The sequence below is a fragment of the Hydrogenophaga sp. genome (genome assembly GCF_050250835.1).
Classification (GTDB): Bacteria; Pseudomonadota; Gammaproteobacteria; order Burkholderiales; family Burkholderiaceae_C; genus Hydrogenophaga.
Window position 1 is genome coordinate 170,208 of record NZ_JBFWNX010000004.1, and the last position, 53,529, is coordinate 223,736.

Sequence of the window (53,529 nt, forward strand, 5' to 3'; positions counted from 1 at the left end):
CTCGATCTCGAAGCGCGGACCTGCTGCAGGTCGCGGTGTGCGTTCGCGTCGCACCGCGTTCGTTTCGGGCTCGGTTTCGCCCGCGTCGTCGGACGCAGCTTCGGCGGGTGTGACCGCCGGTGTTTGCGCCACGGCCACGATCGGCAGCAGAAAGACCCCGCAAAGCAGGAGGAACCAGACCCGGCAAACCCGGCCTGGAAAGGACAATTTCATTCGGCGGTTATTTCGAGAGCAAACGCATCGTGTCCTCCAGCCCCTTCAAGGTCAGCGGGTACATGCGCTGGCCCACGAGTTGCTGAATCACGCTGATGCTCTGTCGATACTGCCACACGCCCTGGGGTTCCGGATTGATCCACGCAAACTTGGGAAAAGCGTGGGTGAGGCGCTGCAGCCACTCGGCGCCAGCCTCTTCATTGTTGTATTCCACGCTGCCGCCAGGTTGCAAAATTTCGTACGGGCTCATCGTGGCATCGCCGACAAAGATGAGCTTGTAGTCCTTGTTGTATTTGCGGATGATGTCCCAGGTCGGGAACTTCTCCGCATAGCGGCGGCGGTTGTTCTTCCACATGAAGTCGTAGACGCAATTGTGGAAGTAGTAGAACTCCAGGTGCTTGAATTCGCTCTTGACGGCCGAGAACAGCTCCTCCACGCGCTGGATGTGTTCGTCCATGGTGCCACCCACGTCCATGAGCAGCAGCACCTTCACGTTGTTGTGCCGCTCCGGGATCATCTTGATGTCCAGGTAACCGGCGTTGGCGGCAGTGGCGCGGATGGTGTCGGGCAGGTCGAGCTCGAAGTCATTGCCCTCGCGCGCGAACTTGCGCAGCCGGCGCAAGGCCACCTTGATGTTGCGCGTGCCGAGTTCCTGCGTGTCGTCGTAGTCGCGGTAGGAGCGTTGCTCCCACACCTTCACGCCACTCTTGCCACCCCCTTTGCCGCCAATTCGAACGCCCTGTGGATTCACGCCCCCGTTGCCGAAGGGCGAGGTGCCGCCGGTGCCGATCCACTTGCTGCCGCCCTCATGGCGTTCCTTCTGCTCTTCCAGACGCTTTCGCAGCGTTTCCATGAGCTCATCCCAGTCCATCCTGGGCGCGTTGGCCTTCTGTTCTTCGGAAAGGATGCGTTCCATTTCCTGGCGCAACCAGTCGGCCGGAATCGGCTTGGTGAAGTCCGCGATCATCTCCACGCCCTTGAAATAGGCGGCGAAGGCGCGGTCGAACTTGTCGTAGTGCTTCTCGTCCTTCACCAGCGCGGTGCGCGCCAGGAAGTAGAAATCGTCCATGGAACACGCCTCCGGATTGCGCGGCCCGACCACGTCGGCCTGCAGCGCCTCCAGCAGCATCAGGTATTCCTTGACCGAGACCGGCAGCTTGGCCGAACGGAGGGTGTAGAAGAAGTCGATCAGCATGGTGCGATCTCCTGGAAGCGGTCGGTCAGCCCCGGGGCTTGTTGAGCAGCCAGCGCAGGTGGGCCTTCACCGTGGGCCACTCGCTGGCGATGATGCTGAAAACCACGGTGTCGCGCAGCGTGCCGTTGGGGCTGATCTGGTGGTTGCGCAGAACGCCGTCCTGCTTGGCGCCCAGGCGGGCGATGGCCTCACGGCTGTCGAAATTGAACCAGTGGGTGCGGAACTCCACGGCGATGCAGTCCAGAGCTTCGAAGGCGTGCTTGAGCAGGATCAGCTTGGCCTCGGTGTTCAGGCCGCTGCGCTGCACGCTGCGGCTGTACCAGGTGTGGCCGATCTCCAGGCGGCGGTTCTTCGAGTCCACATTGAAATAGCGCGTGGAGCCGACGATCTTTCCATCTGCCTTGCGGCGCACCACGAAGGGCATGGCGCCCAGCTCCTCGCGCATGCGCATGGCGGCGTCCATGTAGCCGATCACCGCGTCCGGCGTGGCCACGCTGGTGTACCAGAGATTCCAGAGCTCGCCATCCCTGGCCGCTTCCAGCAACTCGTCGGCGTGCCGGCGCTCCATGGGCTCCAGAACCACCCAGTTGCGCCCGGTCAGGATGACGGGTTCGATGAAACGGCTCATCGGTTTCTCTGGTTCATGAACACGAGTTTTTCGAACAGGGTGGTGTCCTGCTCGTTTTTGAGCAGCGCGCCCACCAGCGGCGGCACGCTGACCTTGCTGTCGGCGCTTTGCAACGCTTCGAGCGGAATGTCTTCTGCCATCAGCAGCTTGAGCCAGTCGAGCAGCTCGGAAGTGCTGGGTTTCTTCTTGAGACCGGGCAGGTTGCGCACGTCGTAGAAGGTCTTCATGGCCGCGGCCAGCAGTTCCTTCTTGAGCTTGGGGAAATGCACGTCCACGATGCGCTGCATGGTTTCGGCGTCGGGGAACTTGATGTAGTGGAAGAAGCAGCGGCGCAGGAAAGCGTCGGGCAGTTCCTTCTCGTTGTTGGAGGTGATGAACACCAGCGGGCGATGTTTTGCGCGGATCAGCTCATGCGTCTCGTAGCAGTAGAACTCCATGCGGTCGAGTTCGCGAAGCAGGTCGTTGGGGAACTCGATGTCGGCCTTGTCGATCTCGTCGATCAGCAGGGCCACCGGCTGGTCCGCCGTGAAAGCCTGCCAGAGCACGCCCTTGACGATGTAGTTGTGAATGTCCTTGACGCGCTCATCGCCCAGTTGCGAATCGCGCAACCGGCTCACGGCGTCGTATTCGTACAGGCCCTGTTGCGCCTTGGTGGTGCTCTTGATGTGCCATTGCAGCAGTGGCAGCCCCAGCGATTGCGCCACTTCCTCGGCCAGCATGGTCTTGCCGGTGCCCGGTTCACCCTTGACCAGCAGCGGGCGTTGCAGGGTGATGGCAGCGTTCACCGCCAGCATCAGGTCCTGGGTGGCGACGTAGTTCTCGGAGCCTTTGAATTTCATGAGGAGCTTCGTGCAAGGGTTGGGGGTAGGGTGGCGTTCGACCAGTCTATATAATCGGCGGTTGATTTTTCCTCGGCCGTCCCTTTCATTGTGCTTGCAAAATGATCCAAACGTTGTCCACGATCGCCCGTACCCTTGTCGCCGCTGCGACGTTTTCTGCGGTCGCCATCTCCGCCCAGGCCCAGGGCGTGACGGGTGACGTGCAGGCCGGGCAGAAAAAGGCCGAGATGTGCATTGGTTGCCATGGCATCCAGGGCTACCAGAACAGCTTCCCCGAAATCCACAAGGTGCCCAAGATTTCCGGCCAGTCCGGCGCCTACATCGTCTCCGCGCTCAACGCCTACAAAAAGGGCGATCGCAAGCACCCCACCATGCGGGGCATTGCCGCCTCCCTCAGCGAGCAGGACATGGCCGACCTGTCCGCTTTCTACGCCTCGCACGCCGACACGATCGCCCCCGAGGCGCCCAGGTCGGCCAGCACCGCAGCCGCTGCCCTGGTGGAAAAAGGCGCCTGTGCGTCCTGCCACGGTGCCAACTTCAGCAAGCCCATCGACCCCAGCTACCCCAAGATCGGCGGCCAGCACGCCGACTACCTGTTCTTCGCGCTCAAGGCCTACACGGTCGAAGGCAACAACGTGATCGGCCGCTCCAACGGCATCATGGCCGGCATCGCCAAGCAATTCACGCCCGCCGAGATGCGTGAAATTGCCAAGTACCTGTCCACGGTGGAAGGCGAGCTCAAGGTCGTGCCGCAATCGCGTTTCCGCTGAACCGCCGCACCGCCAGCAAAAAAGCCGCTCCCATGTGTGAGCGGCTTTTTTGTTTCAGTCGCGGGTGGCTCTCTGGCGCACCGCCTCGATGTAGGCCTGTCCGTCGGGTGGCCGCCCGGCGCGCTGGCTCTCCCAGAGCATGGTGCCCAGGCATTCCATCACCTCGTGGTGTGCGCTGTGCAGGTCGCCACGCCGTGCGGTGAGCAGCTCCACCGCCTGACGGATGCCTGGAGGCTGGTCGATGCTGCACTGCTCGCTGATGGACAGGTGCATGGACAGGTGCAGGAAGGGGTTGTCGCCTGACGGATGGGCGTCGCCCAGGCGCGCCAGCGCGGCGTCCACGTCGGCCAGTTCCGCGTGGTGTTCCGGGTGCTCGTCGATCCATTGGGCGGCCAGCGTCTCGATGGCCTCCATGGTCTCGCCAGAGCGGGACTTGGCGAACACCGAACAGTAGAAACGCCGGACGTCGGCCTGGGATGGGTTGAACATGTCTGTGACGGGCTCAGAGCAACTGGGTCATGAGCCGGTTGCTCATGGACTTGATCATCGGCCGAACCTCGCCCAGGTAGGCCTGCCAGCCGGGTTCGGCGGCCAGCTGGGCCCGGCGTGACAGCCGTTCTTCGAATGACTCGTAGCGCCAGATGCTGACGATGGCATTGAGCTCGCCGATTTCGGTGGCGTAGTAGCCCACGAGCCCACCCAGAATGCGGGTCTGCAGTTCCTTGCCGCCGCTGCGATGGTAGGCCGCCATGAAATCGGCGGGCGACGAGGTGGCGTGCAGCACGTAGCAGCGTTCTTCGATCAGCATGGTTTCTCCTCGGCAAGGGTTGTGGCGCAGGTCACTTCAGGCAACACATGGGAGGTGAAAACACCCATTGTGAGTATCTCGTCCGCCCTTCGAAGAATGCGAAGGCGAGAGGAAACGGCGCCAGTTGGATGGGCAGCGCGTCTGACGCGCTGCGAATACCCATGATGCCCGATCACTGGGCCAAGCTCACTTTGTGCTGCGGACTGCCTTGTTGCCCTCTATGTCGTCGGATGTCACGGAGCCGCCGTGCTGGCCAACGCGCTGCAAGGCTTCGTCCAGATCCTTCCGCACCTCGGCTAGGCGGTTCACATCGGCCGGCTCCCCCAAAGCCTGTAAGGCCAGACTCAGTACCTGTATGGCCGACACGTTGTCGCCCAGCTCCAGTAGGTATTGGCCCATGCGGTGCGCCACCTGGGCAGGCAGAGCGCCAGAACCTGTTCCACCCGCTTGGGCTGTGGCCAGCGCCATGGCCTTCTCAAAGGCCTGACTGGCCAGCGGCTTATGGTTCAGCTGGTGCAACACCCGCGCCATCGCCAAATGCGCTTCATAGCGCTCTGAGCTGACGTTTATGGCCTGCTGGTAGGCGTCAGCCGCTTGTTTTAGCTCACCCATCTTTCGGCACAGGTGGCCTGACTCCAGCCAAGCGCTGAAGTTGGTTGGCTCGAGCCGCAAGCACGCAGCAAATGCCTCACGCGCAGGTATCCACTGTCCCAGATTCATCAGACATCTTGCGCGACCCAGATGGGCAAGCGCCAGAGCCGGTGCGAGGAATGCCGCCTCAGAGTATGCGGTCAATGCGGCCGTCCAATCACCACTGCGCCAAGCTCGGTTGGCCGCATTGAACTCGGCCACCCCCAATTGCGACAGATGGGCGGCATGTTCTTGCTCTGACACGGCCAGCCAGTGGTCCACTTCGGCCATCGTCAACGGCTTGGCGACATAACGCTGCACGACCTCGGGTGCGTCGCTCACCCCGCCCTGCAAAATCTGTTGAGCGGTTGCAACAAGATCATGTTGATTGGAATAAGAATAGGCCAAAGCAATCGGCAGCAAATCCACGGGGAGCTGCTGCGCATCGCGCTCGCGGAAGAGCGCGTCGAGCATCAGCCAATGCCAGGATTCGTTCCGGATGCGCCGCGTCTTGAGCCTGGACGCATGCGCACCCATCTTCACTTTGCGCCGCAACTGCGCTTCGTCTCGTACCGGGAAATGCGCCAAGGCAAAAGGCAGCGTGACCACCGGCACCTTTTGAGAGTCCGATTCACGGAACAAGGCATGGTTGCCCATTTGCCAACAATGATCGAGCAGCATAGCTGCTGGAGCAATCACTTTGAGCATCGCAGGCAACTCTTCGCTGCGGTAGCGCGTCATGTGCCGGAAAAATGCCTGCTCACCCTCAGGGGGTGCCAGCGCCGAAGGCAAGTAGGTGCGCCAGCGCATGGCCCCGGCATGGCCGGGCGGCAGCGCCAGCAAAGCGGAATGCAAGCCCGGCCGGCTGGTGGCTAGCAACTCGTCGGCATCAAGCGGCACCACAAAATCCACACCCCCCTGCGCGGCCAACGTGCGGCCAACGTCACGCATCGCCTCGGCCTGATGGTATGCCCCCTCTCCCCAGCCATGCAGGCTAATGGGCAAGCCCTCTGCCTGCAACTGCGCGAGCACATCGGCCGTGTTGTCCTGCGAACCATGGTCAATCACATGCAAATGATCGAGCACACGCAGGTTGTAACGCGCCCACAACTCAATCACATCGGCTTCGTTGCGTACCATCGCCAGACCAACACAAAACATCAAACCTCCTTCGCACCAGTTTTCGCATAGGACGCAGCCAAGCTACTGGAGTTTGCATTAACTCGAGAATGTCGCGCCACCAAACGTTTCGGCATCATTCGCCTCCCTTTATCCTGCAGCTGGATTCGATGCGCTACAATGCGCAAGAAGGAGATGGTTATGTCGAAATTATATGCGATGGCGTCGAAGACGCACACGGGAAATCCGGTTACCAAGCCCCTATTCTACTACCAAAAATATGACGATTTCCTGAATCACCATCATTTATCCCCCAAAACGATTCTTGAAATAGGGACGTTTGAAGGCGAAAGCACGAAGATTCTTTCAGAAGCATTCCCGGATTCTCAGATTCTATCGTTGGATTTAAATATCCGGCCGATCGACTTCACCGCGTATAAAAACGTTACTTATAAAAAAGCAAATCAGATCGAGCAAAGTCAGCTGCTTCCAATTATCACGCAGACCTTCCCTGAGGGCGTAGATTTGGTGATTGAAGACGCTTCCCACTATGGCTTTTTTTCAAAGCTGACGTTTGATATTGTTTTTCCCTTGGTTAAATCTGATGGGGCGTATTTTATCGAGGACTGGGGGACGGGCTATTGGGACTCTTGGCCAGATGGCAGCCGATTTCAGAACTTCCCGCAACTACCGCATAACAACAGTCTTCCAAAAAGAATTCCGTCGCACGATTTTGGAATGGTTGGTTTCGTAAAATCATTGGTTGATCTTACTCACGAAAGTGCAATTAAGAACAATCAGGGTGATGAGTCAAGATTTTCATCTCGTGTAAAAGTTCTTGAGTTTGGAGAAGGCGTGTGCATGCTGCTAAAAACATAACTTTTAAAGGCTTCTGAATCCGTTACATCGCCTAAGCAGCAAGGGTGAATCCTTGCAGGAATCAAGCACTTGCCCCCATCTGACTTGCACACAGCGGATGAAGGAAAAGTTGTTGTCGGATCGGGTCGATTTTGTGTTCAGGAATCTTCCCTACGATTTGAGCAGCCGTGGTGGTTTGGCATTGGTCGGGCGCCTGATCAAACGCATCAACCTGGCGGCGTTGATCGACCAGAAGTACCCGGTGCAGGCAGAGCGAAGGGGGCATCGACAGTCCATTGCGCGGCCAGCGTCTCGATCGCCGCCATGAGCTCACTGGAGCGGAATGTTGCAAGAACCGACAGTAGAAGCATCGGGCGTTGGACTGGGACGGGTTGAACATGGCTGCTGTCGCTCAGAGCAAGTGATTCAGGTGCCCGTTGCTCGTTGACTGGATTGTCCCGTCTCACCATCCCCCAATGAGTGCCGCGACCAAGTTCATTCATGTCTAGAGCCGGACGCTGTCATTACGTTTGTTTGTTGGTTCTGCGCTGTTCCTGGCAGCAGGGCGATGCTTGAACTCACCGCCGTCCTATCCGAAACCCGCCAACTAGCCGAGCCGGCCTTCGACGAAGCGCCCCGCACGCGGCGGCATCTGCGCATAAAACGGATCGACCTCACGCAAGACGTGGGCCCCAAAGGCAAGGTCAACTACAGCCACGACGCAAGCCACCGGCGGGGGCTGGCGTCTTGGACTGATCCGGACGTCAAGTACCAAAAGCGCAAATTTGCGGTCAATCGATAGGGAAAGTCGAGCGCGAAGTTGAGGGGCATCGACTTGCGCATGAGGCAAGGCCAGATGGCCATCGCTGCTTTGGAGGAGTGGAAAACTTCTTCATGAGGAATCTGGCTTGTTGGCTCAGGCTCACTTCGTGCTGCGGCCTGCCTTGGTGCCCTATTGTTTTCCTGTGTCGCGAACCCGATGGGCCGCTTCGCCGGCTCCGGTGGCACGGTCAGTTCGCGGATGGCATCTAACATTTGACGGAGCTGGTTGCGCGCGTTGCGGCTACCCGTGTCGTGCGAGATTTCGAGGCGCCTGGTTCTTTCCTCGAGTTCGGCCACGCGTTGGGCCAGATCCGCATGCAAGCTGGCAGCCAGCCTCAGGGGGACGAAGGCGCGCACCATGTAGATGCCCATTTCGACGGCCTGGTCGAAGCGAGCACGTTGGCAGCATGAATCGCGCCGTGTTCTGCGAAACCATGCGGCAGCGATTTGGAGAACTTGAGCTTGGAGAGGTGGTCACCGTTTGTGACCACCTCGCGGCAAACGTATCTCGCTCATGCGCTCCCCGTGTCGAGTTACATGGTCGACGCATCGTGGGTAGTCCTTTCTTCTACAGCCATCGCTTGGTTACAGTCACAGACCGACCCGAGGAGACCCACATGACTCATCCAGCCTTCATTTGCGACGCCATCCGCACCCCCTTCGGCCGCTACGGCGGTGCCCTTGCCAGTGTGCGCACCGACGACCTGGGCGCCATTCCGCTCAAGGCGTTGATGCAGCGCAACCCCAATGTCGACTGGGCCGCCGTGGTCGACGTGATCTACGGCTGTGCCAACCAGGCCGGCGAGGACAACCGCAACGTGGCGCACATGGCCAGCCTGCTCGCGGGCCTGCCGATGGAGGTGCCGGGTGCCACCATCAACCGCCTGTGCGGCTCGGGGCTGGACGCGGTGGGCACGGCGGCGCGCGCCATCAAGGCAGGTGAGGCCGGCTTGATGATTGCCGGCGGCGTGGAAAGCATGAGCCGCGCGCCTTTCGTGATGCCCAAAGCCGAGTCGGCGTTCAGCCGCAGCAACGCGGTATACGACACCACGATTGGCTGGCGCTTCGTGAACAGGCTGATGAAGGCGCAGTATGGCGTGGACTCCATGCCCGAGACGGCGGAGAACGTGGCGACCGACTACAAGATTGAGCGAGAGGCGCAGGACCGCATGGCCTTGTCCAGCCAGTTGAAGGCGGTGGCGGCGCAGCAGGCCGGGCATCTGGCGCGGGAAATCGTGGGCGTGACGATTCCGCAGAAGAAAGGCGATGCCATCGTCGTGAACCAGGACGAGCACCCGCGCACGACGAGCCTGGAAGCGCTCGCCAAGCTCAAGGGCGTGGTTCGGCCCGACGGCACAGTGACGGCGGGCAACGCCAGCGGCGTGAACGACGGCGCCTGTGCACTGCTGCTGGCCGACGAGGCCTCGGCTGCGAAGAATGGACTCACGCCCAAGGCACGCATCGTTGGCATGGCCACGGCTGGCGTGGCGCCACGCGTCATGGGCATCGGGCCGGCGCCGGCCACGCAGAAGGTGCTGGCACTCACGGGCTTGAAGCTGGAGCAGATGGACGTGATCGAGCTCAACGAGGCCTTTGCCGCGCAGGGGCTGGCGGTGCTTCGCATGCTGGGCCTGAAGGACGACGACGAGCGCGTGAACGCCTGGGGCGGCGCCATCGCGCTGGGTCACCCGCTGGGCGCCAGCGGCGCTCGCCTGGCCACCACGGCCATCAACCGCCTTCACCACACGGGTGGCCGCTTTGCGCTGTGCACCATGTGCATCGGAGTGGGGCAGGGCATTGCGCTGGTACTGGAACGCGTGTGATGAAGGGCGCAAGCCGAAGCCTTGGGGCGCACGACCTCAGAGTTTCCATTCCGGCAATTGCCAGTTGCGCCACAGCGCCAGGCCACGCAAGCCCGCCGTGAACACCACGCAGGCCATCAGGGCCAGCCACCCCGGCGCCGCGACATGCCAGAGGCCCACGTACAGCCAGCCACCGGCAAAGGCGCACAGCGCGTATGGCCGGTGGTCCTTGAAGGCGGTGGGGATCTCGTTGCACACCACGTCGCGCAGCACGCCGCCGAACACGCCGGTGATGAGGCCCATGAGCACTGCCACCAGGGCAGGCATGTCCAGCAGCAGCGCCTGGTGCACGCCGGTGGCGGTGAACAGGCCCAGCCCCAGTGCATCGGGCCACTGGATGGCGCGTTCGGTCAGCTTCATGTGCCGGCTCCGCAGGAACAGCATGGCCAGCACGCACAGGCCCAGCACTCCCCAGAGCAGCTCTACATGACGCACCCAGAAAAACGGCCGCTGGTCCAGCAGAAGGTCGCGCAGCGTGCCGCCGCCGAAGGCCGCGAGGAAGCCCACCACGGCCACGCCCACGGCATCGAGCCGCATGCGAGCGCCCATGAGGATGCCCGAGAGGGCAAAGGCGGCGGTTGCCGCCAGCTCCACCAGCAGGCGCAGGGTCTCGCCCCAGAACTGAATGTTTTGCATTCCCGCATTGTCGTCGCGCCATGCCCTTGATCACCGATCCCTATTTCTACGCCGTTGCCATACCGGCGGTGCTGTTGCTGGGCCTGAGCAAGAGCGGCTTTGGCGCTGGCTTTGGCTCGCTGGCCGTTCCCATGATGGCGCTGGCGGTCACGGTGCCCCAGGCGGCTGCCATCCTCATGCCCGTGCTCCTGCTCATGGACCTGCTGGGCATGGCGGCCTTCCGCAAGAACGTCGATCGCCGCCTGCTGATGTTTCTGATTCCGTGGGGGCTGCTGGGCATCGTGGTGGGTGCGCTGTTGTTCAAGGTGTTGGACGCGCGCCTGGTGGCTGGCATTGTGGGCGTGTTCACGCTGCTGTTTCTCGCTCAACGCCTGCTTTTCCCGCCACGGGCAGACAGTGCGCCACCGCCCAGGTGGGTGGGTGCTCTGCTCACGGCGGCCTCGGGTTTCACCAGCTTCATTGCGCACGCGGGTGGCCCGCCGATCAACGCCTATGTGATCCCGATGCGACTCTCTCCCGTGCTGTTCACGGGCACCATGGCGTTTTTCTTTTTCTTCGTAAATCTGTCGAAATGGATTCCCTACGCCTGGCTGGGCCTGCTCGACCTGCGCAACATGACGACCTCGCTCGTCTTGCTGCCCTTGGCGCCCATCGGGGTCTGGGTGGGCGTGCGCGTGGCGCACCGCATCCAGCCGTTGCTGTTCTATCGCCTGGTCTACACGGGCATGTTCCTCACCGGCTGCAAATTGGTCTGGGACGCCTTGGCGATACCATAGGCATCGCATTTCGCCTTCCCCACCGCACCGCGCGGGCGGGGTGTCTACACACACAAAGGAGCTTTACATGCCCATCGTGGTGGTTGCCAATCCCAAAGGAGGCGTGGGCAAGTCCACGCTGTCGACCAACGTCGCTGGCTACTTTGCCCGCCAGGGACATTCGGTCATGCTGGGCGATGCCGACCGGCAACAGTCCTCGGCCCTCTGGCTCAAGTTGCGCCCACCCACTGCGCGCGTGATCCAGACCTGGGAGATCTCGGAAGATCTGGTGGGACGGCCCCCGAAGGATGTGACCCATGTGGTGCTTGACACGCCCGCCGGGCTCCAGGGCTCGCGCCTCAAGGAAGTGCTGAAGGTGGCCGACAAGGTGCTGGTACCGCTGCAGCCCAGCATCTTCGACATGTACGCCACCCGCAGCTTTCTCGACGAACTGGCGCAGTCCAGCCGGGCCAGCAAAGTGCAGGTGGGCCTGGTGGGCATGCGCGTGGACATGCGCACCATCTCGGCCGACAAGCTTCGCGAGTTTGTGGTCTCGCTGGGTCTGCCGGTGCTGGGCGCCCTGCGCGACACGCAGAACTACGTGCACCTGGCTGCACGTGGCCTCACGTTGTTCGATGTGACGCCGGGTCGCATGCCCAAGGACCTGGAGCAGTGGCAGGGCATCTGCCAGTGGCTGGACAACTGAAATGGCCCACCCCTGCGGCGCTTTGCGCCACCCCCTCAAGAGGGCAACACCTGCGGCCCGGCAAAGCTGGTTCTGCGGTGTTCACGATCGGCGTTGTTTCCTGTCCAGGGGCCTGAATGAAGACATTTGAATCGCTGGCTGAACTGGCCGCCTGCGTGGGGCAGGAAGTCGCGGTAAGCGACTGGATCGAGATCACTCAGGAACGGGTGAACCTGTTTGCCGCGTCCACCGGCGACCATCAGTGGATCCATGTGGACGTGGAGCGCGCGAAGGCCGGACCGTTTGGCGCACCGATTGCGCACGGGTTTCTCACGCTGTCGCTGCTGCCGGCCTTCTTCGACAGCGCGCTCGACATCCGGGGTGCCCGCATGGGGGTGAACTACGGGCTGAACCGGGTGCGGTTTCCCTCGCCGGTGCCCGTTGGCAGCCGCCTGCGCGGCCGCATGACGCTGCAGTTGGCCGAACCGATCGAGCGCGAGGGCCTGCAATTGACCTGGTCGGTGGTGGTGGAGCGTGAGGGAGGCGACAAGCCTGCTTGCGTGGCCGAGTCGATGGCGCGCCTGTACCCCTGAGCCGCTCCTTCCGGAGCATGCCGTCCCCTATCCAGTGACACCGAGGAGCCGATTCCGCTGTGCCTCAGGTGTGGCACCCCGAGGAGGTCGAGCGCAGCGCGGCAGGCGTGCTACTTGATCAGGACCAGTTGCTTGGGCTCGAGCCAGCCCTCAAAGCACTGAATCAGCGCGTTGATGCGCTCGGCTGCGATGGACTGGTTGTGCTGCTGCGAGATCAGCTGGAAGGCGTCGTTGCGCAGCATCCAGAGTTCCTGCGCACTGCGCGCCTGGTCGATCTTTGAGCGCAGGCGTTGCGCGGTCTGGCTCGTGCAGTCCGCGATGCATCGCATCAACTGATTGCGGATCATGGCCAGGTCTTTCAGACTGGCCGACCGGGGTGAGCGCTGATGCGGCGCCATGGTCACCCCGAAGATCCGGGCGAGAGAAGAAATCAAGTTGGTCTCCGTGCAGCCTGCGGGTTGGCGGGTAGCTGACCAGGCCATGCCTTGAGATGGTCGGCAGGGCCTGTAACAAGCTGCAAGCGCGATGTTGCGCGTTTCGCGGGCTTTGTGAAGGAGACTGTCCCGCACCCGCGTGACCTGCATCACGGAACCGGTCGGGAAAATTGCATCTGGCGCCAGGCTTCGTACACCGTGACCGCCACGGCGTTGGACAAATTGAGGCTGCGCTGGCCTTCGATCATGGGCAGTCGCAGGCGCTGCCCGGTGGCAAAGGTTTCGCGCAGCGCCTCGGGCAAGCCCCGCGTCTCGGAGCCGAACACCAGCCAGTCGCCGGGGGCGAAGGCTGTGTCGAACACGCTCTGGCTGCCGCGCGTGGTCAGAGCGAACATGCGCTGAGGATCGGGTGATTCGGTTTGCAGGAAGGCCGGCCAGCCTGCGTGGCGGCGCACGTCGGCGTACTCGTGGTAGTCCAGCCCGGCGCGGCGCATGTGCCGGTCGTCCATGGAGAAGCCCAGGGGTTCGACCAGGTGCAGGGTGCAGCCCGTGTTCGCACTCAGGCGGATCACATTGCCGGTGTTGGGCGGAATCTCGGGTTCGACGAGGACGATGTGGAACATGGTTCGCAGGGCTTGTGGGCAGCGACTGTACCCCCTGGGCATCATCCGGGTGGCGGGGTTCGGGCAAACACCAGCGCGCTGACGCGGGCGGCGCCAGCTTGCAGCAGCGCCTGCGCCGCTGCCTGCAGCGTGGCACCCGTGGTGGTCACGTCGTCCACCAGCAGCACGTGGGCCGCGTGCAGACGGGCCGCACGCTCCGGGTGTGCCGCGAAAACGCCGCGCAGGTTGTTCAGGCGTTGCTCGCGCGACAGGCTGTGCTGGTCGGGTGCTTCCACCAGGCGAACCAGTGCCTCCGGGTCGGCCCCGGCGGGCACGGTCAGCCCCAGCGGCCGGGCCTGCCGCCGCACCGCCTTGGCCAGTTCCCACGCCTGATTGTGGCCACGTTCGCCCAGGCGGGTGGTCGTGAGTGGTACGGGCACCATGCAATCGCACTGCGCGAGCAATTGGCGGGCATGGGGCACGCCCAGCATCTGTTTTGCAAAGGGCCCGGCCCAGCCGGGTTCGCCCCGAAATTTGAAGCGCGCGATGAGCCGGTCCCAGGGATAGGCGTAGTCCACCGCCGCCGCGCAGGCTTGCAAGGCTGGGGGGGCGGAGCACGTCAGGCAGGCGCCGCAGCGGGCAACGCCATCGGGCACGGGTGCGGCGCAGGCGTCGCAACGCGCCACTGCCCCGGCGAACCGCCGCGCGCAGGCCTGGCACACCGGATGCGATGGCCAGCCCCCACACACCTGGCAGATGCCAGGCAGGGTGTCCATCCAGATGGGCCAGCGGGAAAACATGGGGCGCCAATATACTGGGCCGCATTTCCGCGTACTCCCCACCCCACGGGTCTTTGATTGAACTCGCCTTCTGTTCCCGAATCCGTGGTGCCCGGCATGGACCCGGTCGCTGCGCTGCGCTGGCGGCGGCGCGTGCGCACTGAAAGCCCCTGGCTGCACGAAGAGGTGGCCGCGCGCATGGCCGAACGCCTGCACTGGTTCCGCGAGCAGCCCACCAGCTGGCTGCACTGGGAACCGGTGGCGGGGGGGCTGCGGGCTCACCGGCACTTGCGCAGTCTTTTGCCCGAGGCCCGTTGCCATGTGGCTGCCGAGCGGCTGGAAGAGGCATTGCGAGCCACGCGCGAAGACAGCGGCCTCACCTGGAACCCGCTCCACTGGGGTCGCCACAAAGGACCGCAGGAAGCCGACGCGCAAACCCGCGTGCGCATGCTCTGGGCCAATATGGTTCTGCACATGGAACCGAGGCCGCAGACGCTGATCCAGCGCTGGAACGCCCATATCGAGACCAATGGCTTCCTGATGTTCTCCTGCCTCGGCCCGGACAGCCTGCGCGAACTGCGACCGCTGTTTGCGCGGCACGGCTGGCCCGCGCCCGCCCATGCATTCACCGACATGCACGACTGGGGCGACATGCTGGTCCACAGTGGTTTTGCCGAGCCGGTGATGGACATGGAACGCATCACGCTGTCCTACAGCGGGGCCGAGCCTTTGCTCAAGGAACTGGGTGAACTCGGTCGCAACCTCGGCACCACCCGTTTTCCGGCCTGCCGCTCGCGCGCCTGGCGCGAGCGCCTGTGCCTGGCCATCGAGGCCGAGCTGCCCCGCGCACCCGACGGGCGGCTGCTGCTGACCTTCGAAGTCATTTACGGCCACGCTTTCAAACCGGTGCCTCGCGTGGCCATGGGGCCTTCGACGACCGTGGCGGTGGAGGAAATGCGTGCCATGCTGCGCAATCCGCGCCGTTGATTCCAACCCCTGGCGCCCGGATGTGGCGCCCGCGCCCAGAGCGCTGGAGGAGCGCCGCTACAATCCAGGGTTGTCGTTTCGTCAAGGGCATCTTCCCTGCATTGGCGCGTCGGCCCTGAGGCTGGCGGCAGCCTGTATCGGTGGTGGTTGGTGAGCCATACCTGCAGCGTCTATCGCTTCGCGACTCAGTCTCAGCAAGGCATGGAGTGGTCGCTCAAGCGCAACTGTTCGGTCACGCCCGCTCAGCTGGGCTGGCTCTATGCCTCGCTGTGTGTGGTGTCGCTGGGTGTCGCGGTGGGTTTCTGGTCGCAGGGTGCAACGCTGGTGTTGCCCTTCGCGCTGCTGGAACTGTTGGCAGTGGGGTCGGCGTTCCTGGTGTACGCCCGCCATGCCGCCGACCGCGAGCGCATCCACTTGCTGGATGGTCGGCTGGTGGTGGAGCAGGAGACGGCGGGCAGGATCCAGCGGTGCGAGTTTGCCCGCGAGTGGGTGCGGGTGGAGCCGCAAGGGGATGACGGTCAACTGATCGAAGTCCGTGGGGGAGGCCAGTCGGTGAGGGTCGGGCGGTATCTGCGCCCCGATCTTCGGCCGCTGCTGGCCCGGGAAATCCGCCTGGCCTTGCGCGGTGGATGACGAGTGCGTTGGGTGGGTTTCGATGGGCGAGCCCGGGAAAATTTGTTCTAATCGGCATTGATATAAATCAATACTTATATTTGAGGCGCTTAAAGTGAGTACGACGAAGAAAACGGTGCAATCCCTGCGAAATCGGTGGTCTACGCTTCGCGCAGCAGGCGCCACCTTGGCGCTGGGGGCCGGAGCCTGGACCTCGGTGGCGGCCCAGGTCAAGGACCTGCCGGGCGGTCCGGCCGTCAATCAGTTGAACTTCCACCCGCCCGTGACCCGCATCGCGGTGGAACAGCACTGGCTGCACTGGTTCATGATGGGCCTGTGCGCCGTCATCTTCGTCATCGTCTTCGGCGTGATGTTCTATTCCATCCTGAAGCACCGCAAGTCGGTTGGCCACAAGTCTCAGGTGCTGGCCGAACCAATCTGGGTCGAACTGGGCTGGACCATCGTCCCCCTGCTCATCGTCATCGGCATGGCGCTGCCCGCGACCAAGGTGCTGGTGGCTCAGAAGGACACCACCAACAGCGACCTCACGATCAAGGCCACGGGCATGCAGTGGAAGTGGGGCTACGACTACATCAAGGGCGAAGGCGAAGGCATCGGCTTTGTCTCCACGCTGGACAACAACCAGCGCGTCATGTCCAACAGCGGCAAGCCCGAGGCCACCGACGACTACCTGCTCAAGGTCGACAACCCGCTGGTGGTGCCTGTGGACCGCAAGGTGCGGATCATCACCACCGCCAACGACGTGATCCACGCCTGGATGGTTCCAGCCTTCGGCGTCAAACAGGATGCCATCCCCGGCTTCGTGCGCGACACCTGGTTCCGTGCCGAGAAGACCGGCGACTTCTATGGCCAGTGTGCCGAGTTGTGCGGCAAGGAACATGCCTACATGCCCATCCACGTGAAGGTGGTCACAGCCGAGCAGTACACCGCCTGGGTCACCGAGCGCCAGAAGGCCATGGCGGCCGCTGCAGACGATCCGAGCAAGGTCTGGACGCTGACGGACCTCGTCAAGCGCGGCGAGTCCGTCTACGCCGCCAACTGCGCCGCCTGCCACCAGGCCAACGGCAAGGGTGCCGGCCCCATCAAGCCGCTGGACGGTTCGGCCATCGTGACCGACGCCGATCACGCCAAGATGACCGCCGTGCTGCTCAACGGTGCCGCTGGCGGCGCCATGCCGGCCTGGAAGCAGCTCTCGGACACCGAGCTGGCAGCGGTCATGACCTTCGCCAAGAACAGCTGGTCGAACAAGACCGAACAGATCATTCAGCCCGCCGAAGTGCAGGCCGCCCGCAAGTGATCCGTCTGGCTGAATAACTAGAGTCTCAAAGGAATCGATGATGAGTGCAGTTCTTGACCACCACGACGCGCACGGCCACGACCACGATCACCACGCCCCATCGGGCTGGCGCCGCTGGGTCTACGCCACCAACCACAAGGACATCGGCACGCTGTACCTGCTGTTCGCCTTCACCATGCTCATGGTGGGCGGCGTGCTGGCGCTCCTGATCCGCGCCGAACTGTTCCAGCCGGGTCTTCAGCTGGTCAACCCCGGGCTGTTCAACCAGCTCACCACCATGCATGGCCTCATCATGGTGTTTGGCGCCATCATGCCGGCCTTCGTGGGTTTCGCGAACTGGATGATCCCGCTGCAGATCGGCGCGGGCGACATGGCTTTTGCCCGCATGAACAACTTCAGCTTCTGGCTGATGATCCCGGCGGCCATCATGCTGGTGGCATCGTTCTTCATGCCCGGCGGCGCCCCCGCTGCCGGCTGGACGCTCTATGCCCCGCTGACCCTTCAGATGGGCCCCAGCATGGACGCCGGCATCTTCGCGATGCACATTCTGGGTGCGTCTTCCATCATGGGCTCGATCAACATCATCGTGACCATTCTGAACATGCGCGCGCCCGGCATGACGCTGATGAAGATGCCCATGTTCTGCTGGACCTGGCTCATCACGGCCTACCTGCTGATCGCCGTGATGCCTGTGCTGGCCGGCGCCATCACCATGACGCTGACCGACCGCCATTTCGGCACCAGCTTCTTCAACCCCGCCGGCGGCGGTGACCCGGTGATGTACCAGCACATCTTCTGGTTCTTCGGTCACCCCGAGGTGTACATCATGATCCTGCCGGCCTTCGGCATCGTGAGCCAGGTCGTGCCTGCCTTCTCTCGCAAAAAGCTGTTTGGCTACGCATCCATGGTGTACGCCACCGGTTCCATCGCCATCCTGTCGTTTGTCGTCTGGGCGCACCACATGTTCACCACCGGCATGCCGGTGACTGGCCAGTTGTTCTTCATGTATTCGACGATGCTGATCGCCGTGCCCACGGGCGTGAAGATCTTCAACTGGATCGCGACCATGTGGAAGGGCTCCATGACCTTCGAGACGCCCATGCTGTGGGCTGTGGGCTTCATCTTCGTGTTCACCATCGGTGGCTTCACCGGGCTGATCCTGTCGGTGGCTCCTATCGACATCCAGATGCAGGACACCTACTACGTGGTGGCGCACTTCCACTATGTTCTGGTGGCAGGTTCGCTGTTTGCCATGTTCGCCGGCATCTACTACTGGCTGCCCAAGTGGACCGGTGTGATGTACAGCGAAACCAAAGGCAAGATTCACTTCTGGTGGTCGATGATCTCGTTCAACATCACCTTCTTCCCGATGCACTTCCTGGGTCTGGCTGGCATGCCGCGTCGTTATGCCGACTACCCGATGCAGTTTGCCGATTTCAACGCCATTGCTTCGGTTGGTGCATTCGGCTTCGGTCTGGCCCAGGTCTATTTCTTCATTGCCGTTGTGCTGCCCGCCATGCGCGGCCGCGGTGAAAAAGCTTCCCAGAAGCCCTGGGAAGGCGCTGAAGGCCTGGAATGGGAAGTGCCGTCGCCGGCTCCGTTCCACACCTTCGAAAACCCGCCCAAACTGGACGCGACCGCCACCAAGGTGATCGGCTGATTCGAATGGTGACGAACATGACCACACCCGAACAGAAGAAGAACAACCGCCGCCTGGGCCTGATCCTGGCTTCGGTGGCCGTGGTGTTCTTTTTCGGTTTCGTGGGCAAGCGGTTCCTGCTGGGTTTCTGACCCGGTGAACTGAGAGCATTCCGTGGGACTTCAGCGCGAAAACCTCAAGATGGTGGCCAAGCTCGGCGTGATCGCGCTGGGGATGTTCGCCTTCGGCTACGCGCTGGTGCCGATCTACCGCCACATCTGCGAAGCCCTGGGCATCAACGTGCTGGCGGTCTCGGAACTTCGGGTGCCCGGCGCGGCCCCGTCCAGCATGCCCGCCAACTCCCAGGTGGATCGCACCCGCACCATCACCGTGGAGTTCGATGTGAACACCCGGGGCCCCTGGCACTTCAAGCCGGCGGTGCGGTCGCTGCAGGTACACCCCGGTGAACTCACCACGGTGATGTACGAGTTCCAGAACATCCAGAACCGCACCATGGCAGCGCAGGCGATTCCGAGCTATGCGCCCAAGCAGGCGGCGGCACACTTCAACAAGCTGGAATGCTTCTGCTTCACGCAGTACACGCTGCAGCCCGGTGAGAAGAAGGAATGGCCGGTGGCCTTCGTGATTGACCCAAGACTGTCCAGGGACGTCAGCACCATCACGCTGTCCTACACCTTCTTCGAGGTGGGCGGCAAGGTGCCTGATGCGCCCAAGGACGAGATGCCTCAGGCCTTGAGCCCGGTGGTCGTCAAGCATGTGGGAGCCGTATGAACACCCCCGTTCATCAACGCAAGGGTTCGTTCCTCGGCACTGTCAGGGCGGTGCTGTGGGGTTTTCTGGGAGTGCGCCGCAACGCCGACTACCAGGACGACATTGCCAAGCTCAACCCGCTGCACCTGATCGCGGTGGGTGTGGGCATGGCCTTTCTCTTCGTGCTCGGCCTCATCGCGCTGGTGAACTGGGTGGCGGGGTAATGGCCCGGCAGAGCGCAGTTTTTTGATTCTTAGACATTGATACAAGCGAAAGCAAAACAGGAGTGAGCATGTCAGCAGCATCCCACGGCACGACGCCCTACTACTACGTTCCCGGTCCTTCGCGCCACCCGGTGATGGCAGCCATTGGCCTTTTCTTTGTCATCCTTGGCGCGGGTCAGTGGGTCAATGGCGCAGGCTGGGGCGCCTATTCACTCGCCTTTGGCCTGCTGTTCTGGCTGTTCGTCCTGTATCAGTGGTTCAGTGAATCGGTGCATGAGAGCGAGACCGGCATGTACGGTCGCAAGATTGACCTGTCGTTCCGCTGGAGCATGAGCTGGTTCATCTTCTCGGAAGTGATGTTCTTCGGCGCCTTCTTCACGGCGTTGTGGTGGACGCGCACGCATTCGGTGCCGGCGCTGGGCAGCTTCGAGAACTCGCTGCTGTGGCCTAACTTCTCGGCTGTGTGGCCCAGTGTGCAGGCCGGTGCCACGGCGTCGCCCGGCGGCATTGTCGAGCCCTTCCAGACCATGGGCCCGTTCTGGCTGCCCACCATCAACACCGCGCTGCTGCTCACCTCGGGCGTGACGCTGACCATTGCGCACCACGCCCTGCAAGCGGGCAACCGCAGCAAGACCATCGCCTTCATGTGGCTGACCGTGTTGCTGGGGATCGTCTTCCTTTGCGTGCAGGGCTACGAATACGCGCACGCCTATGCCGACCTGAACCTCAAGCTCTCATCGGGCGTGTTCGGCTCCACGTTCTTCATGCTCACCGGTTTCCACGGCTTCCACGTGTTCGTGGGCATGCTGATGCTGCTGTTCATCACCCTGCGCCTGCAGAAAGGCCATTTCACCGCGAAGCGCCACTTCGGTTTCGAAGGGGCTGCCTGGTACTGGCACTTCGTGGACGTGGTCTGGCTGGGCCTGTACATCCTGGTTTACTGGATGTGATGCCTGCACAGGGGCGGGAACGCTGCCTCTGAAAGACACCCAGCAAAAAAGCGCCATTCAGGCGCTTTTTTGCTGGGTGGGTCGGACGGGATCAACCGCGCAGCGGCAGTCCCGTGGGCTGGATCCAGCCCATCAGGTAGCTGATGAGAACCAGCACGAAGAGCAGGATCGAGAATCCCACCCGGAAGGCGAGCGCACGGGCCATGTGGTTTTTGCGCGGCGCACCGCCATCGGTTTCATCGCCCTGGCCGCCACGCATCATGTAGACCAGTGCCGCAGCCAGGCTCCCAATGATGGCAACGAACGCCACAATGACCAGATATTTCATCTGCTGGATTATCGGTGCCTCGCGCACCAGCTGCTGACGCCATGCCGAGTTCCCGCCTGCGTTTCTGGATCGTCACCGCTGCCACGGTGCTGACCATGGCCGTCACTGCCTTGCTCGGCCTGTGGCAGCTCGATCGTGCGGCGCAAAAGATCGCGTTGCAGGTGCAGATCCAGGACCGTGGCGCGCTCTCGGCCTGGAGCAATGCCGATCTGTTGCAGGCGGTGGATGCCAGGGAAGGCCTGCACCGACCGGTCAACCTCCTGGGTACCTGGGTGCCCAATGCCAGCGTTTTTCTCGATAACCGCCAGATGAACGCCCGCGTGGGGTTTTTCGTGGTCACGCCGCTGCGGCTGGAAGGCAGCGAGCGCGCGGTGCTGGTGCAGCGGGGCTGGGTGCCACGCGATTTCACCGACCGCAGCCGTGTGCCCACCCTTCCGACACCCGTTGGCCCGGTGCGGGTCCTTGGCCGATTGGCCCCGCCACCGGGCAAGCTGTATGAGCTGGGTGAGGCGGGCCGTGGCCCGATCCGGCAAAATATCGACCTCGCGTCATGGGCCGCCGAAACCGGCCTGCCGCTGCTGGACGTTTCGGTCCTTCAGTCTGGCGACGCCTCCGATGGGCTGTTGCGCGAGTGGCCACAGGCGTCACTTGATGTGAGCAAGCACCACGGATATGCCTTCCAGTGGTTCGCCCTGTGTGCCCTCGCCGGCCTCCTCTATGTCTGGTTCCAGATCCTCTCTCCCCGCCGAAAGCGCAGACCCCATGGCACAGACGCCCGATGAACCCTTGACGATGACCGTGCACAGTCTGCCGCGACTGGACCAGGCCGATGCCCGGGCCGTGGCCAGCACACGTTCGGGGCGTTGGAAAATGATCGGCCTCCTGCTGGTCTGCGCCGCACCCGTCATCGCCTCGTACTTCACCTACTACGTGATCCGCCCCGAAGGCCGGCGCAACTACGGCGAACTCATCGAACCGCAGCGCCCGCTGCCCAGCTGGAGCGGCACCAACGCCCAGGGTCAGCAGGTGTCGCTGGCGTCGTTGAAGGACCAGTGGTTGTTGATCAGCGTGGCCGATAGTGCCTGTGACGAGGCCTGTCAGCAGCACCTCTACCTGCAGCGTCAGTTGCGCGAAACGCTTGGCCGTGAGAAAGATCGACTCGACTGGGTGTGGCTGCGCACCGGGGATATCACGCTTTCCGAACCGCTGAGGCAGGCCACCGCCGCCGCGCTGGTGCTGCATGTGGATGCGCAGGCGCTGGCCACGTGGCTCCAGCCCGCGCCGGGCCAGAAGATCGAGGACCACCTGTATGTGGTCGATCCACTGGGCAACTGGATGATGCGGTTCCCGGCCAACCTCGATCCCGCGCAAGCCAAGCGCGACCTCGACCGCCTGCTGCGAGCGTCCGCCTTCTGGGATAAAGAAGGCAGGCAAAACTGACATGGACACCCAGCCCCTGTACGACCTCGCTCCCGTCGCCCGCCTCATGCTCCTGGGCGTGGTGATCGCGCTCGGGCCGCTGGCCTGGGTGTGGCTGCGCAACCGCCACGCACCCCCGGCGCACCGGCTGCGGGTGCTCACGCTGGTGACGCTTTTCCTCACCTTCGATCTGGTCCTGTTCGGTGCTTTCACGCGCCTGACCGACTCCGGCCTGGGCTGCCCCGACTGGCCGGGCTGTTATGGCAGCGCCAGCCCGGTGGGGGCGAGTGCATCCATTGCGGCGGCACAGTCGGCCATGCCCACCGGCCCGGTCACGTTCTCCAAGGCCTGGATCGAGATGATCCATCGTTACCTGGCCACCGCCGTCGGTGTGCTCATCCTGGTGCTGGCTCTGGTGAGCTGGATCGAGCGGCGCCGCCTCGCGGTGTCCTTCGTGTGGCCGCTGGTGACGCTGGTGTGGGTGTGCCTTCAGGGCGCGTTCGGTGCGCTCACCGTCACCATGAAGCTGTTCCCCGCCATCGTCACGCTGCACCTGCTGGGTGGCATGGCGCTGTTGGCGCTGTTGCGGGCGCAGGCGATGGGCTACGCGCTCGCCGAGCCCGGTTGCAAAGGCCCGGTCGAGTTGAAAGGTCGCCTGCGTCTGGCGCTCGCCCTGGTCACGGGCCTGCTGTGGCTGCAGATCGCTTTGGGCGGCTGGGTCAGCACCAACTACGCGGTGCTGGCCTGTAGCGAGTTCCCCACCTGCCAGGGGAGCTGGTGGCCAGCGATGAATTTCCGCGAAGGCTTCACCCTCTGGCGCGAGCTGGGTCAGAACCACGCGGGCGAAGCCATCGCCTTCCCGGCCCTCACGGCCATCCACTACGTGCATCGCCTCATGGCATATGCCGTGTTGGCGGCCATGGTCTGGCTGGGCTGGCGGCTTTGGCGCGAGCCCGGCTTGCGGGCCACCGCGCGCGCGCTGCTGTTGCTGGCTGCCTGGCAGTTTGCCAGCGGCCTGACCAACGTGGTGCTGGACTGGCCACTGCTGGCCGCAGTGGGGCACACCGGCGGCGCCGCCGCGCTGGTGATCGTGCTCACCGGCGCGCTGGCGGGCACGCACCGCGAGCGCCAGCGCGACGCCGCCGCGCTGAGTTCCGCTCCCCTGCAATTTTCCCGGCCGACCTCATGAGCACCGTTTCCACCCCTCCCGTTGCAGTAGCCCTGCCCTCGGTCTGGCGCCAGTACCATGCCCTGACCAAGCCGCGGGTGATCCAGCTCATTGTGTTCTGCGCGCTGATCGGCATGGTGCTGGCCGTGCCTGGTGCGCCCAGTTGGGCGCAGGTGCGGCTCGCGGCCATTGCCTGCTTTGGCATCTGGCTCGTGGCAGGTGCCGCAGCCGCCTTCAATTGTGTGGTGGAGCAGCACATCGACGCCAAGATGAAGCGCACGTCCTGGCGACCCACCGCCAAGGGCGAACTCACCAACGGCAAGACGCTCAGTTTTTCCGCCGTGCTGTGTGCCGCAGGTTCCGCCGTGCTGTACTTCTGGGTCAATCCGCTCACCATGTGGCTGACCTTCGCCACCTTCGTGGGTTATGCGGTGGTCTACACCGTGATCCTCAAGCCGCTCACGCCGCAGAACATCGTGATCGGTGGGGCATCCGGCGCCATGCCACCTGTGCTGGGCTGGGCGGCGATGACGGGTGTCGTTGCCCCCGAGGCGCTGATCCTGTTTCTCATCATCTTCCTCTGGACGCCGCCGCATTTCTGGGCGCTGGCGCTTTACCGTGTGGAGGACTACCGCAAGTCCGGCCTGCCGATGTTGCCGGTCACGCATGGCTCCGAATTCACTCGCCTGCAGATCCTGCTCTACACGGTGGTGCTGTTTGCCGCCTGCCTCATGCCTTTTGTCATGCGCATGAGCGGCTGGATCTACCTGGCTGCGGCCATCGTGTTGAGCATCGGCTTCTGTGGTTACGCCTTCGCGCTGTGGCGCAATTACTCCGACGCACTGGCGCGCAAGACCTTTCGTTTTTCGCTCATCCACCTATCGCTGCTGTTCGCTGCCCTGCTGGTGGACCACTACATCTGACTACCATGACGTCCTCGAACTTTCTTCGCCGCCGAGTGTTGCTCGCCTCGCTGGGTGCCGCCGGCCTGCTGCTCGCAGGCTGCTCCGACGACGCCGCCCAGACATCCTTCGCCGCCATCGACATCACCGGTGCCGACTACGCCACCGGCTTCTCGCTCACCGACCACAACGGCCAGCCGCGCACGCTGGCCGACTTCAAAGGCAAGGTGGTGGTCATCTTCTTCGGCTTCACGCAATGTCCTGATGTGTGCCCCACTTCGCTGAGCGAGCTGGCCGAGGTCAAGCGCCTGCTGGGATCGGATGGCGACCGCCTGCAAGGGTTGTTCATCAGCGTCGACCCCGAGCGCGACACGCCCGAGATCATGAAGCAGTACATGGCCAGCTTCGACCCGACCTTCCTCGCCCTGTACGCTGCGCCCGACGCGTTGCCCGAGCTGGCGAAGAGCTACAAGGTCTACTACAAGAAGGTGGACGGGCCCACGCCCACCAGCTACACCATGGACCACTCGGCGGGCAGTTACGTGTACGACACGCAGGGCCGCATCCGCCTCTACCACCGCTACGGCAGCGGGGCTGCCGCGCTGGCGACCGATGTGAAGAAGCTGCTGGCCCAGGCCTAAGACCGGCCTAAGTCGACGCCGGCACCATCGTCCCATGAGGCTGTTGCTGGTCGAAGACGACACCATGATCGGTGAGGCCGTGCTGGACCTGCTGCGGGCGGAGCACTACGCGGTGGATTGGGTGCGCGACGGCGATACCGCTGCCACCGCCACCCAGTCGCAGCACTACGACCTCGTACTGCTCGACCTGGGCTTGCCTCGCCGTGATGGCCTTGACGTGCTGCGCGATCTGCGCGCGCGAAAAGACCGCGTTCCGGTGTTGGTCGCGACCGCGCGCGACTCGGTGACGCAGCGCGTGCAGGGGCTCGATGCCGGTGCGGACGACTACATCCTCAAACCCTACGACATGGATGAGTTGCTGGCGCGCATCCGTGCCCTGTTGCGCCGAGCTGCGGGGCGTGCCGAGCCGGTTTACGAGCATATGGGCGTGAGTGTCAACACCGCCACGCGTGAGGTGAGCGCGCACGGGCGGCCTGTGGTGCTTTCAGCGCGGGAATGGGCGGTGCTCGAACCCCTGATCGCACGCCCGGGCCTGGTGCTCTCGCGCGAGCAACTGGAGGAAAAGCTCTTCAGCTGGAAGGACGACGTGAGCAGCAACGCGGTCGAAGTCTATATCCACGGCGTGCGCAAGAAGCTGGGCGCCGGCCTGATCCTGAACGTGCGCGGCGTCGGCTACATGGTGCCCAAGGCATGAGCACAGCGCCGGGCCGCTCCCAAGCAAGCTCGCACCGCAGCCCGGAGGGCGAAGGTGTTCCAGTGAGCACAGCGCCGGGCCGCTCCCAAGCAAGCTCGCACCGCAGCCCGGAGGGCGAAGGTGTTCCAGTGAGCACAGCGCCGGGCCGCTCTGAAGGTGCTCCCGCAAGCTGGCCGCGCCTGTCCCTGAGCTCGCTGCGCACGCGCCTGCTGGGCCTGCTGCTGCTCGCCATCGTGGGTGCGGCGGGCGTGCAGGCGGCCATCGTCTACCGGCAGGCGCGCGCCGAGGCCGACGGCATGTTCGACTACCACATGGAACAGATGGCGCAGGCCCTGCGCGCCGGCGTGCCGCTGCCGGGCCTGCCCATGCAGGGTGGAGAGCCACCGCCGCCGGAGGCTTTCGACTTCTTCGTGCAGGTCTGGACGCACGACGGCCTGCGGGTGTTCCAGTCCGGCACCGACGCCAACCTGCCGCAGCGGGCGGTGCTCGGATTCTCCAACATCGACATCGAGGGCCGGCCTTTTCGCGTGTACTCGATGAACTCGCGCACACAAATCATCCAGGTGGCGCAGGACATGCGGCCGCGCCAGGACATGGCGCGCTCGATCGCATGGCGCACGGTGTTGCCGATTGTGTGGATTGCACCGCTGCTCATGCTGGTGGCCTGGGCGGTGGTGAGCATCTCGCTCGCACCGGTGGCGCGCGTGCGCGGGCAGGTGGCTGCGCGCGGCGCGGACGAACTGGCCGAGGTGGGCGAGGAAGGGTTGCCGGACGAAATACGCCCGCTGGTGCAGGAACTCAACCTGCTCTTTGGCCGCGTGCGCCAGGCCTTCGACGCCCAGAAGCACTTTGTGGCCGAAGCGGCGCACGAACTGCGCTCTCCGCTGGCCGCGCTGCGCTTGCAGGCTCAGGGCCTGCAGCGCGCTCGCGACGACGCCACGCGCGCGCTGGCTGTGGAAAGGCTGCTGGCAGGCATCGACCGCGCCACTCGCCTGGTGGAACAGTTGCTGGCGCTCGCACAGCAGCAGTCCCATCGGCTGGAAGAGGCGCCCGCACGACCCGTGCCGCTGGCGGCCGTGGCGGCCCAGGTGGTGGCCGACGCCGCGCCACTGGCCGCGTCGCGGCGTGTCGATCTGGGTCTGTGCAAGAGTGAACCCGAGCAGGTGATGGCTCACGCCGAGCCGCTGCGCATCCTGTTGGCCAACCTGGTGGACAACGCGTTGAAGTACACGCCCGAAGGTGGCACGGTGGACGTGGCGTGGCGACGCGAGGGCGCACAGGTGGTGCTGGTGGTGGAGGACAGTGGTCCGGGCATCTCCGAGTCCGATCGCGACCGCGTGCTTGACCGCTTCTACCGCGTGCCCGGCACGGCGGCCACTGGCAGCGGACTGGGGCTGGCCATTGCCAATGCCATCGCGCAGTTGCACGGCAGCGCCCTGGAGCTGGATCGCTCGCCCCGGCTGGGCGGTCTGCGCATCGGCCTTCGCTTGCCCGTGGCACTGGCCTAAGAATCGGCTAACTCTGGCGGTTCAAAGTAGGGGCATGTTCAACCTGTCTCTGCTGAAGGAGCCTTCATGAAAACCTTGTCTCTCACCGCTTCGCGCCTGGTGCTCTCGCTGGCAGCGGCCGGCATCGTCGGTGGCGCCAGCGTCGGCCTGGTGTCGGGGTATCAGGCCCACGCCGCCGTGCCCGCCATCGCCGCACAGGCGAGCGGCGTGGGTGTCGTTGCCATGCCCGACTTTGCGCAGATCGCGCAGCGCCATGGTGCGGCGGTGGTCAACATCAGCGTGGTGGGCAAGGCCGGCGCGGACGAGGAGCAGCGGACTGCTGCCCGCGGTAACCCCGGCATCGACCCGGACGACCCCTTCTTTGAATTCTTCAAGCGCTTCCAGATGCCCGATGCCCCCGGTGGCGAACGCTCCATGCCAGCGCGCGGCCAGGGTTCGGGCTTCATCGTCAGCGCCGATGGCCTGGTGCTGACCAACGCACACGTGGTGCGCAACGCAGAGCGCGTCACCGTCAAGCTGACCGACCGGCGCGAGTTCGTCGCCAAGGTGCTGGGCAGCGATCCCAAGACCGATGTTGCCGTGCTGCGAATCGACGCGAAGGACCTGCCCGTGGTGCCGATCGGCAGTGCGCGCGACCTGCAGGTGGGCGAATGGGTGCTGGCCATTGGCTCGCCGTTCGGTTTCGAAAACAGTGTGACGGCCGGTGTGGTGAGCGCCAAGGGGCGCTCCCTTCCCGACGACAGCTTCGTACCCTTCATCCAGACCGACGTGGCGGTGAACCCGGGCAACTCCGGTGGTCCGCTGTTCAATTCTCGCGGTCAGGTGGTGGGTATCAACTCGCAGATCTACAGCCACACCGGTGGCTACCAGGGCCTGTCCTTTGCCATTCCCATGGAGACCGTTCTGCAGGTCAAGGACCAGATCGTTGCCCATGGCAAGGCCAGCCACGCGCGCCTGGGTGTGGCGGTGCAGGAAATCAACCAGACCCTGGCAGACGCGTTCAAGCTTGACAAGCCTGAGGGCGCGCTGGTTTCCAGCGTGGAGCCGGGCGGGCCTGCCGCCAATGCCGGGTTGAAGGTGGGCGACGTGATCCGCCAGGTGAATGGCCAGGCCATCGTGGGCTCGGGCGACCTGCCGGCGCTGATTGGCCAGACCACACCGGGCGCGCAGGTCCGGCTGGACGTGTGGCGCGAAGGCAAGGGCCTGGTGCTGAACGCCAAGCTCGGTGACGCCGCCGACAAGGCGGTGAAGATGGCCAGAACCGACACGTCGACAGACCAGGGGCGCCTGGGGCTGGCTTTGCGGCCGCTGGCACCGCAGGAGCGGCGCGAAGCGGGCCTGGACGGCGGCCTGCTGGTGGAGGACGCACGTGGTCCGGCCGCGCTGGCAGGTGTGCAGCAGGGCGATGTGCTGCTCGCCGTCAATGGCGAAAAGGTGCGGAGCGTGGATCAGGTGCGCACGCTGCTGGGCAAGTCCAGCAGATCACTGGCCTTGTTGATCCAGCGCGACGGCGACCAGATCTTCGTGCCTGTGCGCCTGGGCTGAATCGGCAGCGGGGTCAGTCCACCTTCGCGCCGGACAACCTGACCATGCGCTCGTACTTGGTCCGCTCGCGCTTCATGAAGTCGTCGAACTGCTCGGGCGTGTTGGGCGCGGGCTCCGCCAGCAGCTGGGCAAAGCGGCTCTTCACGTCCGGTGAGCGAAGCGCTTCGCCAAAGGCGGCGTTGAGCTTGCGCACGGTATCGGCTGGTGTGCCGGCCGGAGCGATCAGGCCCCACCAGGTGTCGATCTCGAAGCCGGGCAGGGTGGCGGCCACGGTGGGCACGTCGGGCATCACTGCGGCGCGCCCAGGCGTGGTCACCGCCAGCGCCTTGAGCTTGCCGGAGCGGATGTTGGCGGCGGCGGTGGCCAGGTTGTCGAAGTTGAAATCCACCTGGCCCGAGAGCAGGCCGAGCTGTGCCGGGTTGCCCCCGTTGTAGGGAATGTGCACCGCAAAGACGCCGGCCTGGTTCTTGAACAGTTCGCCGGCCAGGTGGCCCGCGCTGCCGTTGCCGCCCGAGCCGTAGTTGAGCTTGCCGGGGTTGGCCTTGCCGTAGGCGATCAGGTCGGCCACCGTGTTGATCTTCAGGCGCGCGGCGGTCTCGGCGTTCATCACCAGCACATTGGGCACGCGCAACATCTGGGTGATGGCGGCGAAGTCCCTGGCCGGGTCGTACGGCAGTTGTTTGAACAGCCAGGGGTTGATGCCGTGCGAGGCCGTGGTCGCAATGCCCAGCGTGAGGCCGTCGGCCGGCGCTTTGGCCAACGCGCTCACGCCGATGTTGCCACCGGCACCCGGACGGTTCTCCACGATCACCGTGCCCAGCGTGCCCTTGACTGCCTCGGCGAGGATGCGCGCCGTCACGTCGATCGGCCCGCCCGCCGCGAAAGGCACCACGATGCGCGTGGTGCCGGCGGCCTGTGCCGAGGCGAACCCTGGCAGGGCAAGGCCGGCCGAGACCAGGGCGGAACGGGTGATCAATTGGCGGCGGTTCAGCATGGTGTTGTCTCCTGAGAATGAGCGCTTGCGCGAAGGGGATTCAGACTTTGTCGGCGGCGGTGGTGAACGAGTCGGCGAAGAAGGCTTCTTCAGGGAGCCTGCCCAGGGCAATGTAGTCGCGCCTGGCTGACTCCACCACGATGGGCGCTCCGCAAGCGTAAACCTCGTGGCCCGACAGGTCGGGCAAGTCCATGAGCACGGCCTGGTGTACAAAGCCCGTGCGGCCGGTCCAGCCATCCTCGGGCTGCGCGTCGGACACCACCGGCACATATCGCAGGTTGGGCATCTCGGCCAGGCGCGCCTGAATCCACGCGTCCTGGTAGAGATCGGCCGGACGGCGGCCGCCCCAATAGAGTGTGGCGGGACGCTCGATGCCCTTGTGCAGCATGTGTTCGATCACCGCCTTGATGGGCGCGAAGCCGGTGCCCGATGCCAGGAAAACGATCGGCTTGTCACTGTCTTCTCGCAGGAAGAAACTGCCATACGGACCTTCAATTCGAAGGATGTCCTTTTCCTTCATCGCGGCGAACACGTGGTCGGTGAACTTGCCGCCCGGCATGTGCCGCAGATGAAGTTCCAGGCCCGGCTGAGTGGCCTGAAGATGCGGCGCGTTGGCCATGGAGTAGCTGCGGCGGTCGCCATCGCGCAGCAGGAACTCCACGTACTGGCCGGCGTGGTACTGGAACACGTCGCTCGCCGGCAGTTGCAGGCGCAGCACGATCACATCGTGCGAAGCGCGTTCGAGAGAGTTCACCCGCACCGGCATCTTCTTGATGGGGAAGGCACCGGCCTCGGTGACCTGGCGCGACTCGAGCACCACGTCGCTGTGCGCCACGCCACAACAGGTGAGCACGTAGCCGGCGGCCTCCTCATCCGCGCTCAGTGCCTTGCTCTGGTGCGGTCCGTGTACCACGCTGCCCGAGACCAGCTTGCATTTGCAGGAGCCGCAGGCCCCGTCCTTGCAACCATAGGGCAGGCCGATGCCTTGTCGGATGCCGGCGGCCAGCATGGCTTCTTCGGGCTCGGCGGAGAACTGGCGCCCACTGGGCTGCACGGTGATCTGGAATGTCATACTGGCACTTCGGTCCTTGAACGGCCCGCTCACGCATGGTGCGTTGGCGGCAATCGGGCATTGTCTCAAATTCGGATTTCGCATGAGCCTACTGGGCGCTTTGCCCGCTCGCTTTCGGCGTGAGCGGGTCCTGATCATCGGCTGTGGCGACGTTGGGCTGCGCACCGCGCGGCTGCTGGGTCCGCAGCAGCGCATGCGCGTGTACGCACTCACCTCCAGTGCCGAGCGCGTGCCCGAGTTGCGCGAACGCGGCCTCACGCCGCTGCACGGCGACCTGGACGACGCACGCAGCCTGCGTCGCCTCGCCGGCATCGCCACACGCGTGCTGCACCTGGCGCCTCCACCTTCGAGTGAGACGACCGACTGGCGACTCGATTCCCGCACCCGCGCGCTGGTGCGCGCTATGGCGCAGCGCTCGCTGCCGGCGGCACTGGTATATGGTTCCACCAGCGGCGTCTATGGGGACGCGCAGGGTCGCTGGGTGAGCGAAGCCACGCCGGCCCGTCCACTCACGCCGCGCGCCTGGCGCCGAGTGGATGCCGAATCCGCTGTGCACTGGCTGGGCCGTGCCACCGGCGTGCGCACCACCGCGCTGCGCATCCCGGGCATCTACGCACCCGATCGGGTGGGAGGCACGCCGCGCGAGCGCCTGGCACGTGGCACGCCCGTGTTGCGCGCCGAGGATGATGTCTACACCAACCACATCCATGCCGATGACCTTGCGCGCGCCTGTGTGCTGGCGCTTTGGCGTGGCCGACCGCAGCGCAATGTCAATGTGGTGGACGACACCCAGCTCAAGATGGGGGACTATTTCGACCTGGCGGCCGATATCTACGGCCTGCCGCGACCCCAGCGCGTTGGTCGCGACGCGGCGGGTGACCAGTTGCCCCTGGTGCTGCTGAGCTTCATGAGCGAATCGCGCCGGCTTCACAACCAGCGCATGAAGCGTGAACTGCGGCTGCGGCTGCGCTACCCCACCGTCACCGAAGGGCTCAGCCCTGCGACATCCCCGACATGAACAGCCATGCGGTGTACCCCAGGTACACCGCGAGCAGCGCGAGGGCCTCGAGTCGATTGATCCGGCCCTTTCTCCCGCGAAATCCCCAGCCCATCGCAAACAGCACTGCGGTGAGGCCGAGCATGACAGGCCAGTCGCGCGTGAGCACGGCAGGATCGAGCTGCATGGGCGCAATGGCGCCGGCGATGCCCACCACCGCGAGCGAGTTGAAGAGGTTGGAGCCCAGCACATTGCCCAGCGCGATGTCGTGTTCGCCCTTGCGTGCCGCAGCCACGCACGAAGCCAGCTCTGGCAGCGACGTGCCAATGGCCACCACGGTCAACCCGATGACGAGGTCGCTCACGCCCAGTGCCTGTGCGATCTGCACCGCGCCCCAGACCAGCAATTGCGAACTCCCCACCAGCACCAGCAGGCCGACGACCACCCACGTCAGGGAACGCTTCAGCGGCATGGCGTGTGCCTGCAATTCGGCAGCCGTTTCAGTGGCCAGTGCATCGTCGCCCCCACGCAGGCCTTCCACGATCGACCAGCCCACCAGCACGGCGAACACACCCAGCAGGATCCATGCGTCGTTGCGCGACAACGAACCATCCCACACCAGGTAGCCGGCCAGCAATGTCACGGCGGTCAGGACGGGCAGCTCCTTGCGCAGAATGGCGGACCGCACGAGGATCGGCGCGACCAGTGCCGTGACGCCCAGAATGAGGGCGATGTTGACGATGTTGGAGCCCCAGGCGTTGCCCAGGGCCAGGGCGGGACTGCCTTGAGAGGCCGCGATGGTGGAGACCACCATTTCAGGGGCAGAGGTGCCGAATCCGACAATGACCATGCCCACCAGCAGGGGCGGCATGCCGAAATGGCCGGCGGTGGTGGAGGCGCCTTCGACGAAACGATCGGCGCTCCAGATCAGCAATGCCAGACCACCGATCAGGGCCAGGATGGGCAGGAGCATGACTTCAAAAAAATGGCCGTGCGGGTCAAAGGGCACGGCCTGTTGTCTGGTGCCCGGGGTCGGAATCGAACCGACACTCCTTTCGGAACCGGATTTTGAGTCCGGCGCGTCTACCAATTTCACCACCCGGGCTGCTCGGAACGGCGACCGGAAATTATGGCACAGTGACGCCATGAAATACCCGACGATTGAAGACGCCATCGGCAACACGCCCCTGGTGGCATTGCAGCGCATTGGCGCTGTCGAAAATACCCGGCGTGGCAATGTGATTCTGGGCAAGCTCGAAGGCAACAATCCGGCCGGCTCGGTGAAGGACCGGCCTGCGGTTTCGATGATCCGTCGCGCTGAGGAGCGGGGCGACATCCGACCCGGCGACACACTGATCGAAGCCACGTCGGGCAACACCGGCATTGCGCTGGCCATGGCCGCGGCCATCAAGGGTTATCGCATGGTGCTGATCATGCCGGAGGACCTGTCCATCGAGCGCGCGCAGACCATGAAGGCTTTCGGGGCCGAGCTTATCCTGACCCCCAAGAGTGGAGGCATGGAATCGGCGCGCGACCTCGCCGAACGCATGCAGGCCGAAGGCAAGGGCCGAGTGCTCGACCAGTTCGCCAACGACGACAACCCGCGCGTGCACTACGAGACCACGGGTCCAGAAATATGGGCGCAGACGGCCGGACGCATCACGCACTTCGTGAGCGCCATGGGCACCACCGGCACCATCACCGGCGTCTCGCGTTTCCTGAAGGAGAAGAATCCGGCGGTGCGCATCGTCGGCGCGCAGCCCGGCGAGGGTTCGCGCATCCCCGGCATTCGCAAGTGGCCGGTGGAGTACCTGCCCAAAATCTACGACCCCAGCCGGGTCGACGAACTGGTCTACGTGGACCAGTCCGATGCCGAGGAAATGTGCCGGCAGCTCGCGCGCGAAGAGGGCATCTTTGGGGGAATTTCGGCTGCCGGTGCGTGCTGGGTGGCGCAGCAGATCGCGCGCCAGGTCGAGAACGCCACCATCGTCTTCATCGTCTGCGACCGGGGCGACCGCTACCTGTCCACCGGCGTGTTCCCGGCTTGAGAGGCTGCCCACCATGAGCAGCGCCTACCGCTACTGCCCGAGCTGTGCCACGCCGCTGGCCATGCTCGCCCTGGAGGAAGACAGCGGCCTGGTCGAGCGCTTGCGCTGCCCCGCCTGTGGCTTCACCCACTGGAACAACCCCACGCCGGTGCTCGCGGGCATTGTCGAACTCGGCGGCCGCATCCTGCTCGCGCGCAACGCCGCCTGGCCCCGCGCGGACATGTTCGGCCTCATCACGGGCTTCATGGAAGCGGGGGAAACGCCGGAGGAGGGCATTCGTCGCGAAATCGCCGAGGAGACTTCGCTGGTGGTGGACGAACTCTCGCTCGTGGGTGTTCACGATTTCCAGCGCATGAATCAGGTCATCATCACCTACCATGCGCGCGCCCATGGTGATGTGAAGCTCTCGCCCGAGCTGGTGGAATATCAGTTGAAGCCGCCCGAAGAGGTGCTGTGCTGGCGTGCCGGCACCGGTCTGGCGCTGGCCCAGTGGCTGCGCGCTCGGGGGATTGAACCAGGGTTCCGGGACGATCCGCCACGCCCGAACGCCGCAAGTCCGGCCACTTGAACCGGCCGGCGGGAACCCGTTGGACGGCTGGGCTGCGCCGGCGGCGCGCCACGCTTAGAATGTCGTGAACCCAGGAATACCCCCCCATGAATGCTGATCGAGAACTCGACGCGCGCGGACTGAATTGCCCGTTGCCCATCCTCAAGGCCAAGAAGGCCCTGGCCGATATGCACAGCGGCCAGACGCTGAAGGTGATTTCCACGGATGCTGGCTCGGTGCGCGATTTCCAGGCCTTTGCCAAGCAGACGGGCAACCTGCTGCTGGAGCAGGCCACCCTCGGTGGCGACCACATCAGCGTGCTCAAACGGCGCTGATTGCCAGTCCATCGTCCCTCAACGACCTCCAACCCGTCCCGCACCATGGAAGTCCTGCTCCTCGATCCGCTCGTGCCAGAGGCGCTGGCCTGGCTGCAGGAACGCCATGAGGTGAGCTTCCGTCCCGAACTGGCCGACGATCCTTCGGAACTGCGCAAGAGCACCTACAAGTCGCGGGCCATTGTGCTGCCGCCGCACGTGGTGGTCTCGCACGAATTCCTGGATTTCGCGCCCAAGCTGGAGATCGTGGCGCGCATGCAGATCTCCAGCGACAACACCGATCTGGATGCCTGTGCGCGGCGCAATGTGCGCGTGCTGCAGGCGCGCAGCGCCACCGTGCGCTCCAACGCCGAGTACCTGCTGTACGGCCTGCTCATGCTCTACCGGCGGGGCATGATCAGCGCGCTGCTGGGACGCAAGATTTCGCAGGTGCGCATGGGTCGGGAGCTCTCGGGCAGCACGGTCGGCCTGTTGGGCCTGGCGCCCGTGGCCCACACGCTGGCGCCCATGCTTCGCAGCCTGGGTGTGCGCCTGCTGGGCTACGACCCGGCCGTGCACCACGCTGCCGACATCTGGGACAAGCTCAAGGTCGAACCGGTTTCGCTGCAAGAGTTGCTGAATCACTCCGACGCCATTTCGCTTCAGATGGTGTATGCCTCTCGCTTCAAAGGCTGGATCAACGAGCGCCTGCTCAACCACTGCAAGCCGGGCCAGTTGTGGGTGGGCGTGAGCCGCAGTTCGCTGTTCGACGCTGAGGCGCTGGCGCTGGCCCTGTGCGACGGCCGGATCGACGCTTGTCTGCTCGATGGCGCGAATCCGCAGTTTGCGGCGGAAGGCACGGCTTTGCATGGCATTCCCAACCTGCACCTCACACCGCGCCTGGGTTCGCACACCCGCGAGGCCAAGCTGCGTGCGAGCTGGTACGTGGCGCACCGCATCCACGAAACCCTGTCACCGGCCGCTGCCGCTCAGGGTGAGACGCGTGTCAGCGACTTCTCGGTGCTCGACAGTCTGGACTACCAGGAGCCAGGCGATCCGCAGACGGTCACGCCGTCACAGTGGAGTTCCATTGCGCTGCATCGGAGTTGACCCCTCGCGCCGCTTCGCGGCTCCCCCCTGAAGGGGAGGCGACACCCTCTGGGGGTCTCTGGTCTGGGATGGCTTCGCACGAGATGAGGCCAGGGCGCTCACAGGCGCTGAAGCTGCTCCTGAACCTTGTTGAGCGTGGCTGAAAAGTCGGCCACGCGTTTCTTCTCCTGATCAATCACTGCCGCCGGCGCCTTGGCCACGAAGGCCTGGTTGCCCAGCTTGGCGTTCGCCTTGTTGATCTCGCCTTCCAGGCGCAGGGCTTCCTTGCCCAGGCGGGCCTTTTCGGCGGCCACGTCGATTTCCATGAACAGGCACAGGCGTGCCTCACCCACCATGGCGACGGGAGCGGCCTGAGCTGCGGCGGCCCACGCAGCCTCGTCGTCGAACACGCGCACCTCATTCAGCTTGGCCAGAGCCTGAAGCACCGGGCCTGCAGCGCGCATGAAGTCGGCATCGCCCACCGAGTAAAGCGGCAGGCGCGTGGCGGGCGAAACGTTCATCTCGCCGCGCAGCGTGCGGCAGGCGTCGACCAGCGACTTGAGCTTGATCACGTGCGCCATGGCCACTTCGTCGATCTTGTTCGGCTGGCTTTCGGGATAACGCGCCACGCTGACCGTGGGACCTGGCAGGCCAGCCACCGGCGCGACCTTCTGCCAGAGTTCTTCGGTGATGAACGGGATGATGGGGTGGGCGAGCCGCAGGATGGCTTCGAGCGTGCGGATCAGTGTGCGGCGCGTGGCGCGCTGCTGCGATTCGTTGCCGATCTGGATCTGCACCTTGGCGATCTCCAGGTACCAGTCGCAGAACTCGTTCCAGACGAAGTCGTAGATGGTGTTCGCGACATTGTCCAGACGGTATTCGGCGAACCCCTTGGCCACCTCGGCCTCGGCCTTCTGCAGCACCGAGCTGATCCAGCGGTCGGCCTGGCTGAAGTGCATGTAGTTGTGGAAGGGACCGCCGGGTTCGCACTCGGCTTTGGTGTGTTCCTTCAGGCCGCAGTCCTGGCCTTCGCAGTTCATCAGCACGAAGCGCGTCGCGTTCCAGAGCTTGTTGCAGAAGTTGCGGTACCCCTCGCAGCGCTTGGAATCGAAGTTGATGCTGCGGCCGAGTGAAGCGAGCGCGGCGAAGGTGAAGCGAAGAGCATCTGCGCCATAGGCCGGAATGCCGTCGGGAAATTCCTTCTCGGTGTCCTTGCGCACCTTGGGGGCGGTCTCGGGTTTGCGCAGGCCGGTGGTGCGTTTCTCGAGCAGGGGGGCGAGCGAGATGCCGTCGATCAGATCGACCGGGTCGAGCACGTTGCCCTCGCTCTTGCTCATCTTGCGGCCCTGCGCATCGCGCACCAGGCCGTGAATGTAGACGTGCTTGAAGGGCACGCGGCCGGTGAAGTGCGTGGTCATCATGATCATCCGGGCCACCCAGAAGAAGATGATGTCGTAGCCGGTCACGAGCACGCTGCTGGGGAGGTAGAGGTCGTAGTCCGACAAACTCTGTTCGCCCTGAACTTGTCGAAGGGCATCCATGTCCTGCTCGCGCTGGGCTTCGACAGGCTCAGCCCGAACGGCGGGTGTCTCAGCCCGAACGGCGGGTGTCTCCGCCTGAACGGTGGGTGTCTCAGCCGGAACGGCGGCGGACGGCCAGCCCATGGTGCTGAAGGGCACCAGGGCGCTTGAATACCAGGTGTCGAGCACATCGGGGTCGCGCGTCAGCGTCTGGCCCGGGGCCTTGGCCTGCGCTTCGGCTTCGTTGCGCGCCACGATCACATGGCCCGCTTCGTCGTACCAGGCCGGAATCTGGTGGCCCCACCAGAGCTGGCGGCTGATGCACCAGTCCTGGATGTTGTTCATCCACTGGTTGTAGGTGTTGACCCAGTTCTCCGGCACAAAGCGGACCTCGCCCGATTGCACGGCGGAAATCGCCTTCTCGGCAATCGAGCTGCCGCTGGTGTTCTTTTCGTTGCCCCTGGACTGCATGGCCACGAACCACTGGTCGGTGAGCATGGGTTCGACCACCTGGCCAGTGCGCGCGCAGCGCGGCACCATGAGCCTGTGCTTCTTCGTTTCCACCAGCAGGCCGGCCGCTTCGAGGTCGGCCACCACGGCCTTGCGGGCCACAAAGCGGTCCATGCCTTGGTACTTGGCGGGTGCGTTCTCGTTGATGGCGGCGTCCAGCGTGAGCACGCCGATGATCGGCAACTGGTGGCGCTGGCCCACCGCGTAGTCGTTGGTGTCGTGCGCAGGCGTGACCTTCACCACGCCGGTGCCGAAGGCGCGGTCCACATACGCGTCGGCGATCACCGGGATGTCGCGATCGCACAGCGGCAGCCTCACGGTCTTGCCGATGAGCGCGGTGTAGCGCTCGTCCTCCGGATGCACCATCACCGCCACGTCGCCCAGCATGGTTTCGGGGCGGGTGGTGGCCACGGTCAAGGAACCGCTGCCATCGGTGAGGGGATAGGCGATGTGCCAGAGAAAGCCGTCTTCCTCCTCGCTTTCCACTTCGAGGTCCGACACGGCCGTCTTGAGCACCGGGTCCCAGTTCACCAGGCGCTTGCCACGGTAGATCAGGCCCTGCTCGTACAGGCGCACGAAGGTTTCGGTGACGATGGACGAGAGCTTGTCGTCCATGGTGAAGTACTCGCGGCTCCAGTCCACGCTGTCGCCCATGCGGCGCATCTGCGTGGTGATGGTGTTGCCGCTTTGCTCCTTCCACTCCCAGACCTTGGCGACGAAGTTCTTTCGCGCCTCGGCCGGCGTGGGACCCATGTCATGGCGGCTGATGCCCTGGCCCTGCAACTGACGCTCCACCACGATCTGCGTGGCGATGCCGGCGTGATCGGTGCCAGGCACCCAGACCGTGTTGGCGCCCGCCATGCGGTGGTAGCGCGTGAGGCTGTCCATGATGGTCTGGTTGAAGGCGTGCCCCATGTGCAAGGTGCCGGTGACATTGGGCGGCGGCAACTGGATGGCGAAAGAGGGCGCTCCCGACTTGGGCGCGCCCGTGCCCCGAAATCCGGCCACGCCGACGCCGCGCTGTTCCCACTCCGGGCCCCAGCGTGCTTCGATGGGAGCGGGTTCGAACGATTTGGCCAGGGATTGCAGGCCAGGCTGGTTCAGGGTGTCGGTCATGGGGCGCGCCAGAATGGAAACGGCATCCCGCAGGATGCCGTCAGGGAGAGCAGGGGAGCCCTGGATTCTATCGTTGCGCTGCTGCGGCGATGCATTCGCGCAGCACCCGCGCATCGCCGATCTGGTTGGCCAGCAGCAGGATCAGGCGGGCATTGAACAGCTCGGCCTCCTCGCGGCTGAGGTCGGCCTGGGCGTCGAGCAATTGCTCGTAGAAGGCATCGGCATCCTGGAACTGGGAGGTGGTCTTCATGCTGATTCTCCGCGCAGACCCAGCGAGCGTTCGATGGCTTCGATCAGCTGGGCGTTGATGGTCTCACCTGTGGCGGCCAGGTAGCCGTCGGGCCGCAGCAGCGCCCAGGCGTGCCCGAACACGTGGCATGCGCCCTGCAGGTGGCCTTTGGGGTCGCGCACGTGCTCCAGCGCCTGCGGCGCGACGTCGTGGCCGAGCACCTGCACGCACCGCACCGGTGCGTCCATGCACAGGCGGCGCAGTCGCTGCAAGGCGGCGGCGGGCAGGTCACCGAACACCAGCAGCAGCAGGTCGCCAGCTGCCCAGTCCAGCAGGTCGTTGACCTTGCCGCGCGTTCCGTCGGCCCAGGCAAAGTCCACGTTCTGTACCGACTGGCCGGCCGCGCTCGCCGGTGCATAGGTGCAGGCAGAGGACCGGCTGTAGGGATTGGCCACCGCCATGCGCCCGGTGTTGATGAGGCTGCGTGCGAACGGGTATTGCTTGGCCAGTCCGATGGCGGCCTGCCGGAAAAGGCGCTCGCTGCCATCGGCAGGCCGCAGGAAGCGTGCGGTGCGGTTGGTCACGCTCACGTTCTGTTGCGCGGCTTCCAGGCGCTCCTGGTCGTAGCTGGCCAGCAGGGCCGGGGCAGCCTTCCCGCGCAGCACGGCGGCCAGTTTCCAGGCCAGGTTGTCGGCGTCGGCCACACCGGTGTTGCCGCCACGCGCGCCGAAGGGGCTGACCACCTTGGCGGAATCGCCCATGAGGTACACGTGTCCGTGGCGCATGCCATGCACACATTCGCTGCGGTACGCGTAGGGGCCGACCCAGACGATGTCGACCTGCACATCGGCACCGAACTGGCGTTGCAGGCGCTCGCGCACCACGTCTTCGCGGCTGACGTATTCGGGGTCGGCGTTGGGCGCCATCTGGTAGTCGATGCGCCAGACGTCGTCGGCCATCAGGTGCTGCCAGACCGCGCGGTTTTCGTTGAACGGCGCTTCGATCCAGGTGTGGCGTTCCACCGGTGGACGGGTGCTGAAGCGCACGTCGGCGATGCACCAGCGGTCGTCGCCCCGGCGCGAGTCAAAAGGCACGTCGAGCCACTTGCGCAGCGGGCTGTGCGAGCCGGTGGCGTCGATCACGTGATCGGCCTGGATGCGGTAGCTGCCGGCGGGCGTTTCCACGGTGAGGGTGGCGCAGTCGGCATCCTGCTCGAAACCGGTCAGGCGGTTCTGCCAGCGCAGATCGACCCCGCCAAGCTCTTGCAGGCGGTCGACCAGGAAGGCTTCGATGTAGAACTGCTGGATGTTGATGAACGGCGGCTGGCTGGAGAGGTGGAAGTTGCCTTGCTGGCGCAGATCGAAGCTGTAGACCTCGTCCTCGCCGGCGAAGGTGCGGCCCACGCTCCACTGCACGCCTTTGGCGGCGATGCGCTCGAAGATGCCCAGGCGTTCAAAAATTTCCAGCGACTTCTGCGTGTAGCAGATGCCGCGCGATGACGCTCCCTTGACGCCGACGGTGTTGTCTTCGTCGATGAGCACAGCTTTGACGCCCAGGCGTGCAAGGGAGCAGGCAAGGGTGAGGCCGGTGATGCCACCCCCGACGATCACCACAGGGTGGCGAACCAGTTGTTCACTGTGCAGTTCGGGTGGAGCGACGAAGGGGTACTCGGGGAGTTGGTAGCCTGTGCCACTGGTGAACTGGTAGCTGTTGGTGTGGGCGGTTTCTTTGTACGCTGTCAGTGACATGCGTTGCTCCTTTTGCGTTTTTTTCCGGCAGTCGCGTGCAATGAAGTTGGCTTGTGCCGACCGGGCCCACACCAACGCTCATGGAACACAGCACGGACTCAGACCTTGGCCCGAGCAGCCACCTCAGGCCGGTCGTTCTGCTGCGGCTTGAGTGGTGCTGCGGTCTTGCCCTCTGCGCGCTCCTTGCGCCACTGTTCCTTGCGCGCATTCCATTCACCCAGGCGCGCGTGCGCCGTCTTGCTTTCTTCGAGCATCTCGAATTCGTCGGCCAGTTGCGCGGTGAGCTCCAGGCGGATGCCGTTGGGGTCGAAGAAGTAAATGCTCTTGAAGATGTGGTGGTCGGTCACGCCCAGCACCTCCACCCCATGCGCCTCCAGACGTGCCTTGGTGTTCTCCAGCTCCTGCTCGGTGTCCACTCGGAAGCTGATGTGGTTCACCCACTTCGGTGTGTTCGGACTGGGCTGCGCCGCTTCGTCATCGCCCAGGTCGAAGAAGGCAATGAAGGAGCCGTCCTGCAGGCGGAAAAAGAAATGCGTGTAGGGGCAGTACTCACCCGTGCTGGGCACGTAGTCGCTCTGGATGATGTGGTAGAGCGGCAGGCCCAGGATGTCCTCGTAAAAGCGGCGCGTCTCCTCCGCATCCCGGGCGCGGTAGGCGTAATGGTGCAGTTGCTGAATCGGGGCGGGTGCGGGCAGGCTGGCGTTGGACGGCATGGTTGTCTCCTGAAAAAGGGCACATAGCGATTCACCATTATGCAATGCATTTCTCTTATCGTAATCAATGGGCCCTGGCTGCGCTCCAGTTTGAGGGTTTCATCTCGCGGTGTCGATGTTGTTGAGAACGGGTATCAATACATCCAAGTTCATAGCCGGGAACAATGGGATGGATAGTCCGGAACAATTAGACCTTGCTCTCTCACGGAGTTATGGTCTTCCAGTCTCAAGGGGTCTGGCAAGGATGTTCCGGACCCTTTGGGCGTTTCTTCCACCCACGCAAGGAGATAAAGACATGCCCGCATTGAAAGGCTCGAAGACCGAGCAATGCCTGAAGGACGCCTTTGCCGGCGAATCGCAGGCCAACCGCCGCTACCTGTATTTCGCGAACAAGGCCGACGTGGAAGGCCAGAACGATGTGGCGGCGCTGTTCCGCTCCACCGCCGAAGGTGAAACCGGCCATGCGCACGGCCACCTGGAATTTCTGGAGCAGTCGGGCGACCCGGCCACCGGCCTGCCCATCGGCTCCACCCGCAACAACCTCGCTTCGGCCGTGGCTGGCGAAACGCACGAGTACACCGACATGTACCCGGGCATGGCCAAGACCGCGCGCGAAGAAGGCTTCGATGAAGTGGCCGACTGGTTCGAGACGCTGGCCAAGGCTGAGCGCTCGCACGCGAATCGTTACCAGAAAGCGCTCAACGAACTGGTGGATTGACCTGCCCCGCGCAACGCCTGCGGGCCGGCGAAGCCGGACCCGCGGCGTTCTGGATATGTGACCCCACGAACACACTCGCACAAGACGAGGAGACAGCATGGCCACTGAAGGCAATCTGCAGGCGCCCACGCGGCATCCGCTCGACTGGAAGAACCCCGATTTCTACGACGAGGAGAAGTGCTTCCACGAGCTGGAGCGCATCTTCGACATCTGTCACGGCTGCCGCCGCTGCGTGAGCCTCTGCGGTTCTTTCCCCACCCTGTTCGATCTGGTCGACGAGAGTTCGACGATGGAGGTCGATGGCGTGGACAAGAAGGACTACTGGAAGGTGGTCGACCAGTGCTACATGTGCGACCTGTGCTACATGACCAAGTGCCCATATACGCCGCCGCACGAATGGAACCTTGACTTTCCTCACACCATGCTGCGCGCCAAGGCCATCAAGTTCAAGAAGGGCGAGGTGGGACTGGCCGAGAAGTTTCTGGCCTCCACCGATGTACACGGCCAGTTCGCCGGCATTCCGATTGTGGTGCAGGTGGCCAACGCGGTGACGCATACGAAGGCTGCGCGCAGCCTGATGGAAAGCGTGGCCGGCGTCGATCGGGACGCATGGCTGCCCGACCTGGCGAACCGCAAATTCCGCTCGGGCCCGCCGGCGGCCCAGGCGACCGAGGTGAAGGATGGCGAGAAGACACCCGGCAAGGTCGCGATCTTTGCCACCTGCTACATCAACTACAACGAGCCCGGCATCGGCCTGGATCTGCTCAAGATTCTTGATCACAACGAGATTCCCTATGTGATCGTCGAGAAGGAGCAATGCTGCGGCATGCCCAAGCTCGAACTCGGCGACCTGGACTCGGTCCGCAAGAGCCAGGAGGCCAACATCCCCGTGCTGGCGAAATACGCCAAGGATGGCTATGCCATCCTCGCCGCTGTGCCGAGCTGCGCGCTGATGTTCAAGCAGGAAATCCCGCTCATGTTCCCCGACGACGCCGACACCCAGCTGGTGAAGGCGCATTTGTGGGACCCGTTCGAGTACTTCATGGCGCGCAAGCGCGACGGGCTGCTCAAGACCGAATTCCCGCAGAAGCTGGGCAACGTGAGCTACCAGATTCCTTGCCACGGCCGCGTACAGAACATCGGCCGCAAGACCGAGGAGATGCTGAAGATGATTCCCGAGACCACGCTCAACACCATCGAGCGCTGTTCGGGGCATGCAGGCACCTTTGGCGTGAAGAAGGCCTACCACCAGACCGCGATGAAGATCGGCAAGCCGGTGTTCAAGGCCATGGCCACCATGAAGGACGGCAGCAAGCCTGACTACATCAGTTCCGATTGCCCGCTCGGCGGCCACCACATTGCTCAGGGCTTCGAGGTCAATGGCCTCGGTGCGCCCGCGCTGAAGCATCCGCTCAGCCTGGTGGCGCAGGCCTACGGCCTCAAGTAAGGAGAACTGGCATGCAACTGACCGGCCGCATCACCGCTGACACGCTCATGAGCCTGGAGGCCTACACGAAATGGCGCAAGGTCCACAAACCCGAAGTCATTGCGCATCGCAAGCTGCGCAGCGTGCAGCTCGGCGAGCACATTCACCTGCAGTTCGAAAGCGAGACCACGATCCGTTACCAGATCCAGGAGATGCTGCGCATCGAGAAGATCTTCGAGGAAGAGGGCATCGAGCAGGAGATCGAAGCCTATGCGCCACTGGTGCCCGACGGCACCAACTGGAAAGCGACCATGATGCTGGAGTACACGGACGTGAACGAGCGCAAACGCGAGCTCGCACGACTGATCGGCGTGGAAGATCGCATGTTCGTCGAGGTGGAAGGCCATGCGCGTGTCTACGCCATTGCCGACGAAGACCTGGACCGCGAGAACGACGAAAAGACTTCGGCGGTGCATTTCGTGCGTTTCGAGTTCACGCCGACGATGCGCGCGGCCATTCAGGCCGGTGCGGCCGTGAAGATGGGGTGCGATCACACCCACTACCCCGCCCACATGCAGGTGCCCGTCGAAACGCTGGCGAGCCTGGCCGGTGATCTGAAGTAAATCGCTCCCATGGTCATAATCAGGGCTTCCCTCGGGAAGCCCTTTTCACTTCTCCTCGCCATGCTTTTCCTCATCTCTCCTGCCAAGGCGCTTGACTACGAGACGCCGGCCCATGTGGCCACCCATACGCAGCCACTGTTCATGAAGCAGGCGTCCGAGCTCGTGGGCGTGATGCGCGAGAAAACGCCGCAGCAGATCGCCGAACTCATGGACCTTTCCGACGCGCTGGCCGGCCTGAACGCCGCGCGCTACCACGCGTGGCGGCCTCGCTTCACACCGAAGAACGCCAAGCAGGCGGTGCTCGCCTTCGCTGGTGACGTGTACGGCGGCCTGGACGCGAAGAGTCTGCCATCGGCCGACCTCGACTGGCTGCAGCGGCACCTGTGCATCCTGAGTGGCCTGTATGGTCTGCTGCGCCCGCTGGACCTGATGCAGGCCTACCGGCTCGAAATGGGCACGCGGCTGAAGACCGAGCGTGGCACCAATCTCTACCAGTTCTGGGGCCGGCAGATCGCCGAGCATCTCAATCAACGTGCGCAGGCCGAGCTCAGTCCCGTGGTGATCAACCTGGCGAGCGAGGAATATTTCAAGGTGGTCGATCGCAGGGCGCTGGTGCCGCGCGTGGTCACCTGCACCTTTGAAGAGCGCAGGCCTGATGGCTACAAGGTCATCAGCTTCATGGCCAAGCGCGCACGTGGCCTGATGGTCCGCTACGCGGTGCAGCACCGCATCACGGTGGTCGAACAGCTCAAGCGCTTCGATCTCGAAGGCTACCGGTTCCACGGGGCCGAATCCACCACGGAGCGGCTGGTGTTCCGCCGCGACGCCCGAACCTGAGGTTGTTGAACATGGCCCAGCAAAACATCACTCCCGAACTTCGCCGCTGGATCGTTGAGCAGGCCGCCGCCGGTTTCACGCCCGATGTGGTGCTGGCCTCCATGGTGGCCTCGGGCTGGAGCGAGCCGGTGGCCGTGAAAGCGCTGGAGACCACGCTGCGCGAGCACCTGCGGGCGCAAAGGGCGGCCGCCAACGCGGCGTCCGACGCCGCCACCAAGGGTGGCGCAGCACCGGCCCAGGTGGGCGTGCCCGTGCCCGACCTGGACCTCAACCAGTCTCCACGCCAGATCGACGCGGGAGATCGGCTGGTCGACGTCATCGCCACGCTCAACCACCCGCGTGTGGTGGTGCTGGGCAACCTGCTCAGTGACGAGGAGTGCGATGCGCTGATCGAAGCGGCGCGGCCTCAACTGGCGCGCTCGCTCACGGTACAGACCAAGACCGGCGGCGAGGAGCTCAACCCTGACCGCACGAGCAGCGGCATGTTTTTCACGCGTGGGCAGACGCCTGAGGTGGCGCGCATCGAGGCGCGCATCGCGCGTCTGGTGGGCTGGCCGGTGGAAAACGGCGAAGGCTTCCAGGTGCTGCGCTACCACCCCGGCGCCGAGTACAAACCGCACTACGACTACTTCGACCCTGCCGAACCCGGCACGCCCACCATCCTGCGGCGCGGCGGCCAGCGAGTGGCCACCCTGGTGATGTACCTCAACGAACCGGCGCGCGGCGGCGGCACCACGTTCCCCGACGTCGGCTTCGAAGTGGCGCCGGTGCGTGGCAACGCCGTGTTCTTCAGCTACGACCGGCCGCATCCCTCCACGCGCACGCTTCATGGCGGCGCGCCGGTGATCGAGGGCGAGAAGTGGGTCGCGACCAAGTGGCTCAGAGAACGAGAGTTTGTGTGAACACGCCAGAACAATCCCAGCTCGGCCGCGCCTCGGCTTACATTGACCAGTACGACGCTTCCTTGCTGTTTCCTCTGCCGCGCGAGACCAAGCGCCGCGAGATCGGCATCACCGGCAGCGTGCCCTTTCTGGGCGCCGACCTCTGGACCGCATTCGAGCTGAGCTGGCTCAACCCTCGCGGCAAGCCGCAGGTGGCACTGGCCCACATCACCGTGCCTTGCGAGAGCACGCATATCGTCGAGAGCAAGTCCTTCAAGCTCTACCTCAACAGCTTCAACAACAGCGCCTTCGCCAGCGCCGACGCGGTGCGTGAGCGCATTCGCACGGATGTGAGCGCGGCCATCTGGCACGGTGGGCCGGTGCAGGCCAGCGCGGGCGTGAGGCTGCTGCTGCCCGAGCAGTTCGATGCCGAGCCGGTGCACGAGCTCAGTGGCCTGTCCATCGACCGGCTCGACGTGGAATGCACGCTGTACCAGCCCGCGCCCGAGCTGCTCTCTGCGGCGCTGGACGAGAAGCCGGTGGATGAAACCCTGGTGAGCCACCTGCTCAAGAGCAATTGCCTGGTGACTGGCCAGCCCGACTGGGGCAGCGTGCAAATCAGTTACAGCGGTCCGCAGATCGACCAGGCCGGGCTGCTTCAGTACATCGTGAGTTTTCGCAACCACAACGAGTTCCACGAGCAGTGTGTCGAGCGCATCTACATGGACCTCTGGCAGCGCTGCAAACCCGCCAAGCTGACGGTGTACGCGCGCTACACGCGCCGGGGCGGGCTGGACATCAACCCCTGGCGCAGCAGCCACCCGCAATCGCCGCCGGCCAATGTGCGCACGGCGCGGCAGTGAGTGCGCTCACAGCATCTTCTGGATCAGTGCGCCCTTGAACAACACCGGCCCGGTGGGGCCGCGTTCGCTGGGCACGCCGCCCTTGGGTTCCAGGCTGATGGCCAGCGCTGGCACCTCGCGCACGTCGGCCTGGTCGGCAGCCAGCTGCAGCAGGCGTTCCTGGCTCAGCACGCCGAGCGAGCGCGGCCCGCCTGAAGGTGGCAGCGCCCAGAGCTGCAGCGACTTGTCGCTTGCTTCCTGGAAACCGCCCACGCGTTGCAGCGTGAGCTTCTTGCTCTTCGGGTCGAAGGTCACCAGCATCGAGGCGCTGGCCTTGTCGTCGTTGAGCACGGCGACGTATTCCACTTGCGGCGTGGCTTCGAGCCTGGCCTGAAGTTCGCCGATCTGCGCGCCGAGGTTGTCGCGCAGGCCCACTGCCGTGACCACCGCCAACACCGTGGCCAGCGCACCGGCGGCGGTGGTGCCGCGCCACAGGGCCAAGCTGCGCAGCCAGCCGCCCTGCGTGCGTGGTGCTGGGCGCGCGGCCGACATCGCCTGCCGCTCGCGTTCGGCCTGGACCAGGTTCTCGATGCGCGTCCACACGGCCGGAGCGGGCTCGGCGGGTTTCTGCAACTCGTTCATGCTGGCCACACGGCTCTGCCACACCAGCGCTGCGGCTCGCACCGGGGCCTGCTCGCGGGCCAGGGCCTCGAAGCGGCGCCGCGCGCCACCCCGCAGCGTGCCCAGTGCGTGAGCGGCGGCCAGTTTGTCCAGCAGTTCGGGGTTTCGCAGAAGGTTCATCCGTTGGTCTTCACGCGAAGCGCGCCATGCAGGTGCGCAGTTGTTCGAGGCCGCGCCGAATCCAGGTTTTCACCGTCCCCAGCGGCAGCCTGAGCTGCTCGGCCAGTTCGCTGTGCGACAGATCGCGCAGGTACGCCAGGCTGACCACCTCGCGCTGTCGGTGTTCCAGCTGGCCCAGGCACTGGTGCAGCGCCCAGGCCTGCTGGCTGGCCAGGCTCACGTCCATGGGGTTGGGCGAATCGCCTTCCATCGTGTCGGCCATGACGTCGTCGATCTCGTCGGTCAGGTGCGTGCGTTCGGCGCGGCGACGGCGCAGCAGGTCCAGCGAGCGGCTGCGCACGATCAGACCCAGCCATGCCATGGGCGGGCTCAGGCTGGCGTGGTAGTCGCCGGCTGCGCGCCAGATGTGCAGAAAGGTTTCCTGCAGCGCGTCCTCCGCCCACTCGTGCTGCCCCACCACCCGCAGGGACAGACCGTAGAGCTTGGACGAGGTTCGGTCGTACAGGGCTTTGAGCGCCGTTTCGTCGCGCAGGGCCACGCGCTCGATCAGGGCGATGAGTTCGTCGTCGGGTTGTGCGCTCATGGGCGCATTGTGCGGTACGACCGGTGGAGGTCATGGGTGGGGCTCACGGATGGTGGATGGCGGTGGTGGGACATGGGCATGAAAGCCTGGCTGATCTGGGTACGCAGCGAGCAGGTCGGCGGATTCGACCACCAGTAGCCCCAGGCGCTCGAGGGGATTGTTGAATCCAGCCGGTGCCGTGGGCGCGTATTTGTCGTGACGGCTGTCACACCTTCATCTCCTGCTGTCATCTCATCACCACAAAGGAAACTCCATGACCACGATCCAGACTCCCTGTTCGATGATCTCCTCCCCCGCCTCGCGCCGCGGCTTCATGCGCAGCGGCGGCGCGCTCTCGGCCGTTGCCGTGGCCCTGCTGGCCGGCCAGGACGTGATGGCCCAGGGCATGAAGGCCGATACCTCCAAGGACGTCGCCATCCTCAACGTGGCGCTCGGCCTGGAGCACGAGGCCATCAACGCCTACCAGCTGGGCGCTGGCAGCGGTCTGTTGCAAAAACCGGTGCTGGACGTGGCCGTGCAGTTTCAGGGCCACCACAAGACCCACCGAGACGCGTTGATCGCCACGATCCAGAAACTGGGCGGCAGGCCGGTGGCGGAAATGAAGCTGGACGACTATGCCAAGGCACTCAATGCCGGCGCCCTCAAGAGCCAGGCCGACGTGCTCGACCTCGCCGCGCGCCTGGAGCTGGGTGCGACCAATGCCTACCTGGGCGTCATCCCCGCGCTGGGCGACCGGGAACTGGCCAAGGTGGCCGCGCGCCTGGCGGCCGACGAGACCATGCACTACACCGTGCTCACCAGCGCACTGGGCCGCCCACTACCCCCCGGCGCACTCTCTTTCGGCGCCTGAGCCGAAAGGCCGATCGCCCTGAGCCAGTCGAAGGGTCGGCGCCTGAGCCGAAAGGCCGATCGCCCTGAGCCAGTCGAAGGGTCGGCGCCTGAGCCGAAAGGCCGATCGCCCTGAGCCAGTCGAAGGGTCGGCGCCTGAGCCGAAAGGCCGATCGCCCTGAGCCGATTCTGCCGTTCGCCCTGAGCCTGTCGAAGGGAGCGCTCACGCAACCTGCTGGAAGCCCTCCAGCAGGTTGACCGCGTTGGTGCCAACTTCTGCCACAGCGTAGCCGCCCTCAAAGGTGAAAACGGTGGGCAGACCGGCCGATGCCAGTGCGGCGCCCACCGCGAAGTAGTCCTCGCTGCGCAAGGTGAAGCCCGAGATCGGATCGCCCTCGAACGTGTCCAGGCCCATCGGCACCACCAGGGCCTGCGCGCCGAAGTCGGCAACCGCTTGCAAGCCCTGGTCCAGCGCTGTACGCCAGGCTGCCAAGCCGCTGCCCCGTGGCAGGGGCAGGTTCAGGTTGAAACCCGCGCCAATACCCGCGCCGCGCTCGTCCGTGTGCCCCAGAAAGAAGGGGTATTCGGTTGCGGGATCGCCGTGTATCGAGACCGTCAGTACATCGGCACGCTCGTAGAAGATGGTCTGCGTGCCATTGCCGTGGTGGTAGTCCACGTCCAGCACCGCCACGTGAGTGTGGCCGGCATCGCGCAGGGCCTGCGCGGCGATGGCCGCGTTGTTCAGGAAGCAGTAGCCGCCGAGAAAGTCGACGCCCGCATGGTGGCCTGGCGGGCGCGTGAGCGCGAACGCGCTGCGAGCGCCACTGGCAACGGCATTTGCAGCCGCCAGCGCGCAGGCCGCGCCGCCGCGTGCCGCCGCCCAGGTGCCAGAGGTCAGGGGCGAGCCCGAGTCGAACGAGAACAAGCCCAGCCGGGCGGCGAAGTTGGCGGGCAGTACATCGTTTCGAAAGGCATGCCGGTTGCCCAGTGGCCACACGGAGGGCAGTGCATCGCGCTGCGCGTTGGCCGGATCCATGGCGACCCAGTCGTCCCAGGCGTTGGCCAGAAAGTCCAGGTAGCGTGCGCTGTGCACGCGGGCAATGCCTTTGTCCAGCGCGGCCTCGGTCAGGTCGGTGATCGTCATCGCGCCCAGCGGGCGACGGCGCAGCTCGGTGAGCACGTAATCCAGCCGCGCCGGTACCTCGTGGCAGGGCACCATGCGGCCGCGAAACATTTCCTGCTGACCGGCGTGGCCGGCGTGATGGGGGTTGTGGAAGGTCTGCATGGGATGGGGTTGTAACTTTGAACTCCGGGGCCATGAAATCGCCCTGCGCTGCCGGACGATCTTCGGGTGCGCAACGCCACGCTCACCAACTTCGCCAGCCCCGGGGCCGAGCTTGAGCGCCGTGGCCCGAGCGGACATCGAGGACTGAACTGCGAAGTCCTCAGCCCAGTTCCTTGAATGCCTGCAGGCCCGCCAGCGGTGTGAACTGGCCGGCGCGCTTCTCATTCATTGCAATGATCGCCTCGCGCACGTGTGCGTTGCTCCACACCGCGCCCTGCAGCCAGCCCATCTGGCGCAGGCTGTCTTCCACCGAGTGGTCGCGGGCATAGGTCACGGCCTGCTTGGTGCCCCAGATCGCCACCGGTGGCTTGGTCGCGATCTCTCTGGCGCACGCCAGCGCGGCAGCCAGGGTGGCCTCCGGGGTGTCAAACACCTCGTTCACCAGCCCGTAGGCCATGGCCCTGGCTGCCGGCAGGCGCCGGCCGGTGTAGGCCATTTCCTTGACCACCGCGAAAGGAATCAGCTTGGGCAGGCGCTGCAGCGTGCCCACGTCGGCCACCATGCCGATGTTGATTTCCTGGATACAGAAGAAAGCATCGGCGCTCGCGTAGCGGATGCAGGCGGCGGTGACCATGTCGACCGCGCCGCCGATGCAGCCGCCCTGGATGGCGCAGATCACCGGGATGCGCAAGTTCTCCAGTTTGGTGAAGGTGGCCTGCATGTCGGTGAGCAGGTCGAAGATGGCGGCGCGGCCTTCCGGGCTCTGGTCGTCCATGGTGATCGCGCCGGCGAAAGTCTCCAGTGACATGCCGGCGCTGAAGTGCTTGCCGGTGCTGCTGATCACCAGCGCCCGCGCTCGCCCTTCCCGGTGGATCTGCGTGAGCAACTCGTCGAGCTCGCGCCAGAAGGTGGGGTGCATGGTGTTGAGCTCGGCAGGCCGGCAGAGCACCAGATGGGCGACGTCATTCGTCAAGCTCAGGGAAAAGCAGGTCGGTGTGTTCATGGCGGGTCTTGTCTCGTTGGCGTTGGAGGGATTCAATGTAGACGGCACTGGCGGACGCTTCTGTCCCGGCCTTGACGAGCTTGCCCACGCGCACACCCAGCAGGCGGATGCGCCGGCCGAGGTCCACGCGCTTGAGGCACAACCCGGCCTGGCGGCGGATGGTGGCAGCGTCGCTGGTGAAGTGGTCGATGGTCACATCGCGCGTGACGATCTGGAAGTTGTCGTAGCGCAGCTTGATGCCGATGGTTTTTCCCGCATAGCCCTTGCGTTGCAAATCGTCCGCCACCTGCTCGCACAGGCGCGTGAACACGCCGCCCAGTTCGGCGCGGTCGCGCACCGCGTGCAGGTCGCGGTCGAAGGTGGTCTCACGGCTCATGCTCACGGGCTCGCTCTCGGTCTGCACGGCGCGTTCGTCGCGACCCCAGGACACCTCGTGAAGCCAGGCGCCGTAACTTTTCCCGAAGTGGTCGATGAGCCAGTGGCGATCGCGCTGGGCCAGGTCGCCGATGGTTTGGATGCCATGGCCCAGCAGCTTCGCATCGGCTTTCGGGCCGACGCCGTTGATCTTGCGACAGGGCAGGGGCCAGATCAGGCCTTGCAGATCGTCGATCTGGACGATGCTGATGCCATTGGGCTTGTTGAATTCGCTGGCCATCTTGGCGATCAGTTTGTTGGGCGCCACGCCGATGGAGCAGGTCAGGCCGGTGGCCTGGAAGATGCTCTTCTGGATGAGCCGCGCCAGCACGCGCCCCCCTTCGCGCTGGCCGCCGGGCACGTGGGTGAAGTCGATGTAGACCTCATCCACGCCGCGGTCCTCCATCACCGGCGCGATCTCGCGGATGGTGCTCTTGAAGAGGCGAGAGACGCGCCGCACTTCGTCGAAGTCCACGGGCAGCAGGATGGCCTGCGGGCAAAGCCTGGCGGCCTTCATCAGGCCCATGGCCGAGCCCACGCCGAACTGGCGTGCGGCGTAGGTGGCGGTGGTGGCCACGCCTCGGCCCGCGTAGTGTTCCAGCCGCGGAAAACACTCGGGCGGGATGTGCGCCAGGTCGACGCCGGTCCAGTCGCGCTCGGGGTGCTCCAGACGCAAGCGCCTGAGCATATCGTCCTCGCGACGGCGCCCGCCACCGATCACCACCGGCAGGCCTTTGAGTTGCGGGTAGCGCAGCAATTCCACCGACGCGAAGAATGCGTCCATGTCCAGGTGCGCGATGCGCCGGGGCAGTTGGGCGGTCGGGGAAGCGGGCTCGGTCACGCGGCAAGCATAGCGGGATTACCATCGAGAACGCGTCCGGCACTCGGCTGGCGCACCGCCGCTGGAGGACCCCCATGAATTCGCTGTCTCGCCTCTTCACCGCCCTGCTCGTGGGCGCCGGCATCGCATTGGCTGGCTTCGCCGTGGGCCAGGGTCTGGAGCGCTTCCGCATGTCGGACCGCTCCGTCACCGTCAAGGGCCTGGCCGAGAAGGACGTGGAAAGCGACTTCGCCATCTGGACGCTGGGGTTTCGCCGCGCCGGCGCGGATTTCAACCAGGTGCAGCAAAACCTGTCGGCCGACCGCGACAAGGTGCTCGCCTTCCTGAAGGCACGTGGTTTCACCGAGACCGATATTGAGGCGCGACCCTTGCAGGTGCAGGACCTGTATGCACGCGAATACGCGCAGGGCAACCAGCCTTTCCGCTTCAACGGCACGGGTCAGGTGCTGGTGAAGTCGGCTCGCGTGGCCGAAGTGGAAAGCGCCGCGCGTGCGGTGGATCCGCTGATCCAGGCCGGTGTGCAGCTCGGCGCCGACAACGAAGGCCGCAGCGGTCCGCGTTTTCAGTTGCGCGGCTTCAACGACATCAAGGCACCGCTGCTGGCCGAAGCCACGCG

61 protein-coding genes and 1 tRNA gene (2 of these 62 running past the window's edge) are annotated in these 53,529 nt (G+C 64.6%); 36 read left to right on the forward strand and 26 right to left on the reverse strand.

What is annotated here, in order from left to right; genetic code table 11:
- The 4 genes in view from AB7F11_RS07435 to AB7F11_RS07450 are tightly spaced (at most 25 nt apart) and all read right to left on the reverse strand, a layout consistent with a single transcriptional unit that may run on beyond the window.
- Positions 1-213, reverse strand: partial view of an autotransporter assembly complex protein TamA gene (locus AB7F11_RS07435; RefSeq protein WP_428288028.1) — the 5' portion only. The gene continues 1,803 nt to the left of window position 1, outside the view; only the first 213 of its 2,016 coding nucleotides appear in the window; its start codon is at positions 211-213; the stop codon falls past the left edge of the window.
- Between the two features lie 7 nt (positions 214-220).
- Positions 221-1,408, reverse strand: coding sequence for a vWA domain-containing protein (locus AB7F11_RS07440; protein WP_428288029.1), 1,188 nt, complete (start codon positions 1,406-1,408; stop codon positions 221-223).
- 25 nt (positions 1,409-1,433) lie between these two features.
- Complete coding sequence (locus AB7F11_RS07445; RefSeq protein ID WP_428288030.1) at positions 1,434-2,036, reverse strand: GNAT family N-acetyltransferase; 603 nt, start codon at positions 2,034-2,036, stop codon at positions 1,434-1,436.
- A complete protein-coding gene (locus AB7F11_RS07450; RefSeq protein ID WP_428288031.1) occupies positions 2,033-2,875 on the reverse strand; it encodes an AAA family ATPase in 843 nt (280 codons plus the stop codon). The genes AB7F11_RS07445 and AB7F11_RS07450 overlap by 4 nt, the downstream gene beginning before the upstream one ends.
- A 101-nt stretch (positions 2,876-2,976) precedes the next feature.
- Here AB7F11_RS07450 and AB7F11_RS07455 point away from each other — a divergent pair, with 101 nt between their 5' ends.
- Positions 2,977-3,645 carry a c-type cytochrome gene (locus AB7F11_RS07455; RefSeq protein WP_428288032.1) on the forward strand — a complete coding sequence of 223 codons (669 nt, stop codon included), beginning with the start codon at positions 2,977-2,979 and terminating at the stop codon, positions 3,643-3,645.
- A gap of 54 nt (positions 3,646-3,699) precedes the next feature.
- Here the strand turns inward: AB7F11_RS07455 and AB7F11_RS07460 are convergent, their stop codons facing one another.
- The 3 genes from AB7F11_RS07460 to AB7F11_RS07470 form a co-directional block, all read right to left on the reverse strand.
- Positions 3,700-4,134 carry a DUF1841 family protein gene (locus tag AB7F11_RS07460; RefSeq protein ID WP_428288033.1) on the reverse strand — a complete coding sequence of 145 codons (435 nt, stop codon included), beginning with the start codon at positions 4,132-4,134 and terminating at the stop codon, positions 3,700-3,702.
- Between the two features lie 13 nt (positions 4,135-4,147).
- The gene (locus tag AB7F11_RS07465; RefSeq protein WP_428288034.1) at positions 4,148-4,453 is read right to left on the reverse strand and encodes an NIPSNAP family protein; all 306 of its coding nucleotides are present in this window, start codon (positions 4,451-4,453) and stop codon (positions 4,148-4,150) included.
- Positions 4,454-4,639: 186 nt separating this feature from the next.
- Positions 4,640-6,223, reverse strand: a complete 1,584-nt coding sequence (locus AB7F11_RS07470) for a glycosyltransferase family 2 protein (RefSeq protein ID WP_428288035.1) — start codon at positions 6,221-6,223, stop codon at positions 4,640-4,642.
- Positions 6,224-6,403: 180 nt separating this feature from the next.
- Between AB7F11_RS07470 and AB7F11_RS07475 the strand changes: the two genes are divergently transcribed.
- Both AB7F11_RS07475 and AB7F11_RS07480 read left to right on the forward strand, forming a co-directional pair.
- Complete coding sequence (locus AB7F11_RS07475; protein WP_428288036.1) at positions 6,404-7,081, forward strand: hypothetical protein; 678 nt, start codon at positions 6,404-6,406, stop codon at positions 7,079-7,081.
- Positions 7,082-7,178: 97 nt separating this feature from the next.
- Positions 7,179-7,388, forward strand: a complete 210-nt coding sequence (locus AB7F11_RS07480) for a hypothetical protein (RefSeq protein ID WP_428288037.1) — start codon at positions 7,179-7,181, stop codon at positions 7,386-7,388.
- Between the two features lie 380 nt (positions 7,389-7,768).
- On the opposite strand, the gene AB7F11_RS07485 is transcribed toward AB7F11_RS07480, so the two are convergent.
- Positions 7,769-8,254: a hypothetical protein gene (locus tag AB7F11_RS07485; protein WP_428288038.1), complete on the reverse strand. Its 486-nt coding sequence runs from the start codon at positions 8,252-8,254 to the stop codon at positions 7,769-7,771.
- Between the two features lie 245 nt (positions 8,255-8,499).
- Between AB7F11_RS07485 and pcaF the strand changes: the two genes are divergently transcribed.
- On the forward strand, positions 8,500-9,705 hold the full coding sequence (gene pcaF / locus AB7F11_RS07490; RefSeq protein WP_428288039.1) for a 3-oxoadipyl-CoA thiolase: 1,206 nt from the start codon (positions 8,500-8,502) through the stop codon (positions 9,703-9,705).
- A gap of 36 nt (positions 9,706-9,741) precedes the next feature.
- Here the strand turns inward: pcaF and AB7F11_RS07495 are convergent, their stop codons facing one another.
- Positions 9,742-10,380, reverse strand: coding sequence for a trimeric intracellular cation channel family protein (locus tag AB7F11_RS07495; protein WP_428288040.1), 639 nt, complete (start codon positions 10,378-10,380; stop codon positions 9,742-9,744).
- A 20-nt stretch (positions 10,381-10,400) separates the two neighbouring features.
- Here AB7F11_RS07495 and AB7F11_RS07500 point away from each other — a divergent pair, with 20 nt between their 5' ends.
- The 3 genes from AB7F11_RS07500 to AB7F11_RS07510 all read left to right on the forward strand — a co-directional run bounded on the left by AB7F11_RS07500 (position 10,401) and on the right by AB7F11_RS07510 (position 12,413).
- On the forward strand, positions 10,401-11,156 hold the full coding sequence (locus AB7F11_RS07500) for a sulfite exporter TauE/SafE family protein (RefSeq protein WP_428288041.1): 756 nt from the start codon (positions 10,401-10,403) through the stop codon (positions 11,154-11,156).
- A gap of 67 nt (positions 11,157-11,223) precedes the next feature.
- Complete coding sequence (locus tag AB7F11_RS07505; RefSeq protein ID WP_428288042.1) at positions 11,224-11,841, forward strand: AAA family ATPase; 618 nt, start codon at positions 11,224-11,226, stop codon at positions 11,839-11,841.
- 116 nt (positions 11,842-11,957) lie between these two features.
- Entirely contained in the window at positions 11,958-12,413 is a 456-nt protein-coding gene (locus AB7F11_RS07510) for a MaoC family dehydratase (protein WP_428288043.1), read from the forward strand.
- A 110-nt stretch (positions 12,414-12,523) separates the two neighbouring features.
- Here the strand turns inward: AB7F11_RS07510 and AB7F11_RS07515 are convergent, their stop codons facing one another.
- From AB7F11_RS07515 to AB7F11_RS07525, 3 genes are all read right to left on the reverse strand, one after another.
- The gene (locus AB7F11_RS07515; RefSeq protein ID WP_428288044.1) at positions 12,524-12,847 is read right to left on the reverse strand and encodes a hypothetical protein; all 324 of its coding nucleotides are present in this window, start codon (positions 12,845-12,847) and stop codon (positions 12,524-12,526) included.
- Between the two features lie 149 nt (positions 12,848-12,996).
- Positions 12,997-13,470, reverse strand: a complete 474-nt coding sequence (gene trmL / locus AB7F11_RS07520; protein WP_428288045.1) for a tRNA (uridine(34)/cytosine(34)/5-carboxymethylaminomethyluridine(34)-2'-O)-methyltransferase TrmL — start codon at positions 13,468-13,470, stop codon at positions 12,997-12,999.
- A gap of 41 nt (positions 13,471-13,511) precedes the next feature.
- Positions 13,512-14,225: a ComF family protein gene (locus tag AB7F11_RS07525; RefSeq protein ID WP_428300730.1), complete on the reverse strand. Its 714-nt coding sequence runs from the start codon at positions 14,223-14,225 to the stop codon at positions 13,512-13,514.
- A 120-nt stretch (positions 14,226-14,345) separates the two neighbouring features.
- Here AB7F11_RS07525 and AB7F11_RS07530 point away from each other — a divergent pair, with 120 nt between their 5' ends.
- From AB7F11_RS07530 to AB7F11_RS07565, 8 genes are all read left to right on the forward strand, one after another.
- Positions 14,346-15,215 (forward strand): biotin synthase, encoded by an 870-nt coding sequence (locus AB7F11_RS07530; protein ID WP_428288175.1) that lies wholly within the window; start codon positions 14,346-14,348, stop codon positions 15,213-15,215.
- Between the two features lie 201 nt (positions 15,216-15,416).
- Positions 15,417-15,848: a DUF2244 domain-containing protein gene (locus AB7F11_RS07535; RefSeq protein ID WP_428288176.1), complete on the forward strand. Its 432-nt coding sequence runs from the start codon at positions 15,417-15,419 to the stop codon at positions 15,846-15,848.
- Between the two features lie 115 nt (positions 15,849-15,963).
- Positions 15,964-17,145: a cytochrome c oxidase subunit II gene (coxB, locus tag AB7F11_RS07540; RefSeq protein ID WP_428299874.1), complete on the forward strand. Its 1,182-nt coding sequence runs from the start codon at positions 15,964-15,966 to the stop codon at positions 17,143-17,145.
- A gap of 40 nt (positions 17,146-17,185) precedes the next feature.
- A complete protein-coding gene (gene ctaD, locus AB7F11_RS07545; RefSeq protein WP_428288047.1) occupies positions 17,186-18,805 on the forward strand; it encodes a cytochrome c oxidase subunit I in 1,620 nt (539 codons plus the stop codon).
- Between the two features lie 17 nt (positions 18,806-18,822).
- On the forward strand, positions 18,823-18,936 hold the full coding sequence (locus AB7F11_RS07550) for a cytochrome oxidase small assembly protein (RefSeq protein WP_428288048.1): 114 nt from the start codon (positions 18,823-18,825) through the stop codon (positions 18,934-18,936).
- Positions 18,937-18,958: 22 nt separating this feature from the next.
- Positions 18,959-19,576, forward strand: coding sequence for a cytochrome c oxidase assembly protein (locus tag AB7F11_RS07555; RefSeq protein WP_428288049.1), 618 nt, complete (start codon positions 18,959-18,961; stop codon positions 19,574-19,576).
- Complete coding sequence (locus AB7F11_RS07560) at positions 19,573-19,779, forward strand: DUF2970 domain-containing protein (RefSeq protein ID WP_428288050.1); 207 nt, start codon at positions 19,573-19,575, stop codon at positions 19,777-19,779. The genes AB7F11_RS07555 and AB7F11_RS07560 overlap by 4 nt, the downstream gene beginning before the upstream one ends.
- Before the next feature lie 68 nt (positions 19,780-19,847).
- Positions 19,848-20,729, forward strand: coding sequence for a cytochrome c oxidase subunit 3 (locus AB7F11_RS07565; RefSeq protein ID WP_428288051.1), 882 nt, complete (start codon positions 19,848-19,850; stop codon positions 20,727-20,729).
- Between the two features lie 91 nt (positions 20,730-20,820).
- Here AB7F11_RS07565 and AB7F11_RS07570 read toward each other — a convergent pair whose 3' ends face one another.
- Positions 20,821-21,057 (reverse strand): twin transmembrane helix small protein, encoded by a 237-nt coding sequence (locus AB7F11_RS07570; protein ID WP_428288052.1) that lies wholly within the window; start codon positions 21,055-21,057, stop codon positions 20,821-20,823.
- Positions 21,058-21,098: 41 nt separating this feature from the next.
- On the opposite strand from AB7F11_RS07570, the gene AB7F11_RS07575 reads away from it, so the two are divergent.
- From AB7F11_RS07575 to AB7F11_RS07610, 8 genes are all read left to right on the forward strand, one after another.
- On the forward strand, positions 21,099-21,839 hold the full coding sequence (locus AB7F11_RS07575; protein WP_428288053.1) for an SURF1 family protein: 741 nt from the start codon (positions 21,099-21,101) through the stop codon (positions 21,837-21,839).
- Positions 21,820-22,497, forward strand: a complete 678-nt coding sequence (locus AB7F11_RS07580) for an SCO family protein (RefSeq protein ID WP_428288054.1) — start codon at positions 21,820-21,822, stop codon at positions 22,495-22,497. Before AB7F11_RS07575 ends, AB7F11_RS07580 begins: the two co-directional genes overlap by 20 nt.
- A gap of 1 nt (position 22,498) precedes the next feature.
- On the forward strand, positions 22,499-23,665 hold the full coding sequence (locus tag AB7F11_RS07585) for a COX15/CtaA family protein (protein WP_428288055.1): 1,167 nt from the start codon (positions 22,499-22,501) through the stop codon (positions 23,663-23,665).
- A complete protein-coding gene (cyoE, locus tag AB7F11_RS07590; protein WP_428288056.1) occupies positions 23,662-24,567 on the forward strand; it encodes a heme o synthase in 906 nt (301 codons plus the stop codon). Before AB7F11_RS07585 ends, cyoE begins: the two co-directional genes overlap by 4 nt.
- Positions 24,568-24,572: 5 nt before the next feature.
- On the forward strand, positions 24,573-25,187 hold the full coding sequence (locus AB7F11_RS07595) for an SCO family protein (RefSeq protein ID WP_428288057.1): 615 nt from the start codon (positions 24,573-24,575) through the stop codon (positions 25,185-25,187).
- A 34-nt stretch (positions 25,188-25,221) separates the two neighbouring features.
- On the forward strand, positions 25,222-25,881 hold the full coding sequence (locus AB7F11_RS07600; RefSeq protein WP_428288058.1) for a response regulator: 660 nt from the start codon (positions 25,222-25,224) through the stop codon (positions 25,879-25,881).
- Positions 25,882-26,009: 128 nt separating this feature from the next.
- Positions 26,010-27,389, forward strand: a complete 1,380-nt coding sequence (locus AB7F11_RS07605) for an ATP-binding protein (protein ID WP_428288059.1) — start codon at positions 26,010-26,012, stop codon at positions 27,387-27,389.
- A 66-nt stretch (positions 27,390-27,455) separates the two neighbouring features.
- A complete protein-coding gene (locus AB7F11_RS07610; protein WP_428288060.1) occupies positions 27,456-28,934 on the forward strand; it encodes a Do family serine endopeptidase in 1,479 nt (492 codons plus the stop codon).
- Between the two features lie 13 nt (positions 28,935-28,947).
- Here the strand turns inward: AB7F11_RS07610 and AB7F11_RS07615 are convergent, their stop codons facing one another.
- Complete coding sequence (locus AB7F11_RS07615) at positions 28,948-29,928, reverse strand: Bug family tripartite tricarboxylate transporter substrate binding protein (RefSeq protein ID WP_428288061.1); 981 nt, start codon at positions 29,926-29,928, stop codon at positions 28,948-28,950.
- Positions 29,929-29,968: 40 nt separating this feature from the next.
- Positions 29,969-31,000 (reverse strand): CDP-6-deoxy-delta-3,4-glucoseen reductase, encoded by a 1,032-nt coding sequence (locus AB7F11_RS07620; RefSeq protein ID WP_428299873.1) that lies wholly within the window; start codon positions 30,998-31,000, stop codon positions 29,969-29,971.
- Positions 31,001-31,082: 82 nt separating this feature from the next.
- Here AB7F11_RS07620 and AB7F11_RS07625 point away from each other — a divergent pair, with 82 nt between their 5' ends.
- On the forward strand, positions 31,083-32,018 hold the full coding sequence (locus tag AB7F11_RS07625) for an SDR family oxidoreductase (RefSeq protein WP_428288062.1): 936 nt from the start codon (positions 31,083-31,085) through the stop codon (positions 32,016-32,018).
- Here the strand turns inward: AB7F11_RS07625 and AB7F11_RS07630 are convergent.
- Positions 31,993-32,970, reverse strand: coding sequence for a calcium/sodium antiporter (locus AB7F11_RS07630; protein WP_428288063.1), 978 nt, complete (start codon positions 32,968-32,970; stop codon positions 31,993-31,995). The two genes, AB7F11_RS07625 and AB7F11_RS07630, sit on opposite strands and share 26 nt — an antisense overlap.
- A 47-nt stretch (positions 32,971-33,017) precedes the next feature.
- A tRNA-Leu gene (locus tag AB7F11_RS07635) sits at positions 33,018-33,102 on the reverse strand.
- A 40-nt stretch (positions 33,103-33,142) separates the two neighbouring features.
- On the opposite strand from AB7F11_RS07635, the gene cysM reads away from it, so the two are divergent.
- The 4 genes from cysM to AB7F11_RS07655 all read left to right on the forward strand — a co-directional run bounded on the left by cysM (position 33,143) and on the right by AB7F11_RS07655 (position 36,016).
- Positions 33,143-34,045 (forward strand): cysteine synthase CysM, encoded by a 903-nt coding sequence (gene cysM, locus AB7F11_RS07640; RefSeq protein ID WP_428288064.1) that lies wholly within the window; start codon positions 33,143-33,145, stop codon positions 34,043-34,045.
- Positions 34,046-34,058: 13 nt separating this feature from the next.
- A complete protein-coding gene (locus AB7F11_RS07645) occupies positions 34,059-34,613 on the forward strand; it encodes an NUDIX domain-containing protein (protein WP_428288065.1) in 555 nt (184 codons plus the stop codon).
- A gap of 86 nt (positions 34,614-34,699) precedes the next feature.
- On the forward strand, positions 34,700-34,927 hold the full coding sequence (locus tag AB7F11_RS07650) for a sulfurtransferase TusA family protein (RefSeq protein ID WP_428288066.1): 228 nt from the start codon (positions 34,700-34,702) through the stop codon (positions 34,925-34,927).
- 45 nt (positions 34,928-34,972) lie between these two features.
- Positions 34,973-36,016 carry an NAD(P)-dependent oxidoreductase gene (locus AB7F11_RS07655; RefSeq protein ID WP_428288067.1) on the forward strand — a complete coding sequence of 348 codons (1,044 nt, stop codon included), beginning with the start codon at positions 34,973-34,975 and terminating at the stop codon, positions 36,014-36,016.
- 98 nt (positions 36,017-36,114) lie between these two features.
- Here the strand turns inward: AB7F11_RS07655 and AB7F11_RS07660 are convergent, their stop codons facing one another.
- The 4 genes from AB7F11_RS07660 to AB7F11_RS07675 all read right to left on the reverse strand — a co-directional run bounded on the left by AB7F11_RS07660 (position 36,115) and on the right by AB7F11_RS07675 (position 41,831).
- Entirely contained in the window at positions 36,115-39,141 is a 3,027-nt protein-coding gene (locus AB7F11_RS07660) for a valine--tRNA ligase (protein ID WP_428288068.1), read from the reverse strand.
- Positions 39,142-39,208: 67 nt separating this feature from the next.
- Positions 39,209-39,391 (reverse strand): DUF2783 domain-containing protein, encoded by a 183-nt coding sequence (locus AB7F11_RS07665; RefSeq protein WP_428288069.1) that lies wholly within the window; start codon positions 39,389-39,391, stop codon positions 39,209-39,211.
- Complete coding sequence (locus AB7F11_RS07670) at positions 39,388-41,118, reverse strand: FAD-dependent oxidoreductase (RefSeq protein WP_428288070.1); 1,731 nt, start codon at positions 41,116-41,118, stop codon at positions 39,388-39,390. Before AB7F11_RS07670 ends, AB7F11_RS07665 begins: the two co-directional genes overlap by 4 nt.
- Positions 41,119-41,216: 98 nt before the next feature.
- Positions 41,217-41,831, reverse strand: coding sequence for a VOC family protein (locus AB7F11_RS07675; RefSeq protein ID WP_428288071.1), 615 nt, complete (start codon positions 41,829-41,831; stop codon positions 41,217-41,219).
- Positions 41,832-42,126: 295 nt separating this feature from the next.
- On the opposite strand from AB7F11_RS07675, the gene AB7F11_RS07680 reads away from it, so the two are divergent.
- The 6 genes from AB7F11_RS07680 (at position 42,127) to queF (ending at position 47,179) form a co-directional block, all read left to right on the forward strand.
- Positions 42,127-42,549, forward strand: a complete 423-nt coding sequence (locus AB7F11_RS07680) for a rubrerythrin family protein (RefSeq protein WP_086125420.1) — start codon at positions 42,127-42,129, stop codon at positions 42,547-42,549.
- A 97-nt stretch (positions 42,550-42,646) separates the two neighbouring features.
- Complete coding sequence (locus AB7F11_RS07685; protein WP_428288072.1) at positions 42,647-43,996, forward strand: (Fe-S)-binding protein; 1,350 nt, start codon at positions 42,647-42,649, stop codon at positions 43,994-43,996.
- 11 nt (positions 43,997-44,007) lie between these two features.
- The gene (locus AB7F11_RS07690) at positions 44,008-44,598 is read left to right on the forward strand and encodes a DUF3501 family protein (RefSeq protein ID WP_428288073.1); all 591 of its coding nucleotides are present in this window, start codon (positions 44,008-44,010) and stop codon (positions 44,596-44,598) included.
- A gap of 60 nt (positions 44,599-44,658) precedes the next feature.
- Positions 44,659-45,435 (forward strand): peroxide stress protein YaaA, encoded by a 777-nt coding sequence (gene yaaA / locus AB7F11_RS07695; RefSeq protein ID WP_428288074.1) that lies wholly within the window; start codon positions 44,659-44,661, stop codon positions 45,433-45,435.
- A gap of 11 nt (positions 45,436-45,446) precedes the next feature.
- Positions 45,447-46,337 (forward strand): 2OG-Fe(II) oxygenase, encoded by an 891-nt coding sequence (locus AB7F11_RS07700; RefSeq protein ID WP_428288075.1) that lies wholly within the window; start codon positions 45,447-45,449, stop codon positions 46,335-46,337.
- Complete coding sequence (queF, locus tag AB7F11_RS07705) at positions 46,334-47,179, forward strand: NADPH-dependent 7-cyano-7-deazaguanine reductase QueF (RefSeq protein ID WP_428288076.1); 846 nt, start codon at positions 46,334-46,336, stop codon at positions 47,177-47,179. Before AB7F11_RS07700 ends, queF begins: the two co-directional genes overlap by 4 nt.
- Positions 47,180-47,185: 6 nt before the next feature.
- On the opposite strand, the gene AB7F11_RS07710 is transcribed toward queF, so the two are convergent.
- Together AB7F11_RS07710 and AB7F11_RS07715 are read right to left on the reverse strand one after the other, a co-directional pair.
- Positions 47,186-47,959: an anti-sigma factor gene (locus tag AB7F11_RS07710; protein ID WP_428288077.1), complete on the reverse strand. Its 774-nt coding sequence runs from the start codon at positions 47,957-47,959 to the stop codon at positions 47,186-47,188.
- A gap of 10 nt (positions 47,960-47,969) precedes the next feature.
- A complete protein-coding gene (locus AB7F11_RS07715) occupies positions 47,970-48,542 on the reverse strand; it encodes a sigma-70 family RNA polymerase sigma factor (protein WP_428288078.1) in 573 nt (190 codons plus the stop codon).
- A gap of 253 nt (positions 48,543-48,795) precedes the next feature.
- Here AB7F11_RS07715 and AB7F11_RS07720 point away from each other — a divergent pair, with 253 nt between their 5' ends.
- Complete coding sequence (locus tag AB7F11_RS07720; protein ID WP_428288079.1) at positions 48,796-49,392, forward strand: ferritin-like domain-containing protein; 597 nt, start codon at positions 48,796-48,798, stop codon at positions 49,390-49,392.
- A 201-nt stretch (positions 49,393-49,593) separates the two neighbouring features.
- Here the strand turns inward: AB7F11_RS07720 and AB7F11_RS07725 are convergent, their stop codons facing one another.
- The 3 genes from AB7F11_RS07725 to AB7F11_RS07735 form a co-directional block, all read right to left on the reverse strand.
- Positions 49,594-50,655: a histone deacetylase family protein gene (locus AB7F11_RS07725; protein WP_428288080.1), complete on the reverse strand. Its 1,062-nt coding sequence runs from the start codon at positions 50,653-50,655 to the stop codon at positions 49,594-49,596.
- Positions 50,656-50,815: 160 nt separating this feature from the next.
- Positions 50,816-51,658, reverse strand: coding sequence for an enoyl-CoA hydratase-related protein (locus tag AB7F11_RS07730; protein WP_428288081.1), 843 nt, complete (start codon positions 51,656-51,658; stop codon positions 50,816-50,818).
- Positions 51,618-52,856, reverse strand: a complete 1,239-nt coding sequence (locus AB7F11_RS07735) for a Y-family DNA polymerase (protein WP_428288178.1) — start codon at positions 52,854-52,856, stop codon at positions 51,618-51,620. The genes AB7F11_RS07730 and AB7F11_RS07735 overlap by 41 nt, the downstream gene beginning before the upstream one ends.
- A 131-nt stretch (positions 52,857-52,987) precedes the next feature.
- Between AB7F11_RS07735 and AB7F11_RS07740 the strand changes: the two genes are divergently transcribed.
- Positions 52,988-53,529 carry the 5' portion of an SIMPL domain-containing protein gene (locus tag AB7F11_RS07740; protein ID WP_428288082.1) on the forward strand. It continues 181 nt past the right edge of the window, so only the first 542 of its 723 coding nucleotides appear in the window; the start codon lies at positions 52,988-52,990; the stop codon falls past the right edge of the window.

Excerpts from the sequence above, each read along its gene's own strand:
- AB7F11_RS07470 (WP_428288035.1), bottom strand. The coding sequence starts at position 6,223 with ATGGTACGCAACGAAGCCGATGTGATTGAGTTGTGGGCGCGTTACAAC.
- AB7F11_RS07500 (WP_428288041.1), top strand. The coding sequence starts at position 10,401 with ATGCCCTTGATCACCGATCCCTATTTCTACGCCGTTGCCATACCGGCG.
- AB7F11_RS07560 (WP_428288050.1), top strand. The coding sequence starts at position 19,573 with ATGAACACCCCCGTTCATCAACGCAAGGGTTCGTTCCTCGGCACTGTC.
- AB7F11_RS07610 (WP_428288060.1), top strand. The coding sequence starts at position 27,456 with ATGAAAACCTTGTCTCTCACCGCTTCGCGCCTGGTGCTCTCGCTGGCA.
- AB7F11_RS07440 (WP_428288029.1), bottom strand. The coding sequence starts at position 1,408 with ATGCTGATCGACTTCTTCTACACCCTCCGTTCGGCCAAGCTGCCGGTC.
- AB7F11_RS07700 (WP_428288075.1), top strand. The coding sequence starts at position 45,447 with ATGGCCCAGCAAAACATCACTCCCGAACTTCGCCGCTGGATCGTTGAG.
- AB7F11_RS07460 (WP_428288033.1), bottom strand. The coding sequence starts at position 4,134 with ATGTTCAACCCATCCCAGGCCGACGTCCGGCGTTTCTACTGTTCGGTG.
- AB7F11_RS07580 (WP_428288054.1), top strand. The coding sequence starts at position 21,820 with ATGGCACAGACGCCCGATGAACCCTTGACGATGACCGTGCACAGTCTG.
- AB7F11_RS07685 (WP_428288072.1), top strand. The coding sequence starts at position 42,647 with ATGGCCACTGAAGGCAATCTGCAGGCGCCCACGCGGCATCCGCTCGAC.
- AB7F11_RS07625 (WP_428288062.1), top strand. The coding sequence starts at position 31,083 with ATGAGCCTACTGGGCGCTTTGCCCGCTCGCTTTCGGCGTGAGCGGGTC.
- AB7F11_RS07570 (WP_428288052.1), bottom strand. The coding sequence starts at position 21,057 with ATGAAATATCTGGTCATTGTGGCGTTCGTTGCCATCATTGGGAGCCTG.
- AB7F11_RS07450 (WP_428288031.1), bottom strand. The coding sequence starts at position 2,875 with ATGAAATTCAAAGGCTCCGAGAACTACGTCGCCACCCAGGACCTGATG.
- AB7F11_RS07735 (WP_428288178.1), bottom strand. The coding sequence starts at position 52,856 with ATGGACGCATTCTTCGCGTCGGTGGAATTGCTGCGCTACCCGCAACTC.
- AB7F11_RS07495 (WP_428288040.1), bottom strand. The coding sequence starts at position 10,380 with ATGCAAAACATTCAGTTCTGGGGCGAGACCCTGCGCCTGCTGGTGGAG.
- AB7F11_RS07525 (WP_428300730.1), bottom strand. The coding sequence starts at position 14,225 with ATGGACACCCTGCCTGGCATCTGCCAGGTGTGTGGGGGCTGGCCATCG.
- AB7F11_RS07670 (WP_428288070.1), bottom strand. The coding sequence starts at position 41,118 with ATGTCACTGACAGCGTACAAAGAAACCGCCCACACCAACAGCTACCAG.
- AB7F11_RS07655 (WP_428288067.1), top strand. The coding sequence starts at position 34,973 with ATGGAAGTCCTGCTCCTCGATCCGCTCGTGCCAGAGGCGCTGGCCTGG.
- AB7F11_RS07595 (WP_428288057.1), top strand. The coding sequence starts at position 24,573 with ATGACGTCCTCGAACTTTCTTCGCCGCCGAGTGTTGCTCGCCTCGCTG.
- AB7F11_RS07660 (WP_428288068.1), bottom strand. The coding sequence starts at position 39,141 with ATGACCGACACCCTGAACCAGCCTGGCCTGCAATCCCTGGCCAAATCG.
- pcaF (WP_428288039.1), top strand. The coding sequence starts at position 8,500 with ATGACTCATCCAGCCTTCATTTGCGACGCCATCCGCACCCCCTTCGGC.
- AB7F11_RS07620 (WP_428299873.1), bottom strand. The coding sequence starts at position 31,000 with ATGACATTCCAGATCACCGTGCAGCCCAGTGGGCGCCAGTTCTCCGCC.
- AB7F11_RS07600 (WP_428288058.1), top strand. The coding sequence starts at position 25,222 with ATGAGGCTGTTGCTGGTCGAAGACGACACCATGATCGGTGAGGCCGTG.
- AB7F11_RS07505 (WP_428288042.1), top strand. The coding sequence starts at position 11,224 with ATGCCCATCGTGGTGGTTGCCAATCCCAAAGGAGGCGTGGGCAAGTCC.
- AB7F11_RS07650 (WP_428288066.1), top strand. The coding sequence starts at position 34,700 with ATGAATGCTGATCGAGAACTCGACGCGCGCGGACTGAATTGCCCGTTG.
- AB7F11_RS07715 (WP_428288078.1), bottom strand. The coding sequence starts at position 48,542 with ATGAGCGCACAACCCGACGACGAACTCATCGCCCTGATCGAGCGCGTG.
- AB7F11_RS07480 (WP_428288037.1), top strand. The coding sequence starts at position 7,179 with ATGAAGGAAAAGTTGTTGTCGGATCGGGTCGATTTTGTGTTCAGGAAT.
- AB7F11_RS07565 (WP_428288051.1), top strand. The coding sequence starts at position 19,848 with ATGTCAGCAGCATCCCACGGCACGACGCCCTACTACTACGTTCCCGGT.
- yaaA (WP_428288074.1), top strand. The coding sequence starts at position 44,659 with ATGCTTTTCCTCATCTCTCCTGCCAAGGCGCTTGACTACGAGACGCCG.
- AB7F11_RS07615 (WP_428288061.1), bottom strand. The coding sequence starts at position 29,928 with ATGCTGAACCGCCGCCAATTGATCACCCGTTCCGCCCTGGTCTCGGCC.
- AB7F11_RS07725 (WP_428288080.1), bottom strand. The coding sequence starts at position 50,655 with ATGCAGACCTTCCACAACCCCCATCACGCCGGCCACGCCGGTCAGCAG.
- AB7F11_RS07510 (WP_428288043.1), top strand. The coding sequence starts at position 11,958 with ATGAAGACATTTGAATCGCTGGCTGAACTGGCCGCCTGCGTGGGGCAG.
- AB7F11_RS07550 (WP_428288048.1), top strand. The coding sequence starts at position 18,823 with ATGACCACACCCGAACAGAAGAAGAACAACCGCCGCCTGGGCCTGATC.
- AB7F11_RS07535 (WP_428288176.1), top strand. The coding sequence starts at position 15,417 with ATGGAGTGGTCGCTCAAGCGCAACTGTTCGGTCACGCCCGCTCAGCTG.
- AB7F11_RS07465 (WP_428288034.1), bottom strand. The coding sequence starts at position 4,453 with ATGCTGATCGAAGAACGCTGCTACGTGCTGCACGCCACCTCGTCGCCC.
- cysM (WP_428288064.1), top strand. The coding sequence starts at position 33,143 with ATGAAATACCCGACGATTGAAGACGCCATCGGCAACACGCCCCTGGTG.
- AB7F11_RS07575 (WP_428288053.1), top strand. The coding sequence starts at position 21,099 with ATGCCGAGTTCCCGCCTGCGTTTCTGGATCGTCACCGCTGCCACGGTG.
- AB7F11_RS07585 (WP_428288055.1), top strand. The coding sequence starts at position 22,499 with ATGGACACCCAGCCCCTGTACGACCTCGCTCCCGTCGCCCGCCTCATG.
- AB7F11_RS07445 (WP_428288030.1), bottom strand. The coding sequence starts at position 2,036 with ATGAGCCGTTTCATCGAACCCGTCATCCTGACCGGGCGCAACTGGGTG.
- AB7F11_RS07675 (WP_428288071.1), bottom strand. The coding sequence starts at position 41,831 with ATGCCGTCCAACGCCAGCCTGCCCGCACCCGCCCCGATTCAGCAACTG.
- AB7F11_RS07455 (WP_428288032.1), top strand. The coding sequence starts at position 2,977 with ATGATCCAAACGTTGTCCACGATCGCCCGTACCCTTGTCGCCGCTGCG.
- AB7F11_RS07690 (WP_428288073.1), top strand. The coding sequence starts at position 44,008 with ATGCAACTGACCGGCCGCATCACCGCTGACACGCTCATGAGCCTGGAG.
- AB7F11_RS07485 (WP_428288038.1), bottom strand. The coding sequence starts at position 8,254 with ATGGGCATCTACATGGTGCGCGCCTTCGTCCCCCTGAGGCTGGCTGCC.
- AB7F11_RS07530 (WP_428288175.1), top strand. The coding sequence starts at position 14,346 with ATGGACCCGGTCGCTGCGCTGCGCTGGCGGCGGCGCGTGCGCACTGAA.
- AB7F11_RS07720 (WP_428288079.1), top strand. The coding sequence starts at position 48,796 with ATGACCACGATCCAGACTCCCTGTTCGATGATCTCCTCCCCCGCCTCG.
- AB7F11_RS07665 (WP_428288069.1), bottom strand. The coding sequence starts at position 39,391 with ATGAAGACCACCTCCCAGTTCCAGGATGCCGATGCCTTCTACGAGCAA.
- AB7F11_RS07645 (WP_428288065.1), top strand. The coding sequence starts at position 34,059 with ATGAGCAGCGCCTACCGCTACTGCCCGAGCTGTGCCACGCCGCTGGCC.
- AB7F11_RS07630 (WP_428288063.1), bottom strand. The coding sequence starts at position 32,970 with ATGCTCCTGCCCATCCTGGCCCTGATCGGTGGTCTGGCATTGCTGATC.
- AB7F11_RS07475 (WP_428288036.1), top strand. The coding sequence starts at position 6,404 with ATGTCGAAATTATATGCGATGGCGTCGAAGACGCACACGGGAAATCCG.
- AB7F11_RS07680 (WP_086125420.1), top strand. The coding sequence starts at position 42,127 with ATGCCCGCATTGAAAGGCTCGAAGACCGAGCAATGCCTGAAGGACGCC.
- AB7F11_RS07710 (WP_428288077.1), bottom strand. The coding sequence starts at position 47,959 with ATGAACCTTCTGCGAAACCCCGAACTGCTGGACAAACTGGCCGCCGCT.
- cyoE (WP_428288056.1), top strand. The coding sequence starts at position 23,662 with ATGAGCACCGTTTCCACCCCTCCCGTTGCAGTAGCCCTGCCCTCGGTC.
- trmL (WP_428288045.1), bottom strand. The coding sequence starts at position 13,470 with ATGTTCCACATCGTCCTCGTCGAACCCGAGATTCCGCCCAACACCGGC.
- ctaD (WP_428288047.1), top strand. The coding sequence starts at position 17,186 with ATGAGTGCAGTTCTTGACCACCACGACGCGCACGGCCACGACCACGAT.
- AB7F11_RS07730 (WP_428288081.1), bottom strand. The coding sequence starts at position 51,658 with ATGAACACACCGACCTGCTTTTCCCTGAGCTTGACGAATGACGTCGCC.